General features: G+C 64.0%; 58 protein-coding genes (2 of these 58 cut by a window edge). 28 read left to right on the top strand and 30 right to left on the bottom strand.

Annotated features, from left to right (window positions below):
* On the top strand, positions 1-615 hold the 3' portion of the coding sequence (locus BSL82_RS21625; RefSeq protein ID WP_335743894.1) for a protein tyrosine phosphatase family protein. It extends 231 nt beyond the left edge of the window; only the last 615 of its 846 coding nucleotides appear in the window; its start codon lies beyond the left edge, outside the window; it ends in the stop codon at positions 613-615.
* Positions 616-672: 57 nt separating this feature from the next.
* On the opposite strand, the gene BSL82_RS14390 is transcribed toward BSL82_RS21625, so the two are convergent.
* From BSL82_RS14390 to BSL82_RS14380, 3 genes are all read right to left on the bottom strand, one after another.
* The gene (locus tag BSL82_RS14390; RefSeq protein ID WP_072598022.1) at positions 673-2,010 is read right to left on the bottom strand and encodes an ammonium transporter; all 1,338 of its coding nucleotides are present in this window, start codon (positions 2,008-2,010) and stop codon (positions 673-675) included.
* Between the two features lie 15 nt (positions 2,011-2,025).
* On the bottom strand, positions 2,026-2,364 hold the full coding sequence (locus BSL82_RS14385; protein ID WP_072598021.1) for a P-II family nitrogen regulator: 339 nt from the start codon (positions 2,362-2,364) through the stop codon (positions 2,026-2,028).
* Positions 2,365-2,603: 239 nt separating this feature from the next.
* Entirely contained in the window at positions 2,604-5,135 is a 2,532-nt protein-coding gene (locus BSL82_RS14380; protein WP_083579229.1) for a TonB-dependent receptor, read from the bottom strand.
* 232 nt (positions 5,136-5,367) lie between these two features.
* Between BSL82_RS14380 and BSL82_RS20595 the strand changes: the two genes are divergently transcribed.
* Both BSL82_RS20595 and BSL82_RS14370 read left to right on the top strand, forming a co-directional pair.
* Complete coding sequence (locus tag BSL82_RS20595) at positions 5,368-5,679, top strand: putative quinol monooxygenase (protein WP_072598020.1); 312 nt, start codon at positions 5,368-5,370, stop codon at positions 5,677-5,679.
* Between the two features lie 26 nt (positions 5,680-5,705).
* Entirely contained in the window at positions 5,706-6,323 is a 618-nt protein-coding gene (locus BSL82_RS14370) for a TetR/AcrR family transcriptional regulator (protein WP_158010917.1), read from the top strand.
* Between the two features lie 25 nt (positions 6,324-6,348).
* Here the strand turns inward: BSL82_RS14370 and BSL82_RS14365 are convergent, their stop codons facing one another.
* Positions 6,349-6,822, bottom strand: coding sequence for a PaaI family thioesterase (locus tag BSL82_RS14365; protein ID WP_158010915.1), 474 nt, complete (start codon positions 6,820-6,822; stop codon positions 6,349-6,351).
* Between the two features lie 125 nt (positions 6,823-6,947).
* Between BSL82_RS14365 and BSL82_RS14360 the strand changes: the two genes are divergently transcribed.
* The 3 genes from BSL82_RS14360 to BSL82_RS14355 all read left to right on the top strand — a co-directional run bounded on the left by BSL82_RS14360 (position 6,948) and on the right by BSL82_RS14355 (position 8,740).
* Positions 6,948-7,559: a nuclear transport factor 2 family protein gene (locus tag BSL82_RS14360; RefSeq protein WP_083579227.1), complete on the top strand. Its 612-nt coding sequence runs from the start codon at positions 6,948-6,950 to the stop codon at positions 7,557-7,559.
* Entirely contained in the window at positions 7,559-7,867 is a 309-nt protein-coding gene (locus BSL82_RS21140; RefSeq protein ID WP_226998478.1) for an epoxide hydrolase N-terminal domain-containing protein, read from the top strand. Before BSL82_RS14360 ends, BSL82_RS21140 begins: the two co-directional genes overlap by 1 nt.
* 81 nt (positions 7,868-7,948) lie before the next feature.
* On the top strand, positions 7,949-8,740 hold the full coding sequence (locus BSL82_RS14355) for an alpha/beta fold hydrolase (protein ID WP_226998477.1): 792 nt from the start codon (positions 7,949-7,951) through the stop codon (positions 8,738-8,740).
* 9 nt (positions 8,741-8,749) lie between these two features.
* Here the strand turns inward: BSL82_RS14355 and BSL82_RS14350 are convergent, their stop codons facing one another.
* The 3 genes from BSL82_RS14350 to BSL82_RS14340 all read right to left on the bottom strand — a co-directional run bounded on the left by BSL82_RS14350 (position 8,750) and on the right by BSL82_RS14340 (position 11,261).
* Positions 8,750-9,055 carry a Rieske (2Fe-2S) protein gene (locus tag BSL82_RS14350; RefSeq protein WP_072598018.1) on the bottom strand — a complete coding sequence of 102 codons (306 nt, stop codon included), beginning with the start codon at positions 9,053-9,055 and terminating at the stop codon, positions 8,750-8,752.
* Between the two features lie 33 nt (positions 9,056-9,088).
* A complete protein-coding gene (locus tag BSL82_RS14345; protein ID WP_193408612.1) occupies positions 9,089-9,847 on the bottom strand; it encodes an SDR family oxidoreductase in 759 nt (252 codons plus the stop codon).
* Positions 9,848-9,914: 67 nt separating this feature from the next.
* The gene (locus BSL82_RS14340; RefSeq protein ID WP_072598803.1) at positions 9,915-11,261 is read right to left on the bottom strand and encodes an aromatic ring-hydroxylating oxygenase subunit alpha; all 1,347 of its coding nucleotides are present in this window, start codon (positions 11,259-11,261) and stop codon (positions 9,915-9,917) included.
* Positions 11,262-11,482: 221 nt separating this feature from the next.
* Here BSL82_RS14340 and BSL82_RS14335 point away from each other — a divergent pair, with 221 nt between their 5' ends.
* Together BSL82_RS14335 and BSL82_RS14330 are read left to right on the top strand one after the other, a co-directional pair.
* On the top strand, positions 11,483-12,169 hold the full coding sequence (locus tag BSL82_RS14335) for a TetR/AcrR family transcriptional regulator (RefSeq protein ID WP_162274407.1): 687 nt from the start codon (positions 11,483-11,485) through the stop codon (positions 12,167-12,169).
* An 81-nt stretch (positions 12,170-12,250) separates the two neighbouring features.
* A complete protein-coding gene (locus tag BSL82_RS14330) occupies positions 12,251-12,784 on the top strand; it encodes a VOC family protein (RefSeq protein WP_072598015.1) in 534 nt (177 codons plus the stop codon).
* Positions 12,785-12,791: 7 nt separating this feature from the next.
* Here BSL82_RS14330 and BSL82_RS14325 read toward each other — a convergent pair whose 3' ends face one another.
* Entirely contained in the window at positions 12,792-14,930 is a 2,139-nt protein-coding gene (locus BSL82_RS14325) for a PQQ-dependent dehydrogenase, methanol/ethanol family (RefSeq protein WP_072598014.1), read from the bottom strand.
* Positions 14,931-15,030: 100 nt separating this feature from the next.
* Complete coding sequence (locus BSL82_RS14320; RefSeq protein ID WP_072598013.1) at positions 15,031-17,532, bottom strand: TonB-dependent receptor; 2,502 nt, start codon at positions 17,530-17,532, stop codon at positions 15,031-15,033.
* A 248-nt stretch (positions 17,533-17,780) separates the two neighbouring features.
* Between BSL82_RS14320 and BSL82_RS14315 the strand changes: the two genes are divergently transcribed.
* The 6 genes from BSL82_RS14315 to BSL82_RS14290 all read left to right on the top strand — a co-directional run bounded on the left by BSL82_RS14315 (position 17,781) and on the right by BSL82_RS14290 (position 22,002).
* Positions 17,781-18,077, top strand: a complete 297-nt coding sequence (locus tag BSL82_RS14315; protein ID WP_072598012.1) for a putative quinol monooxygenase — start codon at positions 17,781-17,783, stop codon at positions 18,075-18,077.
* Positions 18,074-18,841, top strand: a complete 768-nt coding sequence (locus BSL82_RS14310; protein ID WP_072598011.1) for an SDR family NAD(P)-dependent oxidoreductase — start codon at positions 18,074-18,076, stop codon at positions 18,839-18,841. Before BSL82_RS14315 ends, BSL82_RS14310 begins: the two co-directional genes overlap by 4 nt.
* Before the next feature lie 119 nt (positions 18,842-18,960).
* Entirely contained in the window at positions 18,961-19,533 is a 573-nt protein-coding gene (locus BSL82_RS14305; protein ID WP_072598010.1) for a carboxymuconolactone decarboxylase family protein, read from the top strand.
* Between the two features lie 53 nt (positions 19,534-19,586).
* Positions 19,587-20,966 (top strand): aromatic ring-hydroxylating oxygenase subunit alpha, encoded by a 1,380-nt coding sequence (locus BSL82_RS14300; RefSeq protein WP_072598009.1) that lies wholly within the window; start codon positions 19,587-19,589, stop codon positions 20,964-20,966.
* A gap of 1 nt (position 20,967) precedes the next feature.
* Positions 20,968-21,555, top strand: a complete 588-nt coding sequence (locus BSL82_RS14295) for a nuclear transport factor 2 family protein (RefSeq protein ID WP_072598008.1) — start codon at positions 20,968-20,970, stop codon at positions 21,553-21,555.
* A 15-nt stretch (positions 21,556-21,570) separates the two neighbouring features.
* Positions 21,571-22,002, top strand: a complete 432-nt coding sequence (locus tag BSL82_RS14290) for a GlcG/HbpS family heme-binding protein (RefSeq protein WP_072598007.1) — start codon at positions 21,571-21,573, stop codon at positions 22,000-22,002.
* Here the strand turns inward: BSL82_RS14290 and BSL82_RS14285 are convergent.
* From BSL82_RS14285 to BSL82_RS14270, 4 genes are read right to left on the bottom strand one after another with little or no spacing between them, the layout of a single operon-like run.
* Complete coding sequence (locus BSL82_RS14285) at positions 21,999-22,775, bottom strand: enoyl-CoA hydratase-related protein (protein ID WP_072598006.1); 777 nt, start codon at positions 22,773-22,775, stop codon at positions 21,999-22,001. The genes BSL82_RS14290 and BSL82_RS14285 overlap by 4 nt on opposite strands.
* A gap of 12 nt (positions 22,776-22,787) precedes the next feature.
* The gene (locus BSL82_RS14280) at positions 22,788-24,944 is read right to left on the bottom strand and encodes a PQQ-dependent dehydrogenase, methanol/ethanol family (protein ID WP_083579345.1); all 2,157 of its coding nucleotides are present in this window, start codon (positions 24,942-24,944) and stop codon (positions 22,788-22,790) included.
* 38 nt (positions 24,945-24,982) lie between these two features.
* Positions 24,983-25,279, bottom strand: coding sequence for a putative quinol monooxygenase (locus BSL82_RS14275; RefSeq protein ID WP_072598005.1), 297 nt, complete (start codon positions 25,277-25,279; stop codon positions 24,983-24,985).
* On the bottom strand, positions 25,276-26,922 hold the full coding sequence (locus BSL82_RS14270; RefSeq protein WP_072598004.1) for a class I adenylate-forming enzyme family protein: 1,647 nt from the start codon (positions 26,920-26,922) through the stop codon (positions 25,276-25,278). Before BSL82_RS14270 ends, BSL82_RS14275 begins: the two co-directional genes overlap by 4 nt.
* A gap of 201 nt (positions 26,923-27,123) precedes the next feature.
* Here BSL82_RS14270 and BSL82_RS14265 point away from each other — a divergent pair, with 201 nt between their 5' ends.
* Positions 27,124-27,927, top strand: a complete 804-nt coding sequence (locus tag BSL82_RS14265; protein ID WP_072598003.1) for an SDR family oxidoreductase — start codon at positions 27,124-27,126, stop codon at positions 27,925-27,927.
* Between the two features lie 27 nt (positions 27,928-27,954).
* Here the strand turns inward: BSL82_RS14265 and BSL82_RS14260 are convergent, their stop codons facing one another.
* Positions 27,955-28,755 carry a sugar phosphate isomerase/epimerase family protein gene (locus BSL82_RS14260; protein ID WP_072598002.1) on the bottom strand — a complete coding sequence of 267 codons (801 nt, stop codon included), beginning with the start codon at positions 28,753-28,755 and terminating at the stop codon, positions 27,955-27,957.
* An 85-nt stretch (positions 28,756-28,840) separates the two neighbouring features.
* Between BSL82_RS14260 and BSL82_RS14255 the strand changes: the two genes are divergently transcribed.
* From BSL82_RS14255 to BSL82_RS14245, 3 genes are read left to right on the top strand one after another with little or no spacing between them, the layout of a single operon-like run.
* The gene (locus BSL82_RS14255) at positions 28,841-30,061 is read left to right on the top strand and encodes an aromatic ring-hydroxylating oxygenase subunit alpha (RefSeq protein WP_072598001.1); all 1,221 of its coding nucleotides are present in this window, start codon (positions 28,841-28,843) and stop codon (positions 30,059-30,061) included.
* Between the two features lie 53 nt (positions 30,062-30,114).
* Positions 30,115-30,993, top strand: a complete 879-nt coding sequence (locus BSL82_RS14250) for an acyl-CoA thioesterase (RefSeq protein WP_226998476.1) — start codon at positions 30,115-30,117, stop codon at positions 30,991-30,993.
* 21 nt (positions 30,994-31,014) lie between these two features.
* Positions 31,015-31,527, top strand: a complete 513-nt coding sequence (locus BSL82_RS14245) for a MaoC/PaaZ C-terminal domain-containing protein (protein ID WP_072597999.1) — start codon at positions 31,015-31,017, stop codon at positions 31,525-31,527.
* Here the strand turns inward: BSL82_RS14245 and BSL82_RS14240 are convergent.
* From BSL82_RS14240 to BSL82_RS14210, 7 genes are read right to left on the bottom strand one after another with little or no spacing between them, the layout of a single operon-like run.
* Entirely contained in the window at positions 31,473-32,111 is a 639-nt protein-coding gene (locus BSL82_RS14240) for an FMN-dependent NADH-azoreductase (protein ID WP_072597998.1), read from the bottom strand. The genes BSL82_RS14245 and BSL82_RS14240 overlap by 55 nt on opposite strands.
* 10 nt (positions 32,112-32,121) lie before the next feature.
* Positions 32,122-33,282 (bottom strand): acyl-CoA dehydrogenase family protein, encoded by a 1,161-nt coding sequence (locus BSL82_RS14235; protein ID WP_072597997.1) that lies wholly within the window; start codon positions 33,280-33,282, stop codon positions 32,122-32,124.
* A 28-nt stretch (positions 33,283-33,310) separates the two neighbouring features.
* The gene (locus BSL82_RS14230) at positions 33,311-34,747 is read right to left on the bottom strand and encodes a dihydrolipoamide acetyltransferase family protein (RefSeq protein ID WP_072597996.1); all 1,437 of its coding nucleotides are present in this window, start codon (positions 34,745-34,747) and stop codon (positions 33,311-33,313) included.
* A 10-nt stretch (positions 34,748-34,757) separates the two neighbouring features.
* Positions 34,758-35,768 carry an alpha-ketoacid dehydrogenase subunit beta gene (locus tag BSL82_RS14225; protein ID WP_072597995.1) on the bottom strand — a complete coding sequence of 337 codons (1,011 nt, stop codon included), beginning with the start codon at positions 35,766-35,768 and terminating at the stop codon, positions 34,758-34,760.
* Positions 35,769-35,780: 12 nt separating this feature from the next.
* On the bottom strand, positions 35,781-36,752 hold the full coding sequence (locus tag BSL82_RS14220; RefSeq protein ID WP_072597994.1) for a thiamine pyrophosphate-dependent dehydrogenase E1 component subunit alpha: 972 nt from the start codon (positions 36,750-36,752) through the stop codon (positions 35,781-35,783).
* A 51-nt stretch (positions 36,753-36,803) separates the two neighbouring features.
* Complete coding sequence (locus BSL82_RS14215; protein WP_072597993.1) at positions 36,804-38,138, bottom strand: aromatic ring-hydroxylating oxygenase subunit alpha; 1,335 nt, start codon at positions 38,136-38,138, stop codon at positions 36,804-36,806.
* 28 nt (positions 38,139-38,166) lie between these two features.
* Positions 38,167-38,928 (bottom strand): SDR family NAD(P)-dependent oxidoreductase, encoded by a 762-nt coding sequence (locus BSL82_RS14210; protein ID WP_072597992.1) that lies wholly within the window; start codon positions 38,926-38,928, stop codon positions 38,167-38,169.
* A 278-nt stretch (positions 38,929-39,206) separates the two neighbouring features.
* On the opposite strand from BSL82_RS14210, the gene BSL82_RS14205 reads away from it, so the two are divergent.
* On the top strand, positions 39,207-39,869 hold the full coding sequence (locus BSL82_RS14205) for a TetR/AcrR family transcriptional regulator (protein ID WP_072597991.1): 663 nt from the start codon (positions 39,207-39,209) through the stop codon (positions 39,867-39,869).
* Here the strand turns inward: BSL82_RS14205 and BSL82_RS14200 are convergent.
* Entirely contained in the window at positions 39,864-40,595 is a 732-nt protein-coding gene (locus tag BSL82_RS14200; protein WP_072597990.1) for a ThuA domain-containing protein, read from the bottom strand. The genes BSL82_RS14205 and BSL82_RS14200 overlap by 6 nt on opposite strands.
* A gap of 77 nt (positions 40,596-40,672) precedes the next feature.
* Here BSL82_RS14200 and BSL82_RS14195 point away from each other — a divergent pair, with 77 nt between their 5' ends.
* From BSL82_RS14195 to BSL82_RS14180, 4 genes are all read left to right on the top strand, one after another.
* On the top strand, positions 40,673-41,893 hold the full coding sequence (locus BSL82_RS14195; protein WP_072597989.1) for a CaiB/BaiF CoA transferase family protein: 1,221 nt from the start codon (positions 40,673-40,675) through the stop codon (positions 41,891-41,893).
* Complete coding sequence (locus tag BSL82_RS14190) at positions 41,890-42,258, top strand: Zn-ribbon domain-containing OB-fold protein (protein WP_072597988.1); 369 nt, start codon at positions 41,890-41,892, stop codon at positions 42,256-42,258. The genes BSL82_RS14195 and BSL82_RS14190 overlap by 4 nt, the downstream gene beginning before the upstream one ends.
* A 10-nt stretch (positions 42,259-42,268) precedes the next feature.
* Entirely contained in the window at positions 42,269-43,420 is a 1,152-nt protein-coding gene (locus tag BSL82_RS14185; RefSeq protein WP_072597987.1) for a thiolase family protein, read from the top strand.
* Between the two features lie 152 nt (positions 43,421-43,572).
* The gene (locus BSL82_RS14180) at positions 43,573-44,478 is read left to right on the top strand and encodes an SDR family oxidoreductase (protein WP_072597986.1); all 906 of its coding nucleotides are present in this window, start codon (positions 43,573-43,575) and stop codon (positions 44,476-44,478) included.
* A gap of 14 nt (positions 44,479-44,492) precedes the next feature.
* On the opposite strand, the gene BSL82_RS14175 is transcribed toward BSL82_RS14180, so the two are convergent.
* Positions 44,493-44,966: a VOC family protein gene (locus BSL82_RS14175; RefSeq protein ID WP_072597985.1), complete on the bottom strand. Its 474-nt coding sequence runs from the start codon at positions 44,964-44,966 to the stop codon at positions 44,493-44,495.
* A 173-nt stretch (positions 44,967-45,139) separates the two neighbouring features.
* On the opposite strand from BSL82_RS14175, the gene BSL82_RS14170 reads away from it, so the two are divergent.
* Both BSL82_RS14170 and BSL82_RS14165 read left to right on the top strand, forming a co-directional pair.
* On the top strand, positions 45,140-45,688 hold the full coding sequence (locus BSL82_RS14170; protein WP_072597984.1) for a nuclear transport factor 2 family protein: 549 nt from the start codon (positions 45,140-45,142) through the stop codon (positions 45,686-45,688).
* On the top strand, positions 45,688-46,227 hold the full coding sequence (locus tag BSL82_RS14165) for a VOC family protein (RefSeq protein ID WP_083579226.1): 540 nt from the start codon (positions 45,688-45,690) through the stop codon (positions 46,225-46,227). The genes BSL82_RS14170 and BSL82_RS14165 overlap by 1 nt, the downstream gene beginning before the upstream one ends.
* Before the next feature lie 82 nt (positions 46,228-46,309).
* On the opposite strand, the gene fghA is transcribed toward BSL82_RS14165, so the two are convergent.
* From fghA to BSL82_RS14145, 4 genes are all read right to left on the bottom strand, one after another.
* Positions 46,310-47,143, bottom strand: a complete 834-nt coding sequence (gene fghA, locus BSL82_RS14160) for an S-formylglutathione hydrolase (RefSeq protein WP_072598801.1) — start codon at positions 47,141-47,143, stop codon at positions 46,310-46,312.
* Between the two features lie 57 nt (positions 47,144-47,200).
* Complete coding sequence (locus BSL82_RS14155; protein WP_072597982.1) at positions 47,201-48,313, bottom strand: S-(hydroxymethyl)glutathione dehydrogenase/class III alcohol dehydrogenase; 1,113 nt, start codon at positions 48,311-48,313, stop codon at positions 47,201-47,203.
* 119 nt (positions 48,314-48,432) lie between these two features.
* A complete protein-coding gene (locus BSL82_RS14150; protein WP_072597981.1) occupies positions 48,433-48,654 on the bottom strand; it encodes a hypothetical protein in 222 nt (73 codons plus the stop codon).
* A 197-nt stretch (positions 48,655-48,851) separates the two neighbouring features.
* Positions 48,852-49,502 (bottom strand): LolA family protein, encoded by a 651-nt coding sequence (locus tag BSL82_RS14145; RefSeq protein ID WP_072597980.1) that lies wholly within the window; start codon positions 49,500-49,502, stop codon positions 48,852-48,854.
* Positions 49,503-49,751: 249 nt separating this feature from the next.
* On the opposite strand from BSL82_RS14145, the gene BSL82_RS14140 reads away from it, so the two are divergent.
* Positions 49,752-50,732, top strand: coding sequence for a D-alanyl-D-alanine carboxypeptidase family protein (locus BSL82_RS14140; protein WP_158010911.1), 981 nt, complete (start codon positions 49,752-49,754; stop codon positions 50,730-50,732).
* Positions 50,733-50,842: 110 nt separating this feature from the next.
* Positions 50,843-51,145: a ferritin family protein gene (locus BSL82_RS14135; protein ID WP_072597978.1), complete on the top strand. Its 303-nt coding sequence runs from the start codon at positions 50,843-50,845 to the stop codon at positions 51,143-51,145.
* 18 nt (positions 51,146-51,163) lie between these two features.
* Here the strand turns inward: BSL82_RS14135 and BSL82_RS14130 are convergent, their stop codons facing one another.
* Positions 51,164-53,488 (bottom strand): FtsK/SpoIIIE family DNA translocase, encoded by a 2,325-nt coding sequence (locus BSL82_RS14130; RefSeq protein ID WP_072597977.1) that lies wholly within the window; start codon positions 53,486-53,488, stop codon positions 51,164-51,166.
* A 117-nt stretch (positions 53,489-53,605) separates the two neighbouring features.
* On the opposite strand from BSL82_RS14130, the gene BSL82_RS14125 reads away from it, so the two are divergent.
* Positions 53,606-54,832 carry an FAD-dependent monooxygenase gene (locus BSL82_RS14125; RefSeq protein ID WP_072597976.1) on the top strand — a complete coding sequence of 409 codons (1,227 nt, stop codon included), beginning with the start codon at positions 53,606-53,608 and terminating at the stop codon, positions 54,830-54,832.
* Between the two features lie 21 nt (positions 54,833-54,853).
* Here BSL82_RS14125 and BSL82_RS14120 read toward each other — a convergent pair whose 3' ends face one another.
* A complete protein-coding gene (locus BSL82_RS14120; RefSeq protein WP_072597975.1) occupies positions 54,854-55,054 on the bottom strand; it encodes a Trm112 family protein in 201 nt (66 codons plus the stop codon).
* Positions 55,051-55,391: the 3' portion of an LON peptidase substrate-binding domain-containing protein gene (locus tag BSL82_RS14115; protein WP_072597974.1), read on the bottom strand. Its footprint extends 313 nt past the window's final position; 341 of the gene's 654 nt are visible here — the last part of the coding sequence; the start codon falls outside the window, past its right edge — the gene reads right to left on this strand; its stop codon occupies positions 55,051-55,053. The genes BSL82_RS14120 and BSL82_RS14115 overlap by 4 nt, the downstream gene beginning before the upstream one ends.

Below are 55,391 nucleotides of genomic sequence, written 5' to 3'. Positions count from 1 at the left end.
GCCGCTCTTCGGGGCGGCTTTTTCTTTAGGCATCCTCTCCCGTGGATGGCGCGTCATACTATCGGTGATTCGCTGCTTGGCAAGCTGTTAATTTGCCGTTCAGCTTGCGGCTCGCCCGTCCCGCCATTGCAACCCCGGCCCGCGGCCCCGATAAGGACGCCATCCGAGTTGCGGCCACAGGATGCAGGCATGTTCAAGAAGCTGGATGAAAAGACCTTCGTCGCCGGGCAGATCGCCCCGGCCGATCTTGCGGAGGCGAGAACCACGGGCATCACCCTTGTCATCAACAACCGTCCCGATGGCGAAGCCCCGGGGCAGCCGGGCGGCAGCGAGATCGAGGCGGCCGCGCGGGCGGCAGGCATGGACTATGCCGCCATTCCGGTCAGCGGCGGATTTTCGATGGAACAGGTGGAAGCAATGCGCACCGCGCTCGAATCCGCGGACGGGCCGGTGCTGGCGTTCTGCCGTTCCGGCACGCGCTCGACCAATCTCTGGTCGCTCGCCCGCGCGTCGATGGGTGATTCACCGCAAAGCCTGTCGGAGAAGGCTGCGGCCCAGGGCTATGATCTTTCCCCGCTGATGGGCGCGCTGACGCAACTTTCCTCGAAGAGTTGAACATAAAAAATGGGCCGGAGCGATGCCCCGGCCCAGTCGTTCGCAGGAGGAACCCCGTCAGTAGTTGTAGGCGCGCTCGCCGTGTTCGCCGAGGTCGAGCCCTTCGCGCTCGGTTTCCTCGGTCACCCGGAGGCCGGTAAGCGCCTTGGCGACGAAGATCGCGATCGCGGTGCCGACAGCCGACCAGACGATCGTCGCGAGGACGGTCTGGATCTGGATGACAAGCTGCGAGCCGATGCTGAAGTCGTCGCCGCCGGGGCCACCGAGCCACGGCGCATAGACGATGCCGGTGCCGATCGCGCCGATCATGCCGCCGATGCCGTGGATGCCGAACGCGTCGAGCGAGTCGTCATAGCCAAGCCTCGGCTTCAGGATGCTGACCGCGTAGAAGCAGATGACCGAAGCCACCGCGCCAAGCACGATCGCGCCGAACGGGCCGCTGTTGCCCGCCGCCGGAGTGACGGCGACCAGGCCGGCGATGATGCCGGAGCAGAAGCCCAGGGCCGAGCCCTTGTGGCCGCTCAGACGCTCGGCGATCATCCAGAACAGGCCCGCCGATGCGGTTGCGACAAAGGTGTTGATCATCGCAAGCGCGGCCGAACCATTGGCCTCCAGCGCCGAACCGGCGTTGAAGCCGAACCAGCCCACCCACAGCAGTCCGGTGCCGATGAACGTCATCGTCATGCTGTGCGGCGCCATCACTTCCTTCTGGTAGCCGATGCGCTTGCCAAGGATGAGGCATGCGACCAGCGCAGAGACGCCCGCATTGATGTGGACCACGGTGCCGCCAGCGAAATCCAGAGCGCCAAGCGCGAAGAAATAGCCGTTGCCCGCCCACACCATGTGCGCGATCGGGAAATAGACGATCGTCAGCCAGATGATCGCGAAGATCATCGTCGCTGAAAACTTCATGCGCTCAACCGTGGCGCCCAGTACCAGCGCGACGGTGATCGCCGCAAAGGTCATCTGGAAGCAGATGAACACATATTCCGGGATGACCACGCCTTCGGAGAAGGTGGCGGCCATGCTGTCGGGCGTGACGCCGTTCAGAAAGGCCTTGCCGAAGCCGGAGATGATGGCGTTGCCGCCATCGCCAAAGGCCATGGTATAGCCCCACATCACCCAGATCAGCATGGCGAGCGCTGCCGCCGCGCCGATCTGCGTCATGGTGGACAGCATGTTCTTGGTGCGGGTCAGACCGCCGTAGAACAGTGCCAGGCCCGGCAGGATCATCATGAGGACGAGGACGGTCGAAACCATCATCCAGGCGGTGTCGCCCTTGTCGGCGACGGGCGCGACCTCCTCGGCCACTTCCTGCGCCCAGGCCGGCATCGCGGCAAAGGCGGAGGCGGCGAACATCGCGCTGCCCGCCCCGATCTTGTGCAATAGATTCATGCTTCCCCCGTTTGTTTAGAGCGCGACTTCGTTGGTCTCGCCGGTGCGGATGCGCACGGCCTGACCGACGTCGAGCACGAAGATCTTGCCGTCGCCGATGGCGCCGGTGTTGGCCGACTGCTGAATGGCTTCGACCGCGCGGTCCGCAAGATCGTCGGCGGTCACGACTTCCACCTTGATCTTCGGGACCATGTTCGTGCTGTACTCGGCGCCCCGATAGATTTCGGTTTGCCCCTTTTGTCTCCCGAAGCCCTTGACCTCGGTGACTGTCATCCCCGCAACCCCCAACGAGGAGAGCGCGTCGCGCACCTCGTCCAGCTTGAACGGTTTGATGATAGCGATGATGAGTTTCATTCTGCCTCCCTCGCTGGCTTGCAGCGGGGATACGTGCACCAATCGTGCCAGTTATGAATCGGCCTCGACCAGCGGCGCTCTGGCTGCGGGAAGCGCCCTCACCGCCGCCAAATTAAGCAGAAATGACACGGTGCATAAAAACTAGGCACTGTTTTGGTGCAGCGCAGCGTAGCCTCCCCACAAAAGAAAGGCCGGACCGCTTGCGCGGCCCGGCCCGGGGGGACCAGCAGAACGGTCTCCTAGAATTTGAAGCTTCCCTCGATCGCCCAGCTGCGCGGTGGGGCATAGTTCGAGAAGGTCCAGAGCCCGCCTACGATAAGCTGGCTGACGCGATAGCGCTTGTCGGTCAGGTTCCGGCCGATGAGGCGGATCGAATAGGCGTCGTCCGGCCCCTTGAAGCCGATAGAGCCGTTGAAGACCGTCCGCGCCTGCAGATAGGCGTTCTCGTCGGGCGAGGTGATCGACTGGCTGAACAGGTTGCGCCCGGTATAGGCGACGTTTCCGTTCAGGAACACGCTCCCCATGTCGCCGATCGGATGCTCATAGGCCGCATCGGCCGCCCACTGCCATTTGGGCGCGCGGTCAAGCGGGGCCGTCGCCAGATCATAGCCGGCCGGCAGCGGGGTCACATATTCATTATATTTGCCGTCCTGATAGCCAAGGTTGGCGCGCAGCGTCAGCCCTTCGATCGGGATTGCCGTGACTTCGGCCTCGATGCCCTTCACCTCTGCGGCAGCCGCGTTGAAGAAGCGCGTCACCTGGAAGGTCTGCCCGTTGACGGATAGCGGCGTGACGATCTGCTTTTGCAGATCCTTGTACTTCACATAGAAGCCGGTGAGGTTGAAGCGAAGGCGGCGGTCCAGAAACTCGGTCTTCACGCCCGCTTCATAGCTGTCGGCGGTTTCCGGATCGGTCGGAGCGGCCGCTGCGGCAAAGGCGTCCAGATTGGCGCCGAACGGTGCGAACGACCCGATCTGGTCATTATATCCGCCGCCCTTGAAACCGCGCGAATAGGTCGCATAGCCATAGATGGTGGGCGAGAAGCGATAGCCCAGGCTCACCCGCCATGTCGGCTCCTTGAACGAGGCGCTGTTGCTGACGACGCCGGTCGGGAAGCGCCCGAAGTCATTCAGTTCCATCAGCGAGACGTCCCGCCAGGTCATCGTCGGATCGCCGGTGATGTCCTGCACGAACGACTGCTGGCGGCCCCGCCACTTCTTCTTCTCCCAGGTGTAGCGGCCGCCGACCGTGAGCGTCAGATCGTCGGTAAACTTGTAGGTGCCCTCGGCGTAGACGGCGGTCGAGCGCGACCGCTGATCGTTGCAGAGCACGAAGGGATTGTCGTCCCATGCGCCATAGGGCGTTGTCGCTCCAACCAGATCCTGGAATCCCAGCACCTGCGCCACGCAGAAATCGACATGCTCACGCTGATAGAAGACGCCGCTGACGAAATCGAAGCGGCCGCCGAAGTCGGATGCGAAGCGCAACTCTTCCTGCCAGGTCTTGCGGTTGTCGGACCGGTTGAGGTCGAACAGCGCGAGTTCATCGCCGTCGGGCGCGACGATCGAGCCCATGCCGGTGGTGCTGTTCGGCAGGCGCGAGCGCTGGAAGCGATAGCCCGCGACATTGGTGATGGTGCCCGGCCCGATATCGACGTTCACGTTCAGGAACACGCCGTCCACGTCGACGCGCGCCTTGCTGGTCTCGATATATTCGGTTTCACGGAAGGTCAGCCCGTGCCGGTCGAGCGGATCGCCGGTGTTGCGCGCGCCGCCGACGCCCAGCACGTTGAACAGGAAGTTGTTGCCGGGGGGAGTGTCTTCGATCGCGACCGCCGGTTCGGAATTGTCGCGGATGATCTCGTACTGGAGCAGCGCCGAGATGTCGCTGGTGGGCTCCCAAAGCAGCTTGGCGCGGCCGGAAAATACATCCGTGCCGCCGATCCGGCGACCGTCGCCGCACCCGGAGACGCCTGCATATTTGCTGGGGCCGAAGGTGACGACCGGGCCATAGCAATAGCCGTTGCGCATATAGCCGTCTGACTTGGCGTAGCTGCCGACCAGGCGCAGCCCAAGCACGTCGGTGATGATCGGAAGGTTCAGCGCGCCCTGGAGCTGATAGGCGTTGAAGCTGCCATAGGTGGCGCGCGCCTCGCCGCCGATGCGATCAAGCTCCGGCCGTTTCGTGCGGACGGTCACGGCGCCGCCCGTGGTGTTCTTTCCGAACAGCGTGCCCTGGGGGCCGCGAAGCACTTCGAGCTGCGCGATGTCGAAGGTGTCGAGAAGCTGGGTCTGGACCGACGGCATCACGAAGTCGTCGAGAAGAACGCCGACCGGCGCTTCATAATAGACGATGATGTTGTTGACGCTTACGCCGCGCAAGGCGAACGACGCGGCGTTGAAGCCGGTGATCTTGGCCGCCGAGAAATTGGGGACGAAGGTGGCGAGGTCGCCGATATCGCGCGGCGCGGCCTGGTTGATGAGCGACGAATCGACCGCAGACACCGCAACCGGCGTGGTCTGGAGATTGGTGTCGCGGCGCGTTGCAGTGACGATGATCTCGGCAAGCCCGGCCTCACCCACCCCGGTTTCGGCCGGCACGGTTTCAGCGGGCACGGCAGGCGGAGCGTCGGCAGTCGCCTGGGTAGGCGCGGGAGCGGCCGCGGGAACGCCCGCGCCTTCCGGCTCGACCGACTGCGCCAGGGCATTTCCATTGATGGCGGCTGCAAGCGCGAGCAACCCGACGCCGCGAATCGCGAACTGTGTGGACATGGCATCCTCTCCCTGCGTTGTTTTTCCTGATCTACAGGGCCGAGGATTTAAAATCAAGCATGACTGTATGTTTTATGAAACACGCCGTCAGCCGAGGCGCGGCGTCATATTAAATAGTTGTTTTCAAAGACGCTTTGACAATGCCCGCGGGCCAAATATGCAAACATGCACGATTGAATGTTTCAATTATGTGGCGGATATGTCACCATCGAGGCCCTGGACGGAGGAAGAGATGAGCTACACCTACATCGCCCGCCTTCACATCAAACCTGAAATGGAGGCCAGCTTCCGGCAGGCTATCGCCGACATGATGGAGGTTGCGCGCGACGACCCCGGCACCCTGGACTATCAGGTCTTCACCCTTGCCGACGATCCGTACAGCTATGTCTTTTATGAAAGCTATGTCGACGCAGATGCCGACGAGCGCCACCGCACCGGGCCGGTGTCCGGACCAATCGTAGCGCGGATGGTCGAATGCATCGACGACCGGGGTTTCGCACAAGAGTTCTGGACTCCCGTGGCCGCGCTCGACAAGAAGCCCTGAGCGGGAGGAGAAGCGGTCTGACCAGGATGATCACCCAACGCACGCCGGTGCGGCAGCTTCGCAGCGAGCGCACACGAAAGCGGCTGCTGGACGCCACGATCGCCTGTCTCGTCAAATATGGCTATGCGCGCACCAATCCGCTTCGTGTCGCCGCCGAGGCGGGGGTGACGCGCGGGGCCGTGCTGCATCATTTCAGGGATGGCCCGGACCTTATTCGCGGGACGATCATCGAATTGCAGGAAAAGCGGCTGCGCGCGCTGGGCCGGGTGACTGCAATCGATCCGGCGCAGGTCGGCGCGATCATGCGCACCTATTGGGACCAGCTTTCCACGCCCACGGCCATCGCCTTTGAGGAGATCAGGCACGCGGCGCGGACCGATGCGGCGCTGGCGGCGGTATTGAAGCCGCTGGAGGAAGAATATCAGGCGCGCTGGGACGTTCGCGCAGTCGACATATTCGCCGACTGGCAGAGCGACCCGGAACGCTTCGAACTTGCGATCACGCTGGCGCAGACGGTGCTGGAAGGGCTCGCGCTACGCAACCGCTCGGGGCTGGCGAACGACCATGTGGTCGAACTGATGCTCAACCATCTGGAGCAGCAGATCATCGACCTTCACCCCCGCCTCGGCGGCCGCAAGGGCTAGGCCGGCCGCGGAGCCGGATGGGGCGTCAGCGCGCCGCGCCCAGCTTTCGCATCGTGCCCGTAAAGGCGGCGACCCGGCGGCCGTCCTGCTCCATGACGCCCCGCAGAAAGGCCATGCGCCCCGTCTCGTGCAGCAACTCGATCGAGACGAGCAACGGCGACCCCGCACCTCCGCCCGCCATGAACTGAATCGTGAAATCGACCGTGATCGCTCCCTGGCTCGAAACCTTGCCGTGCAGAAACAGCGGCAGGAAGAGCACCAGCTCACCAATCGACGCCAGATAGCCGCCGTGAAAGCCGCCCAGCACGTTAAGGCTGTGGCTCCCCGTTTCCACCCGGGCCTCCGCGCGGCCGGGATCGCCGGGGCGGACCAGCAGGACCGGCAGCAGCGCATCATAGCCGGTCAGGCCTTCCGGATGCATACGACGCCAGCCCTGCTCCGCCAGATCGGGCTGCTCGGCAGGCGGCAGTTCCGCCGGGCTATGGGCTTGCAATGACATTCTCCCCGACAAAAGCCCCGGCGGCCATCGCAGCGTTCCACCGGCCGGGCATCAATTTAGATACAGTCATGCTTGTTTTTATTTTTTGCCTGTGTCAACCTTTCGCTCGACCTCGGAGGTAAGGAATGATGATGGGGCAATCCGAAGCACTGCTCGACGAACTCGCCTCGCGGGCCAGGATCAGCGACATGCTGCTGCTTTACTGCCGCGCGCTGGACAGGTGCGACGTCGAGCTGATGAAATCGCTCTACTGGGAGGATGCCGTCGACAATCACGGCGTTTTCAATGGCGGCGCGGCCGCATTCGCCGAATATATCGTCGGCGACACGAAACAGCGCTTTGAATCCACCGTTCACGCGCTCGGCAACATGCTGATCGAGGTGGAAGGCGATGTCGCGCACAGCGAAAGCTATCTGATCGCCAATTGCGTGCTGAAGGGCGATCGCGCAAAGGTGGAGGACACGTTCGGCCCCAGCTATGCCGCGAAGTTCGACTGGGACGAAGTCGCCGGCATTCCGCACGAGTTCTTCTTCGGCGGCCGCTATTTCGACCGTTTCGAACGCCGCAATGGCGAATGGCGCATTGCCGAACGGATGCTCCTGATGGACTGGAACCGGTGCGACATCGCCAGATCGATTTTCGACGAAGGCATGCTCGCCCATCTTCGCCCGCTTGGCCGCCGCCATCCCGATGATGCGCTCTACCACTTCCGCCGGGCTGTGGAGGCCGGACGGTGATGGCGGTCGAGCAGATCCGCTTCCAGCCGCCCGAGGCTAGGCTGGCCGATCTTCGCGAACGGCTCGCCCGCACGCGCTTTGCCGAAGATTTCGCCAACGACGACTGGTCCTATGGAGTCAATGGCGCTTATCTGAGGGAACTGGTGTCCTACTGGCGCGACGGGTACGACTGGGACGCGCAGCTCAGCGCAATCAACGGTTTCCGGCATTTCCAGACTGAGATCGACGATGTGCCGATCCACTTCATCCGAGAGCCGGGGCGCGGGCCGAAACCGATGCCCATCATCCTGTCGCACGGCTGGCCCTAGACCTTCTGGGATCTGAACCGGGTTATTCGTCCGCTGGCGGACCCGGCGTCTTTCGGCGGCGATCCGGCCGACGCGTTCGAGGTGATCGTCCCCTCCATGCCGGGGTTCGGGCTCTCCACGCCATTGACGAAGACCGGCGTCAACTTCTGGACCACGGCCGACCTGTGGCACCAGTTGATGACGAAAGTGCTGGGCTTTGAGAAATACGCCGCGCAAGGCGGCGATTGGGGCGGTCTCACCACCACCCAGCTTGGCCACAAATATGCGGGCGAGCTTCACGGCATCCATGTCTCCACGGTCGCGCCGCTCACGCTGTTCAATCATGAACGGCCGTGGGACGTGACCGCCGGAACGCTTGCGCCGCCCGGCCTCGGCAGCGAGGAGCGCGAGGCCTTTCTCGCGTGGCAGCGCCGGATCGCGGCTCACGTCTGCGTCCAGGTGCTCGATCCGCAGACATTGGCCTATGCGCTCCACGATTCGCCAGTCGGCCTTTTGGCTTGGCTGGTGGAGCGGCGGCGAAGCTGGGGCGATTGCCGCGAGGGGCTGGAGGCCGCCTTCGACAGGGACTTTCTGATCACCACGGCGATGATCTACTGGTTGACCGACAGCTTCGGAACCTCCGCGCGCTTCTATGCCGAAGCCGCACGGCATCTGTGGCAGCCCTCGCACGACCTCGAACCGCTGGTGCAGGCGCCTTCGGGGATCAGCCATTTCACCCATGACGGAACGACCGGCCTTGGCTCCGGGCTGGAGGCTATGTTCAACCTGGTGTTCGAACGCCGCCATGATCGCGGCGGTCATTTCGCGCCGGCGGAAGTCCCGGAGCTGATCGTCGACGACGTCCGTGCGATGTTCAGGCCGATGCGGCGATAGAAGTGATGCTTACAGCTCGGCGAAGACCTGACCGTCTTCGACCGTCGCTTCATAGACCTTGACCGGCTTCTTGGTCAGCTGGCCGCTGGGGCAACCGCTCCTCATGTCTATCCGCATTCCGTGAAGCGGGCAGAAGAGGAACGGCCCCTTCATCTTTCCACCTTCAAGGCTGGAGGTCGCATGGCTGCACATATTCTCCAGCGCGAACACGCCCGAGGACGAACGACAGACGAGCACCGCCTTGTCGTCCACGGTAAAGGCGCGGTTCCCGTTTTCGGGAACGTCTTCGAGCCGGCACAGGAGAACACGGGCCATGGTCAGCCTTCGCAAATCATCGAAAGATGAGGCTTACCACGGACGAACGGTGAGGCCATTGTCCACGACGAATTCCGCGCCGGTGACATAGCGGGATTCGTCGGAGGCAAGAAACAGCACCATATTGGCCACGTCCTTTGGCGCACCCTTCGCGCCATGCGGCAGCACGCCTTCGGGAATGGCCTGCGCTTCGCCCGGCCGTCCCTCCGCAAGCTGCACCATCGGGGTTTCGATCGCGCCCGGATGCACCGAATTGCAGCGGATCTTGTAGCCCTTTTCCTGGCACATGACCGCCACCGATTTGGTCATCGACCGCACTGCGCCCTTTGCGGCGGAATAGGCGAGATAGACCGGATAACCAAGGAGCGCGCCCGTCGACGACATGTTGATGATCGAGCCGCCGTCGCGCTTGTTCATCAGCGGAATCGCGTGCTTGCAGCCGAGGAAAACGCCCTCGCTCATGACCGCGTTGACCCAGCGGAACTGCTCAAGGCTGCTTTCCTCGACATCGGCCATCGCAACCACGCCTGCATTGTTGACGAGGATGTCGAGGCGGCCGAAGCGCTCCTCGATCTCGCGCAGAACGTCGATCCAAGCCTGTTCCGACGCGACGTCGAGTGAAAAAGCGACCGCGCCGCCGCCGAGCTCCCCGGCGAGGCGCTGCGCCGCGTCCAGCGCGACATCGGTCACGATCACCGTAGCGCCTTCCCGCGCCAGCGCCTCGCAATCGGCGCGGCCCAGTCCGGACCCGCCGCCCGTCACCAGCGCGACCTTGCCTGCTACCCGGCCCATCATATCCTCTCCAATAGACGAGGAAGACCGGCGGCGACGCCGCCGGTCTCCAAGAGCGTCACATCAATCAACGCGCCAGCCAACGGTCGAGTTCAACGTGGAAATGACGCAGCCGCGCCTCCTGCTCGCTCCAGAGCGGACCACGGAAGCCGCGCGACCGCGCCCCTGCCTGGACGATCGGCAGCAGGTCGGAATCCTGGTCGAGCACTTCCCCCAGTTCCGGCGGCTCTCCAAGGCCGGTCCGAACCACATCGGGCCGCGTCTCGCCGCTCATATCCACCTCTTCGCCAAGCCCCATCCAGAACGGCGCGCCATAGCCCGGCACGTCGATGTGCCGGTACATGATGATCGTGTCATAGGTGAACTGGCTCGGATCGGTGGCATGCGGCAGGAAGCGGTGGAGGAACACCGCCTCCGGATGGCAGCCGATCTGAACATTGGGGAAGACGCCGAAGATCGTGCTGTCGGTGAGTTGCGCGTCGCTGAACTTGTTATAGTCCAGCCCCAGCCGCGCCGCGCGCTCGCGCTTGGCGAAGGCGAGCGCGGCGCGTGTATCCTTCGCCGTCCCCTCGAACTTCTCCGGATCGATGCCGGCGTCCTTCAGCATCATGGCGATGCCGGGGTTCACGCCTTCCTGATCGGGGAAATGCGAATTGGGCTGGGCGAACGGGACAAATTGCCTGCTCAGGCCGCCCGGATAGAGGTCGATATGGGTGCGGTCGTCCAGCATACCCATCGTCTGCGGGTGGATCGCATGGAGATGGTAGGTTTCGTAGAAGGCGTCCACGCCGCCTTTCCAGTTCGCGCCCCAATCCGAACGCTTGTGCTGGACGACGTACATCTTGTCGATCTCGTAGAGCTCCAGCATCGGCAGCACCGGCCCCAGATATTCCGCAAGGCTCGGGACGTCATCGGCCATCGAGATGAAGACCAGCCCGGCCGCTTCTTCCACCCGCACCGACGACAGATTCTTGTCGTGGCAGAGCACTTCGGGACGGAAGGTCTCGACATCGGTCACGCGGGTGTTTTTGCCGTCAAGGTCGAATTGCCAGCTGTGGAAGGGGCAGGTGAAGCTGTTCTGCGAGCCCATGTCGTCGCGCACGAGCTGACTGCCGCGGTGCGGGCACACATTGTAATGTGCATGAAGCCCGCCATTGTCGCCGCGGACCACGATGAAGGACTCCGGCCCGATGTCGAACTTCATCCAGTCGCCCGGCTCGCGCACGTCGCTGGCCGGCCCGGCTAGAAGCCACGTCTTGGTGAAGACCTTTTCCCACTCCCGATCGAAAAATTCCTTCGAGGTATAGCGGACGGGATCCGGGCGCGCGCTGCCATTGTCGATGTGCGGCGCGTGCTTGTCGAAGTCGTAAGAAGAGCCTGCGTGGACGGCCCAGCTCCGGGGGTCGTAGTTCATGAGATACATCCTCTCCAACAGGGGGCGGGCGTCTTTCCGGCGCTGCCGCCGAATCCGATTCTTGTTGCAACGAATATTACTACATGTTTTCGTTTATGGAAGACGGAATCGAACTTGTCGGCGCAGCCGGGCGGCCATGATGCACATATTGTCGGGCAGGCCCGCCGCGATCTACAGAGGCTGCCAGTCAGCACGCGCGTGGAGAGATGCAGTTGAACGAGATGAGCCGGATCGCAGGCAGGCAGCGCTACTCCAGCCCCGTGATGCAGGAGCGGCGGCGGCGTATCCTCGCCGAGGCTCGGGCGTTGCTGGCCGAGGCGGGCGAGCCGGGGTTCAACATCCGCGAACTGAGCCGCAGGGCGGGCGTATCGTCCCGCACGCTCTATCACGCATTCGGCGGGCGCGACGGCATATTGGGCCATGCGATCGCCGAGCATATCGAAGCGCTGCGAGAGGAGTGGGCGGCCAATCCGCTTGGCGGCGACATCGATTCGATCCTTGCCGAATATGACACCGTCGCGGTCGAGATCGAGCGCAACTCCGCCTATAACCGGATGCTGGTGGCGTTGTTCTTTTCCGTCAACCCGATCCGACCGGCGCTGGAATCGATCCGGAGCCTTCCGGCCGACCGTTTTGGGCGTTGGCTGGACGCCACTCCGAAACGCGCGCTTCTTCCCCGCCTCGACCGGGAGAGGGCGATCGACCGATATGTAAACGGCGAACTTTCGACATACAGATATTGGGCGTCGAACCGGATCGCGCTTGCAGCGCTTGCCGACGAACTGCGCATCAATTTTCTGTCCAACCTGCTTTCGATCACCGTCGGGCCGCTTCGCACGGACATCGTCCGCCGATATGCCAGGCTGTGCGCAAAACACGGCCGCACGGAGAACCGGCACGCCATTTAAAACAGTCATGACTGTTTTAAGTCGTCCGACTTTGAGGCATGGTCCTTCTTCGCTTGAACGGATGCATCGAAGGAGGAAGTGATGAGCCGATTGTTTGGCCCGATTTTTCAGACAGCCTATGTGGTGGAGGATATCGACGCGGCGCTCGACCATTGGACCCGCGTGCTTGGCGTCGGCCCGTTCTTCATGTTCCCGACGCCCCTGCCTTTCGCCTGGATGAAGCGGGACGAGGTATTGACGGATGAGTATGACGTATTGAGCCATGCCGCGCTCGCCTATAGCGGCGACATGATGATCGAGCTGATCCGGCCCGGGAGCGATCCGTCCCCTTATCGCGATTTCCTCGACGCCGGGCGGCGGGGCGTTCACCATCTGGGCACGGTCGCGACCGACTATGACGCGCAGATGGCGGCCGCCCGCGCGGCGGGCATCCATGTCGCCGTGGAAGGCGAGCTGCCGATATCCCGCTTTTCCTATCTCGCGACGGATGCGCTCTTCCCCGGCACCATGATCGAACTGATCGACATGTCACAGGAAATGAAGGACCTGTTTGCGATGATAAGGGCCGAAGCCGCCCGCTGGGACGGAAGCGATCCGGTGCGCAGGCTGGACTGACGCGGCGTCAGCGTCCCGGCTTTATCTCGTCGGGCAGCGGCCGGTCTTTCCTGAGGTCGGCCGCCCGCGAGCGCAGATACTGGCGAAGATTGGCCAGCTCGGCCTCGCTCAGCTCCTCGAATTTCGGCATGCCGTTGGGAACGAGCATTCCCGCATGGACGATTGCGTCGAATGTCGCGTCGTCCAGCAGGACCGGAGAGGTCCGAAGGTCAGGCGCAACACCCGCCGCCACGGCTTCGCCTCCGTGGCAGACGACGCAACGCTGGTTATAGATGTCGGCTCCAGCCGAAGCGGCAGCGGCGTCGGTGCGATAATCCGGGTCGTCGATCGCGACGGCTTCATAGGGTTCGGCGGCCGGAAGGGTGGCGTTGCCGTCCAGCGCGAAGGTCAGGATGCGGCGTGCCTGCGTCCGGTAATCGATCCCATATTCCTCCAGAAGCTGACCCAGAAAGCCCCCGCTCGTGCCCATGCCCGTCAGCACGGTCACATATTGGCGGCCATTGGCCGTGTAGGTGATCGGCGGCGCGATCACCGGGGCCTTGGCGTCGAACGACCAGAGCAGCTTGCCGGTCTTTGCGTCATAGGCGTTGAATTTTGAATCCACCTGGCCCTGGAACACCAGCCCGCCTCCAGTCGCCGCGATGCCGCCCGGAAAGTGCGCGGGCAGCGGGACGCGCCACGCCTGCTTTTGCGTGACCGGGTCAATCGCCACCAGCGCGCTATGGTGCTTCGCCCCCTCGACAAGCCGGATTTCCGGCCGCACCGCATAATCGAGCGCGGCCCCGGGCGTGCGCTTCCAGTTTTCACGGGTGATGCCGCTGTCGTCGAACGTCGCCTCCAGCTCTATCGCCGGGATGTAGACCAGCCGGGCCTGGGGGCTGTACGCCATCGGCAGCCAGCTATGCGCCCCGATCGGCGTGGGCATGATCGTTGCAGGCGCATCTTCATAGCGAATGCCGGGCCTCTCCACCGGGCGGCCGGTCTTCAAGTCGATTTTCGACGCCCAGGTCACCTTCACATAGGGTTCGGCCGAGATCACCTTCCCGTTGGTGCGGTCGATCACATAGAAAAAACCGTTCTTCGGCGCGGTCATCAGCACCTTGCGCGCCTTGCCGTCGATCTGGAGATCGGCCAGCTCCATATCCATGGACGCGTTGTAGTCCCAGCTTTCAGCCGGGTTGAACTGATAGTGCCATTTGTATTTGCCGGTCTTGGCGTCGAGCGCGACGACCGACGCGAGGAAAAGATTGTCACCCTTTCCAGCACTTCTGATCTTGTGATTCCACGGCGCGCCATTTCCGGTGCCGAGATAGATGGTGTCGAGTTCGGCGTCATAGGTGATGGCGTTCCAGACGGTGCCGCCGCCGCCGTATTTCCACCATTCGCCCGACCAGCTCTCCGCAGCAATCCGCGTCGTCTCGTCGTCGTCGACGCCGGGCTGGCCCGGCACCGTCCAGAATCGCCAGAGCTGCTTGCCGGTCTCGGCGTCATACGCCGTCACATAGCCGCGGATCGATCCCACATCCGCGCCGCCATGGCCGATGATCACCTTGCCGTCGAACACCCGCGGCGGGCCCGAGATGAACCGAACATCGTCCTTGGCCACCGTCATCTGCGACCAGAGGGGCTTGCCGGTCTTCGCGTCGATCGCGATCAGACGCCCGTCCTGCGTACCGGTGTAGACCTTGCCGTTCCACCAGGCGATCCCGCGGCTGCCCCAGCCCTGCCGCAGCTTGCGCCCCGCCGCCTCGGGCGCTTCAGGGTCATATTCCCAAAGCTGGCGGCCCGTGACGGCGTCGAACGCCCGCACCACGCTATAGCCCGTCGCCGTATAGAGAACCCCGTCCACCGCCACAGGGCCGGTCACCGAATTGCCCAGCGGCAGGTCGACCGACCAGGCCAGCCCCAGACGGCTCACCGTCTCGCGGTTGACCTCGTCCAGCGGGCTGTAATGCTGCTCGCCATAGGTCCGCCCGAAGGCCGCCCAGTCCGCGCCGTCCGACCCGTCGAGCAATCGCGCCGCCGCCCCTGACGCCGCACCGCCGGACACACCGGCCCGACCGTCGCCACCGTCACCGCCACCGCAACCCGCCAGAAACAGCAGCGCCGCGCAGAGCGCCGTGGCTTTGGAGACAGTTTGCGACATAGGGAACCGATGCTCCTTGGGTGGATGAAAGGGGTCGAGTGACGGCGGCGACCGGCGCGGCTCACCGCCACGCCGGTCTCGACCTTCCACAAGGCAGCGCCTATTCGGTCATGAACCGAAGACCCGCCTCCACGCCGAAGAAGCGCGGCGGACCGTACTGCGAGTTCGCCCACAGCCCGCCGACGACCTGCGAACCGATCTTGTACCGCTTGTCGGTGAGATTCCGGCCGATCGCCCGCACAAAATAGCGATCATCGATATCGGCCAGCGTGATCGATGCATTCACCAGCGTGCGCGCGTTGAGATAGGTGTTGTCGGACGCCGTGGAGATCGACTGGGTGGAAAGATTGCGCGCAGTATAGGCCACATTGCCGTTGAGCGTGACCTTGTGATCGCCGAACGGAATCTCGTAGCTTCCGTCCACCGTCCACTGCCACTTGGGCAGCCGGTCGAGCGGTGCCGACGACAGATCATATCCGGCCGGAATGGGCGTGACATAATCATTGTACTTGCCGTCCTGATAGCCGAGCACGGCTCTCAGGGTCAGCCCGTCGACCGGAACCGCAGTCGCTTCCGCCTCTATGCCCTTCACCGTGGCGCTGGCCGCGTTGAAGAAGCGGGTCAGCTGGAACGGGAGTCCGTTGACCTCGATCGGAACCACGATCTGCTTTTGCAGGTCCTTGTAGTCGACCCAGAAGCCCGTGACGTTCAGCCTCAGCCTGCGGTCGAGAAACTCCGACTTGAACCCGACTTCATAGCTGTCCGCCTTTTCGGGATCGGTCGCCGATGCAGCCAGCGCAAACGCATCGAGATCGTTTCCGAACGGGGCGAACGAACCGATCTGGTCGTTGAACGCCCCCGCCTTGAAGCCATGCGAGTAGGTTGCGTAGACGAACAGGTCATCGGTTGCCTGATAGCCAAGGCTGGCGCGGTAGGTCGGCTCGTTCGCCTTGTCCAGCACCTGGATGACCCCGGCGGGGAAGTTGAACACGCTGGCGTCCAGCGCCTCCCCGATGCTGAGGCCGGGATCGAACCCGCCGGCGAGGGCGGGGATGAAGGTCTGCTGGCGGCCGTACCAGCGCTTCTTTTCCCAGGTGTAGCGGCCGCCCACCGTCAGCGTCAGCTGGTCGGTGAACTTGTAGTTGCCCTCGGCGAACACGGCGGTCGATCGCGACTTCTGCGCATTGCAGAGAAGATAGGGGGCGTTGTTCCATGTGGCGAAGGGAAGCGGCGGCGAGACCAGGTCCTGGAAGCCCAGGATCTGCGCAACGCAGAAGTCGATCTTCTCCTTCTGGTAGAATCCGCCCGCAACGAAGTTGAACGGCCCGCCAAAGTCGGACGCGAAGCGCAGTTCCTGCTGTTTTGTCGTGCGGTCGTCGTCGCGCGTCGCGTCGAACAGCGACAGCACCTCGCCATCGGCCGCGACCGGGGCCTGATTTGGATAGGTGCTCGGCAGGCGCGACTTCTGCTTGCGATAGCCCGTCACCGAGGTGAACGTACCCGCGCCGACATCAAGGTCCATGTTCAGATAGAGGCCGTCGACGCTGATGCGATGGCCCTTCTCCATCTTGAGCAGGTTGCTGTTGCGGTTCGTAATCCCTGCGAAATCGAGCGGATCGCCGCCCGGAGGGGTAGCCGCACCGACGCCCAGCGTGTCGAACAGCTGGCCCGGGCGCGTTTCGTTGACGCCGGGCACGCTTTCCGACGTGTCGCGAATCCATTCATACTGAAGCAGCGCGCTGAACGCGGAGGACGGCTCCCACAACAGCTTGGCGCGGGCGTTCCAGACGTCCTTGCCGCCGATGTTTTCGCCGTCGCCGCAGCCCTCTACGCCCGCGAACTTAGTCGGAACGAAGGCGACCACCGGGCCGTAGCAGGCCCCGTTCTTGTAATAGCCGTCGCTATATTCATAGCCCATCACGCCCCGGAAGGCGAGCTGGCCCGGAATGATCGGGATGTTGGCCGCGCCCTGCAACCGCGTGGTGTTGAAGCTGCCGTACATCGCCCGCGCCTCGACGCCGATATTGTCGAGATCGGGCCGCTTGGTCCTGACCGTGACCGCGCCGCCGGTCGTGTTCTTGCCGAAGAGCGTTCCCTGCGGGCCGCGAAGCACCTCGACCTGTGCGATGTCGAAGGTGTCGAGAAGCTGGGTCTGGACAGACGACACAACAAAGTCGTCGACCAGCACCGCCACCGGCGGCTCGAAGTAAACGATGATGCTGTTCTGGCCGACGCCGCGAATCGCGAACGACGCTGCATTGAAGTTGGTTACGGTCGCCGCCGAAAAGTTCGGCACGAACGCAGCCAGATCGCCGATGTCGCGTGGCGACGCCTGCTCGATCAGTCCCTGGTCGATCGCCGAAACCGCAACGGGCGTATCCTGAAGATTGGTGGCGCGCCGAGTCGCCGTGACGACGATTTCACCCAGCCCGGCCTCCGACACCGCCGGTTCTGCTTCCGGCGCATCCTGAAGCTGCGCGTTTTGCTCACTGGGGCTCAGGCCTTCACCTTCGGCAGGCGTCTGCGCCAGCGCAGGATTGGACATGGAGGCGGCGGCGAGCACCCACAGTGCGGGCAATGCGAGTCGACGGCTGTTCTTCATGAGTCTCTCTCCCAAATCCGTAGCCCGGCCGGCTTCGCGGCTTCTAAAGGCATGAAGCGTCATACAACTCCGGACCAAAGATACAATCAGGCATGTTTGTTTCTTTTCATTTCCGGGAGTGATAGTAGCGCCGTTGCAACACATGGCTTTGCTGCGCTGCAACGCCTCGCAGGACATTTGCCTTGAACAAGCAGTCGTGATTGTTTGTTATCGGATTTGGCGCAATCAGTGCCCAAAGGAGGATCGCCGTGGCTTACAGTTTTCTTTCGCGCTTTCGCATCCGGCCCGACCGGGAACAGGCGTTCATCGACCTCGCCCGGGAAATGGAAAGCCTGGTGGACCGGGAGCCCGGCACGCTGGCCTTCAAGTTCTTCCGTCTGGAAGAACCGGGCATGTTCGCCGTCTACGAATCCTTTGTCGATGAAGCAGCCGACAAGGCGCATATGGAGACCGAGCACGGCAAGCCCGTCATCGCCAAGATGCTGGAGTGCATGGAGGGCAGTTACTCGCGCGAGATGCTCTACGATCTCGAGCCCCGGCAATGAGCGTTCGGACCCGCACGGCGCTCATTACCGGAGCGACCGCCGGAATCGGAGAAGCCGCCGCCAGGAAGTTCGTTGGTGCCGGCTGGCGGGTCATCGCAGCGGGAAGACGCGCTGACCGGCTGGAGGCGCTTGCCGATTCGCTGGGGCGCGACAGCGTCCATCCGCTCAGCCTCGATATTCGCGATGCCAACCAGATAGCGAAGGGAGTGGCGTCGCTGCCGGCGCAATTTCGTGACATCGATCTGCTCATCAATAACGCCGGGCTGGCGCTTCCCGACGCGCCGTCGCCCGCCGCCGAGCTGGACCAGTGGAAGACGATGATCGACACCAACATCACCGGGCTGGTGTCGTTGACCCATGCGCTTCTGCCGGGGCTGATCGCCCGGCGCGGAGCGATCATCAACATCTCCTCGGCCGCGGCGAATTATCCTTATGCAGCCGGTCATGTCTATGGGGGCACCAAGGCCTTTGTGCGCCAGTTCTCGCTCTGCCTGCGTTCAGACCTCCACGGGAAGGGTGTGCGTGTCACCTCGATAGAGCCGGGGCTTGTCGAGACCGAGTTCATGCTCGTCCGATACCTGCAGGACGAAAACGCTGCGGATGCCGTCTACAGGCACGCGTCGGCGCTAAAGCCTGAGGACTTGGCCGACACGCTGCACTGGGTTGCCGAGCAGCCCCCGCACGTCAACATCAACAGCCTGGAAATCATGCCCACCAGCCAGTCATTCGCGGGCTTCCGGATCGCTCGCGGGGAAGACGCCTAGCCACGCCGTTGCGCCGCCGCCGGCAATCCTGTTGGGAGGCCTTGTTCCGACTCAAAAAGACAGGCATGATTGTCTTTTAATAACGAACTCGGAAAACAGAGTCGTAAAGGAGAAGCAGGATGCCGCGCGTCCATGTGCCTGACGAGCACCAACATGATCCTTCAGCCTATGTCTGGACCGCCTATGCGCCTGAAATCGGCGCGGCCGCGGCCAATTATTCGCGCACCGTCTATGAGCGATCCACGCTCAGCCTGCGCGAAATGGAGGCCGCCCGGATTCGCACCGCCGACATCAACGGTTGCAAGCTGTGCCTGGGGATGCGCGCAGCCCGTGACCTGCCCGGCCATCTCGAACGCTCCGGCGGCGATCCATCTATTGCCGTGACGGCGCGCAGCGGTGACACGCCCCCTCCGGACGAGGCGTTTTACGAGGCGGTGCGCAATGGCGATCCCGAAGGCCTGCTTTCGGAGCGCGAGCGCCTTCTGGTCGAATATGCAGATCGTTTCGGGTCGGCGCCCAAATCGATGGACGAAGACGAACCCTTCTGGGCGCAAATGCACGCCGCATTCAGCGATGCCGAAATCGTCGATGCGACCTTCAGCATCGGCAGTTGGGTCGCGCTCGGCCGTCTGACGCACATCCTCGATCTCGATGGCGTGTGCATGCCGACCTTCGCCGACGCCGCCGAATAGCGCGCGCCACCACTTTGAAAAAAGGGGCTGCAAGACCCCTTTGGGAGAGATTGATGCTCGACAACAACAGCTATGACTATCGCCTGACGTGGCCCGTCAACCCGGATGCGCCCGAAGACAGCAACGAAGCCAAGGCCCCGTTCATCGACAACGGCACCGGGATCATCGCCAAGGAGCGCTACTATTCGAAAGAGTGGATGGAAAAGGAATGGTCCCGCCTCTGGTCCCGCGTGTGGGTGTGGGCAGCGCGTGAGGAAGACATTCCCGACGCCGGCGATTTCGTCACCTTCGAACTGGGGCGCGAAAGCATCGTCATCGTGCGCGGCGATGATGGAGCGATCCGTGCCTTCTTCAACGTCTGTCCGCATCGGGGCAACCGCGTCGTCTATGACAGCCAGGGCAGCCTTGCGAACGGCTTCACATGCAGCTTCCACAACTGGCGTTTCAACCTGGACGGGAGCCTGAAGGGAGTCACCGATCCGGAAACCTTCCGCCCTGAAACGCTCTGCCGGAACCTGGATCTGAGCGCGGTCCGCTGCGAAAGCTGGGAAGGCTTCATCTTTGTCAATCTGAACCCCGACGCCGGGCCGCTTCTCGACCAGCTCGGGCCGCTGCCGGACCATGCGCGCCCCTATCGGCTGAAGGACATGCGGGTGGTCCGCCGCGCGCAATCGGTGTGGGACGCCAACTGGAAGGTGGCGGTCGACGGCTTCAACGAGGCCTATCATGTCCACGCCATCCACCCGGAGATCCTGCCGATCTTCAACGATTATCATGCGCAGATCGATCTTTATCCGCACGGCATGAGCCGGATGGTCACGAAGTTCGCCTATGAAAGCCCGAGGTTGGGAAGCGGCGAAACCGGATTGAACGACGCGCTGAAGGCGCTGATGCGCGAGGTGGGCCTTGATCCGGAGGACTTCCGGGGGCGGATGCAGGATGTCCGTCCGGCGATCCAGAAGGCCAAACGCGAACGCGCCACGCGGCTGGGGCTCGATTATTCGGATTTTCTGGACAATCAGCTGACCGACGACTGGAACTATTTCGTGTTCCCCAACCTTCAGATGGGCATCCATCCGGAGGGCCTCAGCTTTCTCTATTTCCGGCCGCACAAGAGCGATCCGCGCAAGTTCATCTTCGACGTGATCGTCATGGTCCATCCGCAGGACGACCCGGAAGTCCAGCCGCCCGCCTATATGGGTCTTCCGGAAGGCTGGGATATCAGCGCCCGGGCTCCGGCGGAGATCGAGGAGATCGATCCGCGCCAGGGCGGCCTCGGCCTTGTCTTCGATCAGGACAGCTCGCTCTTCCCGCTGGTGCAGGAGGGAATAGAAAGCGCGGGCTATCGGGGCGCCGTGCTGTGCGAGCAGGAACAGCGCATCCGCCATTTCCATGCCGAGCTTGATCGCTGGATGGCCGAAGGGGAGCGCTGAAATGAACTGGACCGACGCCGAGGTCGAGGAACTGGTCAGCCGTTCCAAGGCCTATGACGTGCTGACCCGCTATTGCCGCGCGCTCGACCGGGCCGATGTCGACCTGATGCGGTCCGTCTACTGGGATGACGGCATCGACAACCACGGCGTCTTCAACGGCAATGCAGCCGAGTTCGCCGAGTTCATCATCGCTGAGATTCAGCGCTGGTTCGACGTGACCATGCACGCCATCGCCAATGTCCATATGGAGGTGCATGGCGACGCCATTTATTCGGAAGCCTATCTGATCGCCTATCACCGGGTGCGTGGCGACAAGGAAAAGATCGAGGAGATTTTCGGATCGACCTATCTTTCTCAGTTCGATTGGAGTCGCGTGGATGGGATCCCTCACGATTTCGTCTTTGGCGGCCGCTACATAGACAGGCTTGAACGGCGCAATGGCGAATGGCGGATTGCGAAGCGGCAGGTCGTGATGGACTGGAACCGCAACGACATCGGCCACCTGCTTCTGGATGAGGGAATGTTCGCCACCTTGCGGCCGCTGGGCGCGCGCGGCCCACATGATCCCGTCTACGCCAATGCTCCTTGAACGGACGAACCCCAGATGCGCCTGACAACACAGGTCACCACCCTGACCAGCCGGGGTGCGGAAGTGGCGCTGAAAGCCGCCGTCGACGAAGCCGAGCGGATGAACATTCGTCTGTGCGTCGCCGTTGTCGACCGTGCGGGACATCTGCTGGCGTTTCGGCGAATGGACGGCGCGCCGCCGCCCAGCATAGAAGTGGCGACGGCAAAGGCGCAGACCGCCGCCCTGTTCGGGGTGCCGTCCAAGACATTCCAGACCATGGTGAACGAAGGGCAGGCCGCGATCCTTGCGGTCCGCACCCTTGCGCCGCTGGAAGGGGGCGTGCCCATCGCGGTGGACGGCGTCGTGATCGGCGCGGTGGGCGCAAGCGGGGCGGCGGCGAGCGACGACGCGGCAGCCGCCCAGGCCGGTGTCGATGCGCTGGTCGCGCTGTGCGGAGAAAGTTCCTAGATCGGCTTGCGGAAGGCGGCGGCGCGGCCTTCGGCATAGGCGGCTATGCCTTCCGCCGTGTCTGGATCGGAAAAGCTTGCAAAGTCGATTTCCCTGCCGACGCGCAAGGCCTCGTCCAGTGGCAGGTCGGCCGAAAGCTGGAACAACCTCCTCGCCCCGCTTATGGCCGGGCGGCTGTTGGCGTTGATGGTCTGCGCGATCTTGCGCGCCGTTGGCATCAGCTGGTCCAGCCCCACCAGCGCTGAAATCACGCCCAGCTCGTGAAGGCGCGCGGCGGGCAATGGATCGCCCGTCAGAATCACCGTCATCGCCGTCGATCTGGGCACCAGATGGGCGAGCCGCTGGACTCCGCCCGCAAAGGCGAACATGCCGCGCTTCACCTCCGGCAGGCCGAACACCGCATGATCCGCCGCCACGATGATGTCGCAGGCAAGCGCGATCTCGAATCCGCCGGCAACCGCCGCCCCGTTCACCGCCGCGATCACCGGCTTCGACCGGCTTCCTTCGGTCAGTCCCGCAAATCCGCGCCCCGGCAGCAGCCCGTGTCCGGGGCCGGTCCGCGCCGCTTCCTTCAGGTCCATGCCCGAGCAAAAGGCCTTGTCGCCCGCGCCCGTGACGATGATGACGCCCACGTCTGCGTCAGCTTCGGCGCGGGAGAGCATTTCATCGATCAGCCGGGAGGTCGCCGCATCCAGCGCATTGCGCACCTCCGGCCGATCCATGGTGATCGTTGCGATTCCGTCGCTGCTCTCGTAATGCGCGCCGCCGGTCATTCCCAGCGCACCTCAGTTCTTCGCCGCGGATGCACGGAACTTGCTCGCTTGGGAGCGGATGAACTGGCGAAGCGCCGCCATTTCCGCATCGGTGAGTTCCTCATAGCGCGGCATGCCGTTGGGGACGAGCGCGCCGTTGCGGACGATCTCGTTGAACGTCGCGGCATCCTGCGGCACCGGCGAGGCGCGAAGGTCGGGCGCAAGGCCCGCCGCCTTGACGTCCACCCCATGGCAGACGAGGCAGCGGCGGCCATAGATCGGCGCACCCTTTTCCGCGAGCGCCGGGTCGGGCCGGTACTCGGGATCCGCGACCGGCTCGGGATGATCGGGCGCGGCGGGCGGCAACGGCCCTGCCTTTCCGTCAAGCACGAAGGTCAGGATGCGGCGGGGCTGGGTGCGATATTGCCATCCGAAGCGCGCGACCTTTTCGCCGAACAGCGCGCCGCTGGTGCCGAAGCCCGACAGCACCGTGATATACTGGCGACCGTTCACCTTGTAGGTGATCGGCGGCCCGAGCACGCCGGAGCCGGCGGCAAAGGTCCACAGGCGCTTTCCGGTCTCGGAATCATAGGCATTGAAGCTGCCGTCGGCATGGCCCTGAAAGACGAGATTGCCTGCCGTCGCCATTGTGCCGCCGTTCCAGAAGCTGTCGATCTTGACGCGCCAGACTTCCTTCTGGGTCTTTGCGTCCCACGCCACCAGCGCTCCGGTCCCGGCGGTGGGGTCGTCAGAATCCAGCCCGAAATTGACGCCGGTATCGTTCGCATTACCCGGCGTGCGCTGCCAGTTCTTCATCGCGATGCCACGGTCATCGAAGGTGCCCGGCATTTCCAGAACCGGGATGTAGGTTATGCCCGTGCGGGGATCCAAGGACATCGGCATCCAGTTGTGCGCGCCGTTCGGGCCGGGCCACAATTCGACCTGAGCGCCATTTTCATAGCGCGCGCCCGGCATCTCGACGGGGCGGCCGGTCGTGAGGTCGATCTTCGACGCCCAGGTGACCTTAGCGAAAGGCTCGGCCGAGATCAGCTTCCCGTTGGTGCGGTCGATCACATAGAAAAAACCGTTCTTCGGAGCCTGCAGCAAGACCTTTCGCGGCGCGCCGTCGATTTCCAGCGTCGCGACCTGCATGTCCATCGAGGCATTATAGTCCCAGGCCTCGGCGGGCGTCGTCTGATAGTGCCATTTGTACTTGCCGGTCTTGGCGTCGATCGCCACGACGGAACACAGGAACAGGTTGTCGCCCTTGCCTTCACTGCGGATGCGGTGATTCCACGGCGCGCCATTTCCAGTGCCGAGATAGATGGTGTCGAGTTCGGCGTCATAGGTGATGGCGTTCCAGACGGTGCCGCCGCCGCCGTATTTCCACCATTCGCCCGACCAGCTCTCCGCAGCAATCCGCGTCGTCTCGTCGTCGTCGACGCCGGGCTGGCCCGGCACCGTCCAGAATCGCCAGAGCTGCTTGCCGGTCTCGGCGTCATACGCCGTCACATAGCCGCGGATCGATCCCACATCCGCGCCGCCATGGCCGATGATCACCTTGCCGTCGAACACCCGCGGCGGGCCCGAGATGAACCGAACATCGTCCTTGGCCACCGTCATCTGCGACCAGAGGGGCTTGCCGGTCTTCGCGTCGATCGCGATCAGACGCCCGTCCTGCGTACCGGTGTAGACCTTGCCGTTCCACCAGGCGATCCCGCGGCTGCCCCAGCCCTGCCGCAGCTTGCGCCCCGCCGCCTCGGGCGCTTCAGGGTCATATTCCCAAAGCTGGCGGCCCGTGACGGCGTCGAACGCCCGCACCACGCTATAGCCCGTCGCCGTATAGAGAACCCCGTCCACCGCCACAGGGCCGGTCACCGAATTGCCCAGCGGCAGGTCGACCGACCAGGCCAGCCCCAGACGGCTCACCGTCTCGCGGTTGACCTCGTCCAGCGGGCTGTAATGCTGCTCGCCATAGGTCCGCCCGAAGGCCGCCCAGTCCGCGCCGTCCGACCCGTCGAGCAATCGCGCCGCCGCCCCTGACGCCGCACCGCCGGACACACCGGCCCGACCGTCGCCACCGTCACCGCCACCGCAACCCGCCAGAAACAGCAGCGCCGCGCAGAGCGCCAGCCCAAGAGCAGACAGCCGTGGCCGTCCGTGCCGACCCGCCGAACCAGACACAGGCATCATCCCTCCCAATCCATATGGTCCCCCCTCAGGGACGTTCAGCCAAGCGAGCGATAGAATTGAATCTTCATATCCTCGGCCAGGCATTCGAAAATCTGCGGCACCAGGCGCTCGTGAAAGTCGATCTGCATGTGATGCTCGAACGCCGCGTCATCGCGGAAGGTCGCAACACAAATGAACAGGTCGGGATCTTCCTCCGACTGGAACAGCTCATAGACAATCGCATCCGGCTCAAGCTGATGAACCAGCAGCTTCATTTCGATCTGAAGCCGGATCAGGTCATTGCGTTTTTCCGGCTTGGCGCGAAGCTCCGCCACAAAGCTCTTGCCGGTCATGCGGCTTCTCCCTTGCCCAGTTCCTCGATCAGTTGCGATCTGAGCCGGAACTTCTGGATCTTGGACGTCGACATCGGCCACTCCGACACCATGCGTACGTGACGCGGAAGCTTGAAGCTGGCGAGTTGGCCGCGGCAGTGCTGGATCAGTTCGTCCTCGGTCGCGGAATGGCCTTCCGCCAGCTCGACGAACGCCGCTGGCACTTCGACATAGCGGTCGTGCGGAATGCCCACCACCTGCGCAAGCTTCACCGCCGGATGGGTCTGGAGCATCGCCTCGATCTCGGCGGCGGCGACATTTTCACCGCCCACCTTCAGCATGTCCTTGGTCCGGCCGTGAAACATCATCTGCCCATCGGCATCGATCGATCCGATGTCGCCGGTGTGGAACCATCCGTTCCTGATCACCTCGGCCGTCTTGTCCGGGGCGTTGTAATAGCCCTTCAGCATATTGGGGCCGCGAACCACGATTTCGCCCCGCTCGTCGACGCCGCAATCGCGTCCGCTCTCCACATCGACGATCCGCACCTCCCATTCGTCCAGCGGCACGCCGCAGCGGCCGGTGCGCTGCTCATAGCTGTCGGACAGGCGGCTGGTGGAAACGGTGCCCGCCGCCTCGGTCAGGCCATAGGTGCCGACCTGGATCGTGTGGGGCATCGCCGCGGTGACCGCCTCCTTGATCCATGCGGGCTGCACCGCGAAGTTGGAGTTCATCACCCTTAGGCTGGCCAGATCGGTGTCCTTGAAGGTGGGATGGGTGATCAGATCCTGCATGATCGTGACGAAGCTTGGATAGGCGATGGTCGCCTTCTCCCGACCAAGCATCTCGAGCGCGGCTCCCGCCTCGAAATGCGGGATCGTCATATAGGCCCCGCCCTTGTCCAGAATCATCACCATCGGCAGGATTCCGGCGATGTGGAAGATGGGAAGCGGGGACCATACCTTGTCCGCGCCCGTCACCTCATAGCGGATGCCAAGGTTCCGGCTGTTGCCCACCTGCGCCCTGTGCCTGATCAGCGCGCCCTTGGGATTGGCGGTCGTGCCGGACGTGTAAAGGATCAATCCGACATCCTGTGGAACCACGGCATCGATTCGAGCGTCCACCTGGGCCTCGTCCACCTGCCGCCCCGCGTCGAGCGCCCCGCCGGCGGACAGAAGATAGGAGGGGCACGGCTGGTCCAGACAGATGATGCTTCGCAGCTTCGGCGCTTCGTCAAGCGAGAGGTTTCGCGGATCATCGGCGTGCCGCAAGGAAGGAAGCGCCGCGACCAGCCTTTCACCGAAGTCCAGGCTGTCGGCCACGCGCCCCGTCGTAACCATCAGCACGAGATCGGCGTCGCGCACCAGGAAACCCAGCTCGGACGCCTGGTAACGCGCGTTGACCGGTACGGCCACCGCGCCCGCCATGACGATGCCGAACAGCAGCTCGACGAATTCCGGCCGCGTGGTCAGCAAAATGCCCACATTGTCGCCGGGCTTGATACCGAGCGCGATGAACGTTCGCGCCCAGGCGCGTGCCGACTCGTTGAGCTGGCGATAGCTGACCTTGCGATCCGGAAAAATCAACGCGGGCGAATCGGCATGGCTCGCGGCCGATGACCGGAGCAACGCGCCCAAGGTGTAGATCGGGGCTTCCGCCGCCATCTCACTCTCCCGATTAGGCCAGCCCCGCGCCAGCGAGGAATGGCGATGTTCTGTGTTACGGCCACGCCGCTTTAGACGCATCTTAGACAGCCCGGAATAAAAAAACAATCTTACCTGATTTTTTTATTCCGTCTGATCGGCTAATGGGCATAGTCAGGGTCACGCGCAATCAAGCTGACGATCAAGGAATGGAGAGGCGCTATGGGTATGTTGCAGGACAAGGTCGCCGTCATCATCGGAGCGGCGGGCCGCGACAATATGGGCCAGGTGATTGCCCGCCGCTTTGCCGCCGAAGGGGCGCGGGTGGTGGTCGCCGGGCGGGACGAAGCGGCGCTGGCCGAACTTGCGGAGGAAATCGGCGGGCTTGCGGTGCGCTGCGACATTACCGACGAGGGCGATCTTGCAGCGCTTGCCGATGCGGCGGTCGCGCGCTTCGGCCATCTGGACATCGCCCTCAATGCCACAGGCTGGGGCCTGCTCAAGCCATTTCTTGAAACCACAAAGGAGGACATCGATCGCATCACCGCGCTGCAGTTCACCGGGCCGATCCTGTTCTACCAGGCCATGCTGCGGCGGATGGGCGACGGCGGCTCCATCATTCAGATCTCATCGGCCACTGCATCCATCATGCTGGAGGATCACGCCGCCTATATGGGCACCAAGGCGGGCACGGATCACGTCATCCGCTGCGTCGCCAACGAGTTCGGTCATCGCGGCATTCGCGCCAATTCCATCGCGCCCGGCTTTACGCCGACCCCGATGACGGCCAAGGCCTCGCGCAATCAGGCGATTCTCGACACCTTCGCCAAGGAATATCCGCTTGGCCGGGTGGGCACGAGCGAAGACATCGCCGATGCGGCCGCATGGGTCGCCTCGGACCAGTGCTTCATGACCGGCCAGGTGCTTCAGGTGAACGGCGGTCTCACGCTGCGGCGGAACCCGACGAACGCCGAAATAGGCGCGGCGGTGAAAGCAGCCAGGGCGGCAGCCGCGCAAGCCGGCTGAGCGATTCGGCCGGGTCGCTCCGGCCGATCAGTCCAGCGCCCGGAGTGTGCGGCGGACCGCATCCACCGCCTTCCGGCATCGCTCGAATGCGTCGGCGCCCGCCTTGCGCGCGGTGCTCTGGGGGATTTCCGCCTCGATGATCGCATGTCCCGCGACCGGACGCAGGATTTCGGCAAGCGGGAATGCGCCATCACCCGGCAGCAGCCGTTCCTTGACCGCTTCATGCCAGGCGGGGATTTCGTCGGGCAATTCCAGCGGCCCGTCGGAGACCTGCACATAGCCGATCAACCCGGCATTGGGCGCGACGGCCGCTATGTCGGCCCCATTGCGCATCAGGTGCAGCACATCGAGCGCCACCGCGCCACAGCCCGCCTCGCGCACGATCGCGACGGCGGTGGCAATATCCTTCACGTCCGAAAAGCCATTGAACTCAAGGCCGGGCGTGATGCCATAATCGCCGGCGACATCTGCAAAGGCCTTCAGCCGCCGGGCGGCGACGGCGATGCTCTCGATATTGTACATATGCACGGTCGCGCGGGGAGCACCCAGCGCCGCGCCCGTCTTCAGCCCCTCGGCAAAGCGGCCCAGTCCGCCGTCCTGATCGAGCGGAAAGACCTCGAGATTGCAGACGGACACATTGGCTGAAGCGAGCGCATCGCTCAGCGCCGGGACATCGTCCGGCATCACGCATGGAAACATCGCGCGCGCCTGTTCGGGCACATGAGTGAACAGGGTGATGTGCTGGCACTCCAGCCGACCGGCGATGGCCGCCAGTTCTGCGGGAGTTGCGTCAAGCGCGGTCAAATGGTGGAGCGAAAGGCGTTTCATGGCGATCCTGCGACAAATAAAAAGTCAAACATGATTGTTTTTATGATGGAGTGTGCTAGGTAAAGTCAATCAGGAGTGGAAAGTCATGGAACTGAACGCACAGACCGTCGAGCGTGTTCACCAGCGCATGGACTATGAGCGCAGCCGCAATGCGCCGCCCGAGGATTTCCCCAAGCTGCCCGACATACCCGGCGTCCGCTACACCGATCCCGAGTTCCTGAAGCTGGAGCGCGAACGCATGTGGCAGCGCGCCTGGCTCTACGCCGGCCATGTCGATCAGATCCCAAACCCCGGCAGCTGGTTCCTCACCCGCAACACAGGATCGCCCATATTGGTGGTGCGCGATCTGGAGGGCCAAGTCCGCGCTTTCTACAACACCTGCCAGCATCGCGGCGCACCGCTGGTCACCGAGCTGGCCGGCGAAGCACGCGGCTTCGTCTGCGGCTATCATGGCTGGAGCTACACGCTGGACGGCAAGCTCACCGCCGTTCGCGACAAGCGCGATTTCGTGGGTCTGGACTTTTCCTGCCGGTCGCTGGTGTCCGTGCGCTGCGAGCTTCTCGGCAGCCTGATCTTCATCAACGAAGATCCGGAGGCGCAGCCGCTGCTCGACCATATCGGCCCGATGGCGAAGGAGCTTGAGCAATATGGGCTGGAGAATCTGCGCCTCGTCGATTCACGCAGCTATGAGGTGAATTGCAACGTCAAGGTGCTGCTCGATGCGTTTCTTGAGGTCTATCATCTGAAATCCATCCACCAGCAGACGGTGGACCGGTTCCTTGACCATCGCGGAATGTTCGTGACTTTGTGGCCCAATGGTCACAGCCGCATGCTCACGCCCAATCGCCGGCCGGACTGGAAGGACCCCGGCACGATCGGCATGCCGAAGATCCCGACGATCACCGAGGTTCCGGCGAACAACAACGTCAGCTATCAGATCTATCCCAATTTCGTGATGCCTGCGTCCGAAAGCGGCATCCCGCTGCTGCAATTCTGGCCCACCTCGAACCGGACTGCGCGGGTCGTGTCGAGCTGGATCGCGCCGGATTACGATCCGGACCAGCCGAACCCGCTCTGGGACACGCGGCTCGCGAACTGGGAACGGATTTTATACGAGGATTTGCAGTACGCCCCGCAGATCCAGGAGTCACTGGAGAGCAAGGGCTTCAAGGGCATGCCACTCAATTATCAGGAACGCCGCATCTATCACTGGCATGAAGAGCTGGACCGGCGCATCGGCCTCAATCAGGTGCCTCCGGAGGCCAGGGTGGAGCAGGTGCTCCGCGACCAGGTGACGCAGGATTGAACGCCGGCGGGAAAGCTTTCCGCCGCCGCCAGGCCTGCGCTATGCCCGATGCCATGATCGACGATCCCGAAATCGAACGGCGCATGCTGTTCGCCTATGAAGAGACAGGCCCGGACAGGTTTCGAGCTGCGCCCATTCCAAGCGGGCTGCTGCGCCTCTATGGCGGGAAGATTCTGGCGCGGGCGCTGCGCGCCATGCAGCAGACGGTATCGCCGGACCGGCCGGCGCACAGCTTCCATGCCTTTTTCGGAAGGCCGGGGCTGACCGACAAGGGGCTGGATTTCGCCGTTACGCGCGACAATGACGGACGAAGCTTTTCCAGCCGCCGCGTGACCGTGGAGCAGGACGGCGCACTGGTGATGAGCGCCTCCGCCTCTTTCCAGGTCGCGGAGGACGGGCCGCGCCATCAGTTCGCAATGCCCGACGTGCCCCCGCCGGAGCAGTTGCGGCCGATGTCCGACTATATCGCAGACGCACCCCTGCCCGAACGCCATCTACCGTTCTGGCGGCGCCCACAGTTGTTCGAATGGCGCCCGGTCGAACCGTTTCTGATGTTCAACGGTCAGCCGGAATCGTGCCATCGCCACTATTGGCTGAGGCTCAAATCGCCGCTTGGCGGCGACCGCGCCCTGCATCAGTGCTATCTCGCCTATGCATCGGACCTGCACATACTGCACGCCGGGCTTGCGCCGCTCGGGATGGGCTGGGCCGACGACTATCTCCAGACAGCCAGCCTTGACCATGCCATCTGGTTTCACGATCATGGCCGGGTAGACGACTGGCTGCTCTACGCGCTCGACAGCCCTGCGGCGGGGTCGTCCCGCTCACTTGGGCGCGGAACGATCTACACGCGGGACGGCCGGTTGATTGCGACAGTCGCCCAGGAAGGTTTGATCCGCGTGCTGGATGCGCCGCGCGCGGGCCGTATCTGATCTGTTGAAGGAAACCGCACGATGACCGGGGAACAACCCTTTGTGCCCGTCATGCCGCACCGCACGTTTGAGGATCTCCAGGTAGGAGAACGCCGAAAATCGCGTGAACGGACGATCTCCCGGCAGGAGATCCTTGATTTCGCCCGCACCTATGACCCGCAATGGTTTCATACCGACGCGGAACTCGCCCGCCAGTCGGTGTTCGGCGAGGTGGTCGCAAGCGGCATCCACGTGCTGGCGCTGTGGCGGCAACTCGACCACGAGATCAATTCGGACATCGATTTCGTCTGCGGCGTGGGTTGGGATGACCTGCGCCTGCGCCGCGCGATCCGCTCGGGCGACACCATCCACGTCACGTCCGAGATCGTGGAGCTTCGTCCGTCGCAGACACGCGATGACAGGGGAACCGCTCTGATCCGCTACGCTGTTGTCACCGACGACGGAACCGAGGCGGTGACCTTCACCAGCATCAATCTGGTCTACACCCGGCTTGGCCGGGACAGGCGGCGCGCGAGCGCGTCAGCCTCCGCATAAGCCGTTTCCATCGCCCGGTCGACGACCGCCGCTTCGCCGAAAGTCGGCATCACGCGGATGACATGGATGTTCGTCGCCCCGAGAAAGCTGAGCCAGGCCTCCAGATAAGCGGCCTGGTGATCGAGGCTGCCCAAGGCGCTCTCGGGGCGCGTATCCAGCGCACCGGCCGCAATGATGATCGCCGTCCGCCCCACTGCATGTCCGATCACATTGCCGCCGGCGTCCGCCGAGAACGCAAGGCCCGGCTGGGTCAGCAGGTCGATATAATGCTTCAGCCGATAGGGTATTCCGAAGTTCCACATCGGCGTGCTGAACAGCCATGTGTCGAACGAGAGAAAATGCGCGACCATGCCCTCGATCCGCTGCCAGTCCGCCGCCGCATCCTCCGCCACCGGCTGGCCTGAAAGCAGCGCATAGCGGCCTTCGATCACCGCGCCCCCAAAAGGCGGCAAATCCGCATCGAACAGGTCCAGCGGCTCCACGTCGGTCTCTTGAAGCCGTGCCAGCAACCGGCTTGCGACCATCGCGGAGCGCGAAAGGCTGCCGCGCGGGCTCGCCTTGATGTGAAGCAGTCGCTCCGCCACTTGCGCCCGCCTATCGGCGCTGGTCGAACCGGCGGCCCAGCATGGCCCCGGCGATGTTCACTTTCTGGATGTCGATCGCGCCGCCAGCAATGCCCCAGCCCCAGCTGTCACGCAGACGCCGTTCCATCGGAAACTCCTTGGAATAGCCATAAGCGCCCATCAGCTGCATCGCATCGCCCGCGACTTCGCGCGCGATCGAATTGGCGAAGCATTTCGCGGTCGAGCTGTCGAGAATGGAGGGAAGCCCATCCTGCGCGTTCGCCGCGGCGCGCCAGATGAGCAGCCGGGCGGCCTCGCATTTCATATGCATTTCGGCGAGCTTGATCTGGACCGCCTGAAAATCGGCGATCGGCTTGCCGAACTGCTTGCGCTCCTGAACATAGTCCGACACGTCCTCAAGCGCGCCCGACGCCTGGCCCAGGGCCATGGTGGCATTGCCGCAGCGCTCCAGATCGAAGGCCTCCATCAGTTGCTTGAAGCCGCCGGCCGGAACGATGATGTTGTCCAGGGGCACTTCGCAGCCGTCCAGATAAAGGTCGGACGAAGGCACGCCGCGAAAGCCCATCAGCTGTTCATTCGGCCCGAAGCTGAGACCCGGCGCATCGTTTTCCACCAGCACCGCGCCGATCGCCTTCGCGCCCGGATCGTTCGACAGACGGCAATAGACGACATAGGCGTCGGCGTGGCCGCCGCCCGAGCACCAGCGCTTGGTGCCGTTGATGACGAGCTTGTCGCCGTTGACCTCGCCCTTGGTCTTGAGATCGGTCAGCGCCGAACCGGCATCGGGTTCCGACATCGACACGGCCACCACCATCTCGCCCCGGCAGACGGCCGGGACGACGCGCCGCTTCAGCGCGTCCGATCCGAAATGCTCGATGGCGCGAACGGGTCCGACCGACGATTCAAAGATGGGAAAGGCGACCGCGGAAGAGATCTTTGCGAACTCTTCAAGGACGATCAGCGCTTCCAGGTTGCCGAGGCCAAGGCCGCCAAGCTCTGACGGGATGTTGATTCCCAGAAAGCCCATTTCGGCATAGCGGCGCACCAGTTCATGGCTGGGCGGCTTGTTGTCGCGCTCCAGCTCGGCGGCGATGGCGGGAAGCTCGGCGCGGGCGAAATCCCGCGCGGCTGAGCGCAGCTCTTCCTGGTCGGGCGTCAGTCTGAAATCCATGTTGCTCTCCGGAGGCGTTCGGCACGCCTCAAGCCAGAAGTTCCGGCTGTTCGATAAGGTTGGCGAGCGCGGCCATGAAACGGCCGCCATCGGCTCCGTCGATCGCGCGGTGATCGCATGACAGCGACAGATGGAAGACCGGCACGATCCGGATCGCGCCATCATCGTCCACCGGCTCCGGCCGGGCGGTGCCGACAGCCAGAATCGCGCCCTGTGGCGGATTGATGATCGCGTCGAACTGCTCCACGCCGAACCCGCCTAGGTTCGATAGCGAGAAGCTGCCGCCGCTATACTCCTCCGGCTTCAGCTTGCCGGACCGGGCGCGCTGGGCAAGGCCCGCCATCAGCTGCGAGATCTCAGCCACGCTGCGCTCGTCGGCGCGGGTGACGATCGGCGTGATGAGCCCCTTGTCGGTGGCGACGGCAACGGCGATGTCGGCCGCGCCGAAGCGGTGGATGTCATTGCCGTGCACCTGGATATTCAGCTCCGGCACCTCCATCAGCGCAAGCGCGCAGGCCCTAACGAGATAGTCGTTCACGCTGGGCCGTTGTCCCTGAACCGCCGTCCGCAAAGCTAGCAGCCGGTCCGCACGTACGCGGCGGCGGATATAGAAGTGCGGAATCGTCGTCTTGGCTTCGGTCAGCCGCCTCGCGATGGTGCGGCGCATCGATGACATGGGTGCCACCGTCACGCCCGACGCCGGGCCGGGCTGCTGCGGAGCCGCGTCGGCAGTTGCGGGGGAGGCGGCGGGCGCGGGCCGCGCCTGCTCCACCCGCGCAAGCACATCGCCCTTCAGCACCCGTCCGCGCGGTCCGGAGCCTGAAAGCCCCTTCAGCGATATGTCGTGCAGCGCCGAAAGGCGGCGGGCCATCGGCGTGGCATAGACGCCCTGATCGGGGCTTTGCGGATATGGCCCGGCAAGCGCTGGCTCGGCCGCCGGTCGGACAGCCTGATCGACATCCTGCGCGGTGATGCGCCCGCCCCGGCCCGAACCCGTGATCCCGGCGACGTCCACTCCGCTTTCGGCAACGCGCGCCCGGGCGACCGGGCTGATCGCAACGCCCTCCGGAATATTTGTCTCGGGTCGGGGAGTGGCTGGCGGAGCAGGTGACGGCTCGGCAGCGGGCGGCTCCCCGGTTTCCGCGCCCTCGGGGGCAAAGCTGGTGTCGGCCGGCCGGAAGCCTGCGACAAAGGCGTCGATCTCGTCGGCGGACGCCTCTTCGCCATCGGTCCGGACGGCCAGCAGCGCGCCGACCGGAAAGGTGCCGCCCGCCTCGGCGACGATGCGGACGAAGCGGCCTTCGCCTTCGGCCTCGATCTCATTGGTGATCTTGTCCGTCTCGACCAGGGTCAACACCGTGCCCTTGGCGAAGGGTTCGTTCTCGGCCACCATCCATTCGGCGATGGTACCCTCGCTCATTTCAATGCCCCATTTGGGCATGGTGAACGCTTTCAGATTTGCCACGGCCCGCTCCTCACCGGAACGCGAGGACTTGGCGCACCGCGTCCTCGATCTTCGGGGGCGACGGCACCCAGGCGCGCTCCAGCTCGCGGGCGAACGGGATCGGCGAATGGGGGCCAGTCACCATGGCGGGCGGCGCTTTCAGGCTGGTGAAGGCCCTGGCGGCGACGATCGACGCGATGTCGGACGCAAGGCTGCACCGGGGCGGGCTTTCATCGACGATCACCAGCCGTCCGGTCGCCTCGACCGAGTCCAGAATGGCTTCTTCGTCAAGCGGACTCGTCGTGCGCAGGTCCAGCAGATCGACGCCGATTCCCTCGCCTGCCAGCTTATCTGAGACCTTTTCGGAAAAGCCGACCATCCGGCCGCAGGCGACGATGGTCACGTCACCGCCCTCGCGCACCATCCGCGCCTCGCCGAAGCGCTGCCGGTGTTCGCCGTCGGGCACCTCGCCCTTCACGCCGTAGAGCGTCTTGTGCTCCATGAACATGACGGGATCGTCGCCGCGCAGCGCCTCGGTCAACAGTCCCTTGGCGTCCGCCGGAGTGGCGGGCATCACCACCTTGAGGCCGGGCATGGAGGTGAGCAGCGCATAGACCGACTGGCTGTGCTGCGCGGCCGCGTTCATCCCCGCGCCATAGATCATGCGGACCACAGCCGGGCATTTCGTCTTGCCGCCGAACATGTAGCGGAACTTGCCCATCTGGTTCCAGAGCTGGTCCAGGCTCACGCCGATGAAGTCGGCGAACATCAGTTCGGCGACCGGCCGCTTGCCCGCCAGCGCAGCACCCGCCGCAGCGCCCACGATCGCGCTTTCGGAGATCGGCGTATCGATCACGCGCTCCGCCCCGAACTTTGCGTAAAGCCCGCCGGTGGTGCCCCAGATGCCGCCGATCGCTTCCTGCCCGCCGGCGGTGCCCGCCCCGCCGACCACGTCCTCGCCAAGCACGATGATGCTCGGGTCGCGTTCCATCTCGGCATGAAGCGTATGGTTGATCGCTTCGCGGATATTCATCACTGCCACGGCCGATCCCCCTCAATAATCCACATAGACGTCTTCGGCGACGGACGCCGGATCGGGCGCGGGCGCGGCGCGCGCTTCCGTCACCGATTCGTCGATAAGCTGCGCGACCTCGGCGTCGATTGCGTCCAGCTCGGCAATGTCGAGGAGCTTGGCCTCGCCCACGCGCGCGCGGAACGCCTTCAGGCAATCGCGATCCTCGCGCAGCCGGTCGAGTTCGCCGGGACCGCGATAACGCTGCGGGTCGCCTTCGAAATGGCCGTAGAAACGCTCGGTATCCAGCTCGATCGCGGCCGGGCCATTGCCCGCGCGGACATGGTCGAGCAGTTCGCGCATGGCGTCATATGTATCGAAATAATCGCAGCCATTGGCGCGCCACGCCTTCATGCCGAAGGCCTCGGCCCGGCTGGCGATGTCCTTGTTGGTGCCGACCGCATAATCGACGCCGGTGTGTTCGGAATAGTGGTTGTTCTCGAAAACGAAGATCGCCGGGGCCTTGACGACGACGGCCAGGTTCATGGCCTCGAAGGTCGTTCCCTGGTTGCATGCGCCGTCGCCCGAAAAGGCGATCGCGACCCTGCCATTGCCGTCCAGCTTGGCGGCGATCGCGGCGCCCACCGCCTGCGGCGCGCCTGCGCCGACGATCCCGTTGGCGCCAAGCATGCCCACCGACAGGTCGGCGATATGCATCGAGCCGCCGCGCCCTTTGCAAAGCCCGTCCCTGCGGCCGTAGATCTCCTTCATCATCCCCTTCACGTCGCAGCCCTTGGCGATGCAATGGCCGTGCCCGCGATGGGTGGAGACGATGTAGTCATCATCGGTCAGATGATCGCAGACGCCGACGGCGGCTGCTTCCTGACCACAGTACAAATGAGTGAATCCGGCGATTTCCCCGGTCTTGATCTCTTCGTGGAGCCGTTCCTCGAACTGGCGGATGGTCGCCATCCGGCGGTACGCGCCGAGCAAATCATCCCTTGAAAGCTGCATTCTTTCTCTCCCGCCTCCGCCTGCGGAGGATTCGCGTTTCCGAACGGCTGCCTAGATGTCCCCCGGGCCCTTGCCGCCCGGCCCATAGATGTGATCGTCAAGCACCTTGTGGAAATGCCGGATGCGAAGCTCCTGATCCCCGATCCACAGCCCCTTGAAAGCGTCCGAATGCATGCCCTTCTGCACGGTCGGCAGGTTGAAGGCGTCCTGATCGAGCACTTGCCCGATCGATTTGTCGCCATGCTTGAAACGCTTGTGTTTGGGGCGCTCCGGCCATTCCTCTCCGTCGGGAACCAGCTCGAACAGCCAGACGTCGTAGAACATCTTGTCCGGATTGGTCGGATGCGGCCGCTGGCGGAACATCATGACGTCGTCTGCGTGCACGTTCATCGAAACGTTCGGGAAGATCGTGTAGTGATAATCGTCGGTCAGCTGGTCGTCGTTCAGCTCCGAATAGTCCTTGCCCTGTTCCAGGCCGTGCTTGCGCTTGAACAGCTGGACATCGCGGCGGATGTCGCTGACGCGGCCTTCATATTCGGCCGGGTCCATCCCCGCTTTCACCATGATTTCGTAGATGGCGGGCGGGATCGAGGACGGCAGCGCGACGCGCGGGCTGATCGCGGCGAACGGCACGATATAGCGGTTGTGCCTGCCATAGCAGTCGATCTGGACGTTCACGTCGTCGAGATACCATTGGAGCTGCGGGTGGATGCCCTGCACATGATAGGTCTCGCTGAAGGCGTCGACACTTGCCTTCCAGTTGCAGTCCCATTCCACCGTGATGTCGCGCACCCAGGCCATGCGCTCCATGTGGTAGGGGTTGAGGTGCTGGGGCATGGGATCCAGATATTGCTCAAGCGGCTCCACATCCGGATTGAGCGAATACCAGACGAACCCGCCCCATTCCCCGCACGGATAGCTTGGCAGCCTCGCTCCGGGCGGGCAGCCCTGGGGGAAGGTGTCGAGATCGGGAATCCGCTCGATCTTTCCGTCCAGCCCATAGGTCCAGTGATGGTACATGCAGCGGAAGTTCTCCGCGTTGCCCAGCCCTTCCGGCCGCAGCCGGTTTCCGCGGTGAAGGCAGACGTTGGGGAAGGCCCGGGCCGAGCCGTCATGCTGGCGGACGATCAGCACCGATTCCTTGCCGATCTCGGTGCAGATATAGTCGCCCGGCTCCTTGATGTCGTCCGAACGGCCGCCGACCAGCCAGACCTTTGTCCAGATCCGCTCCCACTCCAGCTTCATGAACGCTTCGCTGGTATATCGTTCGGCGGGGATGATGTCGTGGCCCAGCTCCGGGTCTTCCGCCTTCCAGGCAGGCGTGCCGTCCGGCCAATCCTGCGGATTGACCCGGATCACCTCAACCTTGCGCTTGACGTCGGGCATGGCTGTTCCTCGAGTATCCCCGCGCCGATCAGAAATGGGTGCGATTGGTGAAGCCGCCGTCGACCACCAGGTGCGAGCCGTTGCACCAGCTTGCCGCGGGGCTGGCGAGAAAGGCGATGCAGCGCGCGATCTCTTCCGGCGTGCCCAGCCGCCCGGTCGGCTGCTGGCGCAACTGCGACTGGTAGAATTTTTCCATCGTGCCCTTGATCATGTCCCAATTGCCGCCCTCGAACTCGACGGGACCGGGAGAGACGACGTTCACGCGAATGCCGTCCTTGCCATGGAAAAGCGCAAGCTGCTTTCCCCAGGTCACGAGCGAAGCCTTCATCGCATTATAGGCCTGCGGGCCGCCCATCGCTTCGGCCGCCGAAGTGGTTGCGATCAGAACGATCGAGCCGGAGCCTTTCTCCGTCATGCCGGGGATCACCGCCTCAACGGCGCGGACCGGGCCCATCACATCCACCTCAAAGGCATTGTGCCAGTATTTCTCGCTGCCCATGCCGCCGCCTGCCGAACTGATCGGGACAAGTATGTCGCAGCCGTCCATCTCATCCAGCGCCCAGGCCAGCCACGCCTTGTAATCATCCGCCTTCTTGACGTTCACCGCCTTGCCGATGACCTTGGTTCCGTATTTCCCGAGGTTCGCGACGGCGTCCTTGACGCCATCCTCCGACCGGGCGGTGATGGCGAGGTCGCAACCTTCGCGGGCAAGAACTTCGGCCGTGGCCATTCCGATGCCGCGCGCCGCGCCGACGATGATCGCCTTTTTTCCCTGGAGCCCCAGATCCATCCTTCGTCTCCTCAACCCTGTCTTGCCCGGTCGCTTGCGGCCGATCCTGCCACCAGCGGCGCGGGCTAAACCACGCCGGGACCAATGAAATCTCTTCGCCTCATTTATCTGGACCAAGCCGGCTCAATTGGCAAGCAAAAAACATGCATGATTGTTTTTGATTTGGGCACGCACTTGCCCTTCGCCCTTGTGCCCATGGGGGTTTGAAGTGTATTCGTCGCTTGACAACTTCGATAAAAAACAATCATGTTTGATTTATGGAAAGGAAGCGATATTAGATGGCGCTGGCAGCATTGCGATCCGGCTCTAACGGCCGAAAGACCAAGGAAAGCGGCTCCGCCGCACCTACGCTCCAGTCGCTGAAAAGCGGCCAGACCCGCGCGCGGCTGATTGAAGCGACGATCCGCTGCATCGTCAAGAGCGGCTATTCCAACACCACCACGCCCCAGATCGCGAACGAGGCGGGTCTTTCCCGCGGCGCGATGCTGCACCATTTCGAAAACGGCATGGCGCTGATCAAGGCCGCCATCATCGAGCTTCACGAAAAGCGGCTGCGGGCCTTCCGGCGCGCGGCGGAAACCGACCAGCACGATCCGGCGACTCTGGTCCGCACCTATTGGCGGCAACTGCAGAAACCCGCGTTCATCGCCTTTCACGAACTGGCGCTTGCGGCGCGCACCCATGCCGATCTCGCGCGCATCCTCCAGCCTTTGCAGGTGGAGTTCCGCGAGCGCTACATGGCCATGGCCTTTTCACTTTTCCCCGAATGGGCGGATCGCGACCAGTTCAACCTGGCGATGACGCTTTCCCAGACCGTTCTGGAGGGCCTCGCGATCAATGTGCAAACCGGCGCGGCGGACGAGGCGATGGTCGAGCCGATGCTGAAACTTGTGGAGGACCAGATCCGTTCGATGAACCCCCTCCTCCAGAAAGCGTCATAACATGCCCGGCATCCCCCACCGGATGCCCCGGCGAAGGAGTTCGTGGAATATCGGATAATTCCATCCGCAGCGCTGAGGATGGGGCCAGAATTTTGTGGCAGGGAGCATGTCGTAGTGGCCACGGCAATGACCCAGCGTCAGATAGAGGACGGCGCCCTTGCCGAGCTTTCGCAGATAGAGGACGGGCACCTGCGGTTCGTCCCACTCGGCGTCGCGGAATTCCGGGCAGCTACCGGTGAAGCTGGTGTGGAGCAGCACGTCGATCTCGGCGGTCGGGCGGGTGAGATAGAGTTCGTCCTCGATCCGGAAATCGCGCAGGCCTGTGGTCAGCGCATGATCAGGCCGGGTGACGAAGACCTTGAACGGCTCGATCGGCGGGTGCGCGGCAAAACGGCTGCCGGCAAGCTCCATGAACTCGGGCGCTTCGTCGGGGGTGTCGACGACGCCGTCATCGGCGATTCGCAGGATCGAGTTCGTGCCGTGGAGCGCGAGCCAGCGCCCGCCGCGCTCAAGAAAGGCGCGAATTGTCGCGGTCTGGTCCGGCGTCGGCACCAGATCGCAAGTGTAGGTGACAAGCAGATCGGCCGCTTCGATGCGCGCCGTATCGGCATAATCCGAGGAGACGGACGTGCGGATTTCAGGATGCTCGGCCAGCAGTTTCAGCAACTCCAACCTTGCAAAGTCGATATCATGATATTTTCCAGCCGCAACCAGATGAGCCTTCACGGTTCCAGTCCCTCTCATGCGTACACACGCACGAGCCTATGCCTCGCGGCCTGTTTGACAAGCCCCGGAGCAGGGCGATGAGCGGGCGCGGCCAGGGTCCGCTGGCGGGCGTTCGTATCCTTGACCTGACGAGCGTTCTGATGGGCCCCTATGCGACCCAGATCTTCGCCGATCTGGGGGCGGACGTCATCAAGATCGAAGGCCCGACCGGCGACACCACACGCTTCCTGCCGCCCGGGCAGGACGCATCGCGCGGCGGCATGTTCCTCAACGTCAATCGCGGCAAGCGCAGCCTCGCGCTGGACCTGAAGCAACCCGCCGCACGCACCGCGCTGTTGCGGCTGGCGGAAACGGCCGACGTCTTCGTCCATTCGATGCGCGCTCAGGCGATCGGGCGGCTCGGGCTGGACTATACCGCGCTCAAATCCGCAAATCCGCGGATCATCTACGCCAATCTTTACGGCTTCGGGCGGACAGGCCCCTATCGGGACTTTCCCGCCTATGACGACATCGTCCAGGCGGCGTCGGGGCTGGTCGATCTTCAGGCCCGGCTGTCCGGGGGCAAGCCGACCTATCTGGGCACGGTCGTCGCCGACAAGGTGGCGGGGCTGACCGGCGCCTATGCGATCGTGGCGGCGCTTTTCGCCCGCGAACGCTCCGGCCTGGGGCAGGAGATCGAAATCCCGATGTTCGAGACGCTCGTCTCGTTCACCATGATCGAGCATCTGTGCGGATCGATCTTCGATCCGCCGCTCGGCCCGCCCGAATATCCCCGCGTCACCTCAGAGGCGCGCAGGCCCTACCGTACCCGCGACGGTTATATCGGCGTGATGATCTATAACGACAAACACTGGCGCGCCTTCTTTGCCGCGCTGGGCGACCCCGAATGGTCGCGCGACCCGATGTTCGCATCGATGCGTAGCCGGACGGAGAATATCGGCGCGGTGCTCGCCAGGCTGGCCACGGTGATGGAGCAGCAGACGACCGACGAATGGCTGGAACTGATGCGAAAGGCCGAAATTCCGGCCACGCCGATCGCAAGCCCCTCCGATCTGCTGCATGATCCGCATCTGGAGGCGACCGGCTTCTGGGAAGAGCGGGATACCGATCAGGGGCGCCTGCGTTTTCCGGGCATACCGACCGGCTTTTCGGAAACGCCGGGAGCGATCGGCGACCCCGGACCGGCGCTTGGCGCAGACAGCAGGGCCGTGCTGCGCGAAAACGGCTTCACCGAGGCCGAGATCGAGTCGCTCCTCGATAGCAAGGCCCTGATCACCGGAGAGGGAGAGAACCCATGATCACCGACGAAGCTCCCGAGGCCGTGTGGCGCGCGGCGCTGGCCGAAGGACGGTTTCTGCTGCAACGGGCGCAATCAACCGGAACGCGCTATTTTCCGCCGCGCGTGATGGAACCCGGAACGGGCGAGACCGATCTTGAATGGGTGGAGGCCATGGGCACGGGCACCGTCTATTCGGTCTCCGTCATCGGCCGCAAACCGCCGGCCGCGCCCTATCATGTCGCGCTGATAGACCTCGACGAAGGGCCAAGGCTGATGAGCCGGGTCGAAGGCATGGCTGCCGAAGACGTTCGGATCGGCATGAAGGTGAAAGCGCGCGTCGCGCAGGAAGACGAGACGCCGATTCTCGTGTTCGATCCGGTTTGAGGAGGCTTTGATGGGCGGCACCTTTCCACGCGGATCGACCGCGATCACGGGCCTTGCGACTTATGGAGTAGGCGAAGCGCCGGGCCACACTTCGCTGGAGCTTGCTGCCAAGGCGTCCATGCTTGCGATCGCGGATGCGGGCTTGCGGCTGGGCGACGTCGACGGTCTGTTCATCTGCCTGCCCGACGATTTCTTCGCAGGCCTGTCGCTTGCCGAATATCTTGGCCTGCAACCGCGCTTCACCGACAATAACCGCACCGGCGGCTCTGCCTTCATGAGCCATATGGCGACGGCCGCGCTTGCGCTGTCGGCCGGCTATATCGACGTGGCGCTGATCGCCTATGGCTCCAACCAGCGCACCGCAGGCGGCAAGCTTTCGACGCCGTTCAAGAACAATGTCTGGGAAGCGCCCTACCGCCCGCTCTTTCCCATTTCATCCTATGCACTCGCCGCCGCGCGCCACATGCACGAATATGGCACGACCCGCGCCCAGCTTGCCGAAGTCGCCGTCGCCGCAAGGGGGTGGGCGAACGGTAATCCGGAAGCCTTTGCAAAAGGCCCGCTGACGATCGAGGACTGCCTCGAATCCCGGGTGATCAGCAGCCCGCTTTCGGTGAAGGACTGCTGCCTCGTGACTGACGGCGCGGCCGCAATCGTCATGACACGGGCGGATCGCGCGCGCCACGGTCCACGCCCGCCCGTTCCCGTTCTCGGCGCTGCGGCGGCGACCTGGTGGAACGCGATCTCGCAGGCGGGTGACGTGACGACCACCGCCGCTGCCGAATCCGGCCCACGCGCCTATGCCATGGCCGGCGTCGGGCCGTCGGACATAGACGTGGTGCAACTCTACGACGCCTTCACCATCAACACGATCCTCTTCCTTGAGGATCTGGGCTTCTGTCCAAAGGGCGAGGGCGGAAGGTTCGTGTCGAATGGGCGCATCGGCCCGGGTGGCGAGCTGCCGGTCAACACCAACGGCGGCGGGCTGTCCTATTGCCATCCCGGCATGTACGGGCTGTTCGCAATCGTGGAAGCGGCGCGGCAGATTCGTGGCGAGGGCGCAAACCAGATCAAGGACGTGAATACCGCCCTGGCGCATGGCAATGGCGGCGTCTTGTCCAGTCAGGCCACCGTGATTTTGGGATCGGCCGCAACGATCTGACGCGATCGGCCGGCTTTCGCATCCGGCGGACCGGCGCATGAAAAGAGCACAATAAAGACATCCATGATTGTTTTTTAGTGGAGTCCTGATAGAGCAGGATGAAACTATGCGCCGGCGCGCCCGGCGATCGATCAGGAAAAGGAGCCGGGGGCATGTCTCGACCAAAGGTGTTCAGACCCGACCCGAACGACACGACACGACCGAAGCGCGGTCTGACCGAGGACGATCTCGCCAGCCGCGAGACGGTGTTCCGCGACGATCTGCTGTCCGGACAGCGAATCCTCATCACCGGCGGTGGAAGCGGCATGGGCAAGGCCGCCGCCTTCCTTGCGGTGCGACTGGGCGCAAGCGTGGCAATCTGCGGCCGCGACGAGGAAAAGCTCAAGACGACGCAGGCCGCCATATACGAGGCGACTGGAACGGAGATTCTGACGCAGTCCACGAACATACGCGATCCCGAAGCGGTGGAGGAATTGATCGCGACGGTCCACGACCGGCTTGGCGGCCTTGATACGCTGGTCAACAACGCCGGAGGCCAGTTTCCGCAGGACGCGATCGATTTCACCCGCAAGGGCTGGCTCGCCGTCATCGACACCAATCTCAACGGCACCTGGTGGATGATGCAGGAGGCGGCCAAGCGCTGGCGGACGGACGGAACGCCGGGCAACATCATCAACATCGTCGCGAATGTCGAACGCGGCATGCCGCAGGCCGCGCATACCTGCGCCGCGCGGGCGGGAGTGATCTATCTGTCAAAGACGCTTGCGACGGAGTGGGCGCCGCTCAACGTACGCGTCAATTGCATCGGGCCGGGCGTGATCGAGACCGAAGGCTTTGTCATGTACCCCGAAGAAGCGCTGAAGCGTTTCCATCAGGCCAATCCGATGAAGCAGCGCGGCAACGCCTGGGACGTGGCCGAGGCGATTACCTATCTCGCCTCACCGGCCGGGCGCTTCATCAACGGCGACCTCATCATCATCGATGGCGGTCAGGCGCAATGGGGGGTCGTATGGCCCGCCGGCATGCCCGATTATTTCAACGAGGGCGGCGCCGCCTGACGAATCGCGCCCGCTCAGGCGGGTTCGGCCCTGGCGTCGAGCAGCGGGAAGGGGTGGTCCTCGGCGATCACCTGCAGCAGCTCGACGACATTGCCGTCGCAGTCACGGCCGTAGGTGGCGAGCATCGTTCCCGCCCCGCCCGGCGGACAGTGAAACTCCATGCCGAGGGCCGAAAGTCGCTCATATTCCGCCTGGGCGTGGTCGACATAAAGGCAGATGTGGATGAGCCCCGGATCGCACATGCGGCGTTCGATCCTGACGCCCTCGGGCTGGTGATACTGGAACACCTCCATGTAGAAGCTGCCCAGGCGGATCATGGCATAGCGCGCGGACGATCCGGGCAGCTGGACCATGCGTCCCACCCGTTCATTGTCCGGTTCCCAACCCCCTTCGGCGACTCGTTCAAAGCCGAACCAACGCTCATAATGGTCGATGAAACGCTCCAGGTCGGGCGTCGTGACGGCGACATGGTGAAAACCCCGGATCATCCTTCTCTCCTCGCGCGGCGTATCGGTGGACCACCGCGCATCTCGCGTCTTTAAAAAACATTCTTGACTGTTTTTATTGACCCGATCCGCGCCTGAGGCAATAGTCGTTTTCAACAAGGAGCCGGAACGGCGGTTCAGCCGCCCTTCAAGGCCCGCCCTTCGAGGAGAGCAGCATGCAGAAGCTGGAAGACCGGATCACGCGGCTGGAAGCGGAATCCCAGATTCGCCAGCTTGTGGCCCGCTATTGCTTTTACATCGACGACCGGCTGATCGACCGTATTCCGACGCTCTTCACTCCGGATGCGGCGTTGCGCTCTGCCGATGGAGTGATGAATGCCTCGGGCGTGGACACGATCATGGCGCAATTCCACGGCCGGTTTGATGTTCTGGGGCCGGGGCATCATTTCATGCACGACGTCCAGATCGACTTTGAAGGCAATGACCAGGCGCGGGGGCGCGTCTCCGGCCATGCCGAACTGTGGCGGCGCGGCCAGATGATGGTGACGGCCATTCGCTATGATGATATCTACAGGAACACCGCAGACGGGTGGAAGATCGCGGATCGCACCATCAACTTTCTCTATTATGTGCCGGTCGCGGAATATCCGGACATTTTGCGGACGCTGGATCGCAACCACGCCTATGACGAGCCGAAGCCGGCGGATTTTCCGGAGCAGCTGCCGAGCTGGACGGAATATGAGAAATCGCGCGGGAGAGCATGATGCACAGTTTCCGCCCCGACATCATCCAGTTCGCCTGGGTCGTGCCCAATCTGGAGGAGGCGGCGCGGCGCTGGCACGCGGCGCTTGGCGTCGGGCCGTTCCTCATCAACCGCAATCTCGCGCTCATCGAGCCCCGGCATCGGGGCAGGCCTTCGGCGACGCGCTTTTCAACGGCCGTCGCCCAGTCGGGGGAGTTTCAGGTAGAACTGATCGAGCAGCATGACGACGGGCCGTCCGTCTATCGCGACACCGTCGCTCCCGGAGCCACCGGCCTGCACCATGTCGCCATCATCGCCGGGGATTTCGACGCAGCGCTTGGCCATTATACCGCCCAGGGCTTTGAAGTCGGGGCCGATGGTCGCTTCGGCGACATGCGCTATGCCTATGTCGATACTTCGCCGGCGCTGGGACACATGGTCGAGATCGTCGAGGACAAGCCCGCCATCCGCGCTTTCTTCAGCGCGGTGCGCAAATCAGCGGAAAAATGGGACGGCGATCCCGCGACCCTGCTTCGCGAGCTGAGTCCCGCAAAAGCCTGACCGCGGGCCGGCGAAGCGCCCCCCGGCCATCATGCGCGGCACGGCCTGCGCGCTCAGTCTTTCGCGCGATCGGCAGCCGCCGTCAAAGACGTGCGGCGTGCCACCTGAGCTGCGTCTCCATGAAGGTGGAGATGAAATAATAGCTGTGGTCGTAACCTTCATGCAGGCCCAGTGTCAGCCCGATCCCCGCCGCGTCGCAGGCGTCGCGCAGCCGGTGCGGCTGAAGCTGTCCGTCAAGAAACTGGTCGGCCGCGCCCTGATCGACCAGAAGCTCCGGCACCCGCGCCCCGTCCTCGATCAGCGCGACGGCATCGTGCCTGCGCCACGCGGCCTTGTCCTCACCGAGATAGCCCGCCAGCGCCTTCTGCCCCCATGGCACCGCGCCGGGCGCGACGATCGGGGAAAAGGCCGACACCGCCCTGAAGCGATCGGGTAAGGTCAGGCCGATCGTCAGCGCGCCATGACCGCCCATCGAATGGCCCATGATCGACTGGCGCGTCATGTCCGCGGGAAAACTCTCGCCGATGATCCCGGGAAGCTCGTCCGTCACATAGCTCCACATCCGGTAATGGCGGGAGAACGGCTCCTGTGTCGCATCGACGTAAAAGCCCGCGCCCAGTCCGAAATCATAAGCGCCCTCGGGGTCGTCGGGCACGCCTTCACCGCGAGGTGAGGTATCCGGTGCGACGAAGATCAGCCCCAGTTCGGCGCAGGCGCTGCGGAACTCGCCTTTCTCCGTCACATTGGCGTGGGTGCAGGTCAGCCCCGACAGATACCAGACCACCGGCAGCCGCGCCCCTTCAGCATGGGGCGGGACATAGACCGAAAAGGTCATATCCGTTCCGGTGGCGGCGGAGGCGTGCCTGTAGACGCCCTGTATGCCGTCATGGCTGCGGTTGGTGGAAATCGTCTCGATCATGCCGGTTCAGCTATCCTTCGGGCAGAGTGCACATTGGGTCCGCGAGTGGCCCGCTCAAAAGACGACGACGCTGCGGATGCTCTCGCCTTTGTGCATCAGGTCGAAGCCCTTGTTGATCTCTTCCAGCGACAGCACATGGGTTATCATCGGGTCGATCTGGATCTTGCCGTTCATGTACCAGTCGACAATTTTGGGCACATCGGTGCGGCCCTTCGCGCCGCCGAAAGCCGTGCCGCGCCAGTTGCGCCCGGTGACAAGCTGGAACGGGCGGGTGCTGATCTCCTTGCCCGCCTCGGCCACGCCGATGATGACGCTGGTGCCCCAACCACGATGGCAGGCTTCCAGAGCGGTACGCATCACTTCGGTGTTGCCGGTGCAGTCGAACGTGAAATCCGCACCGCCATCGGTCAGGTCGAGGATTTTGGCGATGCTCTCCTCGCGCGACAGGCCCTTGGTGTTGAGGAAATCGGTCATGCCGAACTGGCGGCCCCATTCCTCGCGGTCCGGGTTGATGTCGACGCCGATGATCTTCCCCGCGCCGGCGAGCTTCGCGCCCTGGATCACGTTGAGGCCGATGCCGCCGAGGCCGAAGACGACCACATTGTCGCCCACCTGCACCTTGGCGGTGTTGACGACGGCCCCCACGCCGGTCGTGACGCCGCAGCCGATATAGCAGCTAGTCTTGAACGGCGCGTCCTCGCGGATCTTCGCGACCGCGATCTCGGGCAGCACGGTGAAGTTGGAGAAGGTCGAGCAGCCCATGTAATGGAAGATCGCCTGCCCCTTGTAGCTGAACCGGCTGGTGCCGTCGGGCATCACGCCCTTGCCCTGGGTCGCGCGGATGGCGGTGCACAGATTGGTCTTGCCCGACAGGCAGCTTTTGCACTGGCGGCATTCCGGCGTGTAGAGCGGGATCACATGGTCGCCCGGCTTCACACTGGTGACGCCCGGCCCCACTTCGCGCACGATGCCTGCGCCTTCATGGCCGAGGATGCTGGGGAAGATGCCTTCACTGTCGAACCCGTCCAGCGTGTAGGCGTCGGTGTGGCAGATGCCGGTCGCCATGATCTCGACCAGCACCTCGCCCGTCTTCGGGCCTTCAAGATCGACCTCGACAATCTCAAGCGGCTTCTTCGCTTCAAATGCTACCGCCGCGCGCGTTTTCATGGCTCGCTCCGTCACTTTATTGCTGTGCGTGGTGTAACGCAGCCGGGCGGCCGTGATAATGTGCAGTTCGCGAAAAATATTATCCCCTATCCGGGATAATGAATGGTTCCGCGTCGACGCTAGTCGTCCGGGGCGTTTCGCGCGCGCTCCCTTGCGGCGCGTTCCTCCTGCCGGCGAATCTCGCGCCCCCGGTTCCGGTCGGCCTCGTCCTGGCTGGTGGTCACTGCATCCACGCCCGCGCCTGCGGCCTTGACCGGCAAGGTCACGATATCGGCCGCCGTGCGGGCGATGCAACCCGACAAGGCGACGAGAAACAGCAGCGGGACAAGCAATAGAGGCATGGGTCGCGCTCCGCGGCAGGTCAAACGCATAGCCCCCGCTCCGGGGGCATGGAACGGGGGCCGTTGATGCGTTCTTGACGCTCGCGACCGCCGGGTAGAACCGGATAACAGGGGGAAAATTCCGATTGCTTCCCCGACGGCCACTGATGTCTTTTTAACCATCCTTGTCTGACCGCAGGATGAACGAGATTGAAATGTCATCCCCGGCTCGGCGGGCGATGGGGACGCGGATCGCGGTAGCGGAAATTATTGTCGGACACGGGCACGTTGAACCGCTGGTTCGACAGGATCACCGTCGTCCGGTTGTTCTGCGCGTCCAGCACCGTCCAGCCACGCAGGATCAGCCCGGAGGGGCCCGACGGATCGCGGCGGAACGACAGCGTCATGACTCCATATTCGGGGTGCTTCGGGTCCCTGGCCTCCACGTTCAGCCGGTTCGGGTCGGCCGAAGGCAGCACTTTTGCATAGCGCCCGGGATCGCGTTCGGGATCCAGTAGCACGCCGAGCGGCGTGTTCCTGACCGGCCAGCGCGACACCTGGGCCACCTGATAATCCACCATCGTCAGCGTGCGGCCGTCGGATACGACAAGCAGCGGTACTCCGGGCTGATATTGAAACCGTATTTTCCCAGGCCGGGCAAGGGTGAGCTTGCCGGTGAGCGTCTGCCCGTTCTGGCCGGTCTGGGAGAAATCGGCGGTCATCGTCTTCATCGCCTTCAGATGGGCGGAGACGGCGGCGAGTTGCGGCTTGGCGGCGGATTGCGCCAGCGCAGGCGCGTGCGGGAAGACGCCAAGGGGCGCCGCAAACGCGAGCGCCGGTGCAAATGCAAGGATTCCGAAGTGTTTCATGATGTCCGCATATGGAGGGGCCGCATTGAACGGTGACTGAACACTTATCGGCCCGAGGTCAACGTGCTGTCCTCCCGCCACGGCGGCATTACGCCCATCGGGCAAAGGTTCCCGAAAATGGCGCGCTTCCCGGAGATCTGACGATCGCATGTGCGGAATGTCGGTCAAGTCGTTCGTTACCTTGGCGAAAGATTATCCACAGCCCCTTTAAAGATGATACACTGTACCAGTTCGGGGCGGGGTAGTGGCATGAGGATTATGATTAAACTGGTCAGGACAGGATTTCTGGCGGCAGTGATCGCAATGGGCGCACCGCTGGCCACAACGGCGCCTGCTCAGGCGACAAGCCTTTATGACAATCCCAAATATGCCGCCATAATGATAAACCCCGAAACGCACGAAGTTCTCTATTCCCGCCGGGCGGACGTGCCGCGCTATCCGGCTTCCATCACCAAGGTGATGACCCTCTATCTGGCGTTCGAGGCTCTGGAAGCAGACAAGCTCGAGCTGACCGACCGGGTGGTGATCTCGCGCCACGCCGCATCGCAGCCGCCATCCAGGCTTGGCCTGGGCGTAGGCAGCAGCCTGACGGTGGAGCAGGCGATCCGGGTGATCGCGGTCAAGTCGGCCAATGACATCGCCGCCGCGCTTGCCGAAAAGATCGCCGGGAGCGAAACCGCCTTTGCCGCGCAGATGACGGGCAAGGCGCGGTCGCTCGGCATGATGAACACCTATTTCGCCAATGCGTCCGGGCTGCCCAATGCACGCCATCTCACCACCGCGCGCGACATCGCCGTGCTGTCGATGGCCATGCTTCGGGATTACCCGCAATATTACCGCTATTTCGGGCAGCAGCAGTATGTCTATGGCAAGCAGGTGCTGAAGAACCACAACAAGCTGCTGGGCAAGATGCCCGGCGTCGACGGCATCAAGACCGGCTACACCAATGCGGCGGGCTTTACGCTGGCGGCATCGGCCATGCGCGACGGCAAACGGCTGATCGCGGTGGTGCTTGGGGGGCCGTCCACCATGGCCCGGGACCAGAATGTCGCGGCGCTGCTCGATGCGGGGTTCGATGTGCTTAACCGTCGCACCCAGGGCGTCAGGACGACGGTTGCGGCCAACCTCAACGAGCCTGCCGATTTCCGTGTTCCGGGCACCGCGACGGTCACCGAGCAGGGATCGGGCGACGACAGCGTGACCAACGGGACTCGCAGCCCGCGGCGCTGACATCCGGCCATTCGTCAAAACACGGAACGCTTCGTCTTCCCGACGGTTGGAGATTGTGGCGCATGCGGAATGTTCGCAGCGCCGCATTTTTGACTTCAAAGGAGGACTGAATGTCGAGCGAAGGGTTGCACGCTCCCCGTGAACGGCTGAGCAAGGAAACGCTCGCCATGCATCAGGCGATCACATCGCTGATGGAGGAGCTTGAGGCGACCGACTGGTACAGGCAGCGCGCCGACGACTGCGACGATGCGGAACTGAAGGAGATTCTGCTCCACAACATGCGCGAGGAGATCGAGCATGCCGCAATGGCGCTGGAATGGTTGCGCCGCCGCAATCCCGATTTCGACAGGCAGCTTCGAACCTATCTCTTCACCGAAGGCGACATCACGCGCATCGAAGAGGCGCACGACTGACCCCCATAAAAGGATCGGCTAGATCGGGTGGCCGTCGGTGTCGATCAGCACCTCGCGGCGCCCGACATGGTCGGCCTGGCCGACGAGGCCGTCCTTTTCCATCCGCTCGATCAGGCGCGCGGCGTTGTTATAGCCCACGCGAAGCTGCCGCTGGATATAGCTGGTGGACGCCTTCTGGCTTTCCGCCACGATCTGCACGGCGCGCCTGTAGAGCGCGGCCTCGCCGTCCTCCTCACCGCCGGGCATGCCGAGATCGAAGCCGAACTGGCCGGCGTCCTCCGGCTCCTCGGTCACCGCCGAGATATATTCGGGCGCGCCCTGCGAGCGCCAGTGATCGGTGATGCCCTGCACCTCGTCGTCCGAGACGAAGGGGCCATGGACGCGGACGATCTGCTTGCCGCCCGGCATGTAGAGCATGTCGCCCTTGCCGAGGAGCTGCTCGGCCCCCTGTTCGCCAAGGATGGTGCGGCTGTCGATCTTCGACGTCACCTGAAAGCTGATGCGGGTGGGCAGGTTGGCCTTGATGACGCCGGTGATGACGTCCACCGAGGGGCGTTGCGTGGCCATGATCAGGTGGATGCCCGCGGCGCGCGCCTTCTGCGCCAGCCGCTGGATCAGGAACTCCACCTCCTTGCCCGCCGTCATCATCAGATCGGCAAGCTCGTCGACCACCACCACGATCAGCGGCAGCGGTTCATAGTCGAGCGTCTCCTCCTCATAGATCGGCTGGCCGCTTTCGGAATCCCAGCCGGTCTGGACGCGGCGGCCAAGCGGCTGGCCCTTGATCTTCGCCTCGCGCACCTTCTGGTTGAAGGAGGAGAGCGCCCGCACCCCGACCGACGCCATCATCCGGTAGCGGTCCTCCATCTGCTCCACCGCCCATTTGAGCGCGCGGATCGCCTTGGGCGGCTCCGTCACCACCGGCGAAAGCAGATGCGGGATGCCGTCATAGATCGACAGTTCCAGCATCTTCGGGTCGATCATGATCATGCGGCACTGATCGGGGTTGAGCCGGTAGAGCAGCGACAGGATCATCGCGTTGAGGCCGACCGACTTGCCCGAACCGGTCGTACCCGCGATCAGCAGATGGGGCATTGGCGCAAGGTCGGCCACCACCGGATCGCCCGCGATGTTCTTGCCCAGCACCAGCGGCAGGGTCGCGCTGGTATCCTCGAATGCGTCGGAAGCGATGAGTTCGGAAAGCGAGACCGATTCCCGGCGCTGGTTCGGCAGTTCGATGCCGATGACGTTGCGGCCCGGCACCACCGCGACGCGGGCCGACATCGCGCTCATCGAACGGGCGATGTCGTCGGCCAGGCCGATGACGCGGCTTGCCTTGATCCCGGCCGCGGGCTCAAGCTCGTACATGGTGACGACCGGCCCGGGGCGGACCTCGACGATCTCTCCCTTGACTCCGAAATCCTCCAGCACCGATTCTAACAGGCGCGCATTCTGCTCCAGCGCGGCGGCGTCGATCTTGACGGCCCCGGCCTTCGGCGGCGGAGTCAGCAGGTCGAGCATCGGGAGCTGATAAGCGTCGCCGAGATCGAGCGAGGTCTGGCGCTCGCGCTGCGCACGGCGGCCGGCGGCGGCCGGAGCGGCGGCGCGCTCCACGATCTTCTTCGTCGGAGCGGCAGCGGTCGCAGCGGACACGGGTCGCGGCGCATCGACGCGGCGGGGTGCGGGCTGGTCCTCGACATCCTCGCAGTCCGGGATTTCGGGGCCGGTCCTGTGCCAGACGCGGCCGATGAGGCGGCCCCAATCCTCCGCGTCCACGCCGAGGCCCCACAGCCACAGCCCGATCGCGGCCAGCCCGAACAGCGCGACGACCACATTGGCGATCACCGGGGCGGCGGTCGGGCCAAGCGGCGAAAGCGCCCATGCCGTCGTCCATCCGCCGAGAAGGCCGGTGAGGCCGCCCGGCTGCGACGGCAGAAAGGTCACCGGGCGCGGCCAGGCCACGCCGAGCGCAATCGCCGCGCACAGGATCGCGCCGCCCGTCGCCAGCAGATAGCGCCGCCACCGGTCGATCCCGAGGCCGCGCGCAAGCCGCACGCCCAGGGACGCGATCACGGGCACGATTAGCACCGCGCCCAGGCCGAAAAGCTGGAAGAGCAGGTTTGCGACCCATGCGCCCGGAGCGCCCATCCAGTTCTGGGGCGCAGCGCCGGTCACGGTGTCGAAGGAAGGGTCGGCCTCGTGATAGCTGAGCAGCGCCGCGGCCAGTGCAAGCGCGATCAGGCAGAGCGCCGCCGCTGCCGCCATGACGCCGCTCGTCACGAAAAAAGCCCTTATTCGCTCCCCGAAGGAAGGCGCGTGAGCCGCGCTGGTGCTGCGGGCCATCGCTCGATTCCCCTTTCGTTCCGCTCTGCCCCTGAATCGCTCGCATGGGCTTCCGGGTCAAGCGTTGATGCCAATCGCGCGCTCGCAGTCTGCCGCAAAGGGCGTTAAGAAGGGGCGATGGAACAAGCCGATGTCATCATTCTGGGCGGCGGGCTGGTGGGCCTCACGCTGGCGCTGGCGCTGGACGCGCACGGGCTGTCCAGCCATGTTATCGACACCGCCGATCTGAAAAACTCGGTCGCGCCGTCCTTTGACGGACGGGTGTCGGCCATCTCCTCCTCAAGCATGAAGATGATGGATGCGATCGGCATCGGCGCGCGCCTGCGCCCGCACGGCTGCCCGATAGCGCGCATCAGCGTGACCGAGGGTCTGTCGCATTCCGCGCTGCTGTTCGACTCGACCGAGGGCGGCGCGGGTGATCCGCTGGGCCATATGGTGGAAAACCGGCTGTTGCGGCTTGCGCTGCTGGATGCCGTCGCCGGAGCGGGCAATGTGAAGCTGAACGCGCCCGCCCGGGCGGTGCGGCTGGATCGCGGCCCCACCCGCGTGGAGGTGGAGCTGGACAGCGGCCGCCTGCTCCGCGCGCCGTTGGTGATCGTAGCCGAAGGCCGCAATTCGCCGACACGGCAGGCGGCGGGGATCAAGGTCGCGCAATGGCGCTATGATCATGGCGCGGTGGTGACGGTGATCGACCATGCAAAGCCGCACGGCAACACCGCGCATGAAATGTTCTACCAGACCGGGCCGTTCGCCATCCTGCCGATGAACGGGCCTGATGGATCGGGCACGCGATCGGCGATCGTGTGGACCGTCGCACGCGATCTTGCGCCTGCCGGGTGTGCACTCCCTGCGCGTGCGCTTGCCGCCGAGATCGAAAAGCGCATGGGCGGCCTGCTGGGCGAGGTGCGGATGGCGGCTCCGGCGTGGAGCTATCCGCTGGGCTTCCATCACGCAGCGCGGATCGTGACGGATCGGCTGGCGCTGGTTGGCGACGCCGCGCATGGCATCCATCCCATCGCCGGGCAGGGCCTGAACCTGGGCTTCAGGGATGTGGCTGCACTGACGGAAGTGCTTGCGGACGGCGCGCGGCTGGGGCTGGACCTTGGCGATCCGCATCTGCTGGCGCGCTATCAGCGCTGGCGGGGGCTGGACACGATGATGGTGGCGGGGATGACCGACGTGCTGACCCGGCTGTTCGGCCTGCCCGGCAGGACGATGCGCACGGTGCGCGCCATCGGGCTGGCGGCGGTCGACCGGCTGCCGCCCCTGAAGCGCAGGTTCATGGCGGAAGCGCGGGGCGAGACCGGGGAACTGCCGAAGCTTCTGACCGGAGAGCTGGCCTGAGCGCTTCGGCGGCGGTTCGGCCTATGCCTCGCCTTCGCCAAGCGGACGCGCTTCATCCGGCAACATCACGGGAATGCCGTCGCGGATCGAATAGGCGAGCCCCGCCTGTTTCGAGATCAGTTCGTTGCGCTCGCGGTCGTAGATCAGCGGGCCGCGCGTGAGCGGGCACACCAGTATCTCCAGCAGCTTCGGGTCCAGCGCCGCCGAAGAAGCGTTCGTCATTGCAGTGTTTCCTTCATTTCGGGATCGGCGGGGCCGGTTGCGAACTGCATGATCTGGAGCAGCAGCTCCGCCCTGGCGGCAAGATCTTCAGCCTCGAACAGCGCCTGCTTTTCCGCCGCCGCAAAGGGGCAGGCGCAGGCCAGCGTGTTGACCAGCGCCTCATCGTCGCTGTCGACCACCGCCTCCCAGTCGGCGGAAAGGCCGGACCGCTCAAGATAGCTCGTCAGTTCCGATTCGATCGCGGCGCGCATGGCGGGCATCAGCGGCTCGGCGGTGATCTGGTCGGCGGGGAAGACCGCATAGTCGACCTCCACCTGGCGATAGGGCGTCGCCACCT

This window comes from Tardibacter chloracetimidivorans (assembly GCF_001890385.1).
GTDB lineage: Bacteria > Pseudomonadota > Alphaproteobacteria > Sphingomonadales > Sphingomonadaceae > Tardibacter > Tardibacter chloracetimidivorans.
This window is presented reverse-complemented; position numbering and strand designations above follow the sequence as displayed.

Coding starts and splice junctions, on each gene's coding strand:
- BSL82_RS14365 (WP_158010915.1), bottom strand. CDS start 6,822: ATGTCATTGCAAGCCCATAGCCCGGCGGAACTGCCGCCTGCCGAGCAG.
- BSL82_RS20595 (WP_072598020.1), top strand. CDS start 5,368: ATGAGCTACACCTACATCGCCCGCCTTCACATCAAACCTGAAATGGAG.
- BSL82_RS14370 (WP_158010917.1), top strand. CDS start 5,706: ATGATCACCCAACGCACGCCGGTGCGGCAGCTTCGCAGCGAGCGCACA.
- BSL82_RS14350 (WP_072598018.1), bottom strand. CDS start 9,055: ATGGCCCGTGTTCTCCTGTGCCGGCTCGAAGACGTTCCCGAAAACGGG.
- BSL82_RS14330 (WP_072598015.1), top strand. CDS start 12,251: ATGAGCCGATTGTTTGGCCCGATTTTTCAGACAGCCTATGTGGTGGAG.
- BSL82_RS14265 (WP_072598003.1), top strand. CDS start 27,124: ATGGGTATGTTGCAGGACAAGGTCGCCGTCATCATCGGAGCGGCGGGC.
- BSL82_RS14170 (WP_072597984.1), top strand. CDS start 45,140: ATGCAGAAGCTGGAAGACCGGATCACGCGGCTGGAAGCGGAATCCCAG.
- BSL82_RS14270 (WP_072598004.1), bottom strand. CDS start 26,922: ATGGCGGCGGAAGCCCCGATCTACACCTTGGGCGCGTTGCTCCGGTCA.
- BSL82_RS14305 (WP_072598010.1), top strand. CDS start 18,961: ATGCCGCGCGTCCATGTGCCTGACGAGCACCAACATGATCCTTCAGCC.
- BSL82_RS14325 (WP_072598014.1), bottom strand. CDS start 14,930: ATGTCGCAAACTGTCTCCAAAGCCACGGCGCTCTGCGCGGCGCTGCTG.
- BSL82_RS14320 (WP_072598013.1), bottom strand. CDS start 17,532: ATGAAGAACAGCCGTCGACTCGCATTGCCCGCACTGTGGGTGCTCGCC.
- BSL82_RS14295 (WP_072598008.1), top strand. CDS start 20,968: ATGAACTGGACCGACGCCGAGGTCGAGGAACTGGTCAGCCGTTCCAAG.
- BSL82_RS14275 (WP_072598005.1), bottom strand. CDS start 25,279: ATGACCGGCAAGAGCTTTGTGGCGGAGCTTCGCGCCAAGCCGGAAAAA.
- BSL82_RS14135 (WP_072597978.1), top strand. CDS start 50,843: ATGTCGAGCGAAGGGTTGCACGCTCCCCGTGAACGGCTGAGCAAGGAA.
- BSL82_RS14125 (WP_072597976.1), top strand. CDS start 53,606: ATGGAACAAGCCGATGTCATCATTCTGGGCGGCGGGCTGGTGGGCCTC.
- BSL82_RS14155 (WP_072597982.1), bottom strand. CDS start 48,313: ATGAAAACGCGCGCGGCGGTAGCATTTGAAGCGAAGAAGCCGCTTGAG.
- BSL82_RS14300 (WP_072598009.1), top strand. CDS start 19,587: ATGCTCGACAACAACAGCTATGACTATCGCCTGACGTGGCCCGTCAAC.
- BSL82_RS14235 (WP_072597997.1), bottom strand. CDS start 33,282: ATGGATTTCAGACTGACGCCCGACCAGGAAGAGCTGCGCTCAGCCGCG.
- BSL82_RS14205 (WP_072597991.1), top strand. CDS start 39,207: ATGGCGCTGGCAGCATTGCGATCCGGCTCTAACGGCCGAAAGACCAAG.
- BSL82_RS21140 (WP_226998478.1), top strand. CDS start 7,559: ATGGCGGTCGAGCAGATCCGCTTCCAGCCGCCCGAGGCTAGGCTGGCC.
- BSL82_RS14140 (WP_158010911.1), top strand. CDS start 49,752: ATGAGGATTATGATTAAACTGGTCAGGACAGGATTTCTGGCGGCAGTG.
- BSL82_RS14165 (WP_083579226.1), top strand. CDS start 45,688: ATGCACAGTTTCCGCCCCGACATCATCCAGTTCGCCTGGGTCGTGCCC.
- BSL82_RS14335 (WP_162274407.1), top strand. CDS start 11,483: ATGAGCCGGATCGCAGGCAGGCAGCGCTACTCCAGCCCCGTGATGCAG.
- BSL82_RS14175 (WP_072597985.1), bottom strand. CDS start 44,966: ATGATCCGGGGTTTTCACCATGTCGCCGTCACGACGCCCGACCTGGAG.
- BSL82_RS14120 (WP_072597975.1), bottom strand. CDS start 55,054: ATGACGAACGCTTCTTCGGCGGCGCTGGACCCGAAGCTGCTGGAGATA.
- BSL82_RS14190 (WP_072597988.1), top strand. CDS start 41,890: ATGATCACCGACGAAGCTCCCGAGGCCGTGTGGCGCGCGGCGCTGGCC.
- BSL82_RS14385 (WP_072598021.1), bottom strand. CDS start 2,364: ATGAAACTCATCATCGCTATCATCAAACCGTTCAAGCTGGACGAGGTG.
- BSL82_RS14245 (WP_072597999.1), top strand. CDS start 31,015: ATGACCGGGGAACAACCCTTTGTGCCCGTCATGCCGCACCGCACGTTT.
- BSL82_RS14250 (WP_226998476.1), top strand. CDS start 30,115: ATGATCGACGATCCCGAAATCGAACGGCGCATGCTGTTCGCCTATGAA.
- BSL82_RS14280 (WP_083579345.1), bottom strand. CDS start 24,944: ATGCCTGTGTCTGGTTCGGCGGGTCGGCACGGACGGCCACGGCTGTCT.
- BSL82_RS14310 (WP_072598011.1), top strand. CDS start 18,074: ATGAGCGTTCGGACCCGCACGGCGCTCATTACCGGAGCGACCGCCGGA.
- BSL82_RS14380 (WP_083579229.1), bottom strand. CDS start 5,135: ATGTCCACACAGTTCGCGATTCGCGGCGTCGGGTTGCTCGCGCTTGCA.
- BSL82_RS14290 (WP_072598007.1), top strand. CDS start 21,571: ATGCGCCTGACAACACAGGTCACCACCCTGACCAGCCGGGGTGCGGAA.
- BSL82_RS14255 (WP_072598001.1), top strand. CDS start 28,841: ATGGAACTGAACGCACAGACCGTCGAGCGTGTTCACCAGCGCATGGAC.
- BSL82_RS14210 (WP_072597992.1), bottom strand. CDS start 38,928: ATGGATCTGGGGCTCCAGGGAAAAAAGGCGATCATCGTCGGCGCGGCG.
- BSL82_RS14390 (WP_072598022.1), bottom strand. CDS start 2,010: ATGAATCTATTGCACAAGATCGGGGCGGGCAGCGCGATGTTCGCCGCC.
- BSL82_RS14195 (WP_072597989.1), top strand. CDS start 40,673: ATGAGCGGGCGCGGCCAGGGTCCGCTGGCGGGCGTTCGTATCCTTGAC.
- BSL82_RS14360 (WP_083579227.1), top strand. CDS start 6,948: ATGATGATGGGGCAATCCGAAGCACTGCTCGACGAACTCGCCTCGCGG.
- BSL82_RS14185 (WP_072597987.1), top strand. CDS start 42,269: ATGGGCGGCACCTTTCCACGCGGATCGACCGCGATCACGGGCCTTGCG.
- BSL82_RS14220 (WP_072597994.1), bottom strand. CDS start 36,752: ATGCAGCTTTCAAGGGATGATTTGCTCGGCGCGTACCGCCGGATGGCG.
- BSL82_RS14130 (WP_072597977.1), bottom strand. CDS start 53,488: ATGGCCCGCAGCACCAGCGCGGCTCACGCGCCTTCCTTCGGGGAGCGA.
- BSL82_RS14345 (WP_193408612.1), bottom strand. CDS start 9,847: ATGGGCCGGGTAGCAGGCAAGGTCGCGCTGGTGACGGGCGGCGGGTCC.
- BSL82_RS14180 (WP_072597986.1), top strand. CDS start 43,573: ATGTCTCGACCAAAGGTGTTCAGACCCGACCCGAACGACACGACACGA.
- BSL82_RS14340 (WP_072598803.1), bottom strand. CDS start 11,261: ATGAACTACGACCCCCGGAGCTGGGCCGTCCACGCAGGCTCTTCTTAC.
- BSL82_RS14285 (WP_072598006.1), bottom strand. CDS start 22,775: ATGACCGGCGGCGCGCATTACGAGAGCAGCGACGGAATCGCAACGATC.
- BSL82_RS14145 (WP_072597980.1), bottom strand. CDS start 49,502: ATGAAACACTTCGGAATCCTTGCATTTGCACCGGCGCTCGCGTTTGCG.
- BSL82_RS14215 (WP_072597993.1), bottom strand. CDS start 38,138: ATGCCCGACGTCAAGCGCAAGGTTGAGGTGATCCGGGTCAATCCGCAG.
- BSL82_RS14150 (WP_072597981.1), bottom strand. CDS start 48,654: ATGCCTCTATTGCTTGTCCCGCTGCTGTTTCTCGTCGCCTTGTCGGGT.
- BSL82_RS14260 (WP_072598002.1), bottom strand. CDS start 28,755: ATGAAACGCCTTTCGCTCCACCATTTGACCGCGCTTGACGCAACTCCC.